This window comes from Kitasatospora sp. MAP5-34 (assembly GCF_029894335.1).
GTDB lineage: Bacteria > Actinomycetota > Actinomycetes > Streptomycetales > Streptomycetaceae > Kitasatospora.
In genome coordinates this window covers 57672-108143 of record NZ_JARXZC010000025.1, presented here as the reverse complement: position 1 = coordinate 108143, position 50472 = coordinate 57672, and the positions used below count along the sequence as shown (strand labels likewise).

Here is a 50472-nt window from a genome sequence, read left to right as displayed (position 1 = left end):
CTAATCCACCCGAAGGCTTCATCGTTCGACTTGCATGTGTTAAGCACGCCGCCAGCGTTCGTCCTGAGCCAGGATCAAACTCTCCGTGAATGTCTGCTCGTAATCGAGCCACACCCGCGTTGAGCGGCACGACAACCTCCGGAATAGGGAGGTCCCGTGCACTGCGTCCTCGCTGTGTTTTTACTACTAAAGGAATCTCCAACCCCGATCAGTGATCGAGGCCGGGGATGTCAACATATCTGGCGTTGACTTTTGGCACGCTGTTGAGTTCTCAAGGAACGGACGCTTCCTTCAAGCCGCTCTCGCAAGCTCTCCGGGCGCTTCGTTCGTGTTTCCAGCTTAGCAGATTATTTCCACTCCGTTTTCCGGAGTTTCATTTATCTGATTTACTTGTGCCTTTCGGCGCTCCCCGACTCTATCAGAGTTATTTGCTCCGCTTTTCCCTCTCGAAGTGAATCGAAAGAGCGCGCGAGTAATCACTCGTCGGTTTAAGGGATCCGCCTGTGATCTCGGCCGGTCGGGGCCGGCCGAGTGGCTGTCCCGTCTGCCCGTCCGAATCAGGCGACTCGGACTACATTAGGCCAACCACAGGTGTCCGTCAAACACCGAGGGGCCGGATCTGTCCAGATCCGGCCCCTCTCACCCGAAGCCCCAGCTCACCCGGGGCTCGGTTTCAGCCAGTCGGCCTCAGGCCGACACCAGCTCGACTGCCGCCAGGTTGCGCTTGCCCCGGCGCAACACCAGCCAGCGGCCGTGCAGCAGGTCCGACTCGGCCGGCGCGGCCTCTTCGTCGGTGACCTTGGTGTTGTTGAGGTAGGCGCCACCCTCCTTCACCGTGCGGCGGGCGGCCGAGCGGCTCGGGGCGAGGCCGGTCTCGACCAGGAGGTCGACCACCGTGAGGAGCTCGGTAACCGTTGCCTTCGGGACCTCTGTGAGGGCGGCGGCGAGGGTCGCGGGCTCCAGTTCGGCCAGGTCGCCCTGGCCGAAGAGGGCCTTGGAGGCGGCGACCGCACGCTCGTACTGGTCGGCGCCGTGGACCATCGTGGTGAGTTCCTCGGCCAGGGCGCGCTGGGCCAGGCGGGCGGCGGGGCGCTCGGTGGTCTCGCGCTCCAGCTCCTCGATCTCCTCGTGCGAGCGGAAGGAGAAGATGCGGAGGAAGTTCGAGACGTCCCGGTCGTCCGCGTTCAGCCAGAACTGGTAGAAGGCGTACGGCGTGGTGAGTTCCGGATCCAGCCAGATGGTGCCGGACTCGGTCTTGCCGAACTTGGTGCCGTCCGCCTTGACGATCAGCGGGGTGGCGAGCGAGTGGACGGACTTGCCCTCGGCCTTACGGATGAGGTCGCCACCCGCCGTGAGGTTGCCCCACTGGTCGCTGCCGCCGGTCTGCAGGGTGCAGTTGTAGCGCCGGTTCAGCTCCAGGTAGTCCATGCCCTGGAGGATCTGGTAGCTGAACTCGGTGTAGCTGATGCCCGCGTCGGAGTTGAGCCGTCGGGCGACGGCCTCCTTGGCGATCATGTTGTTGACCCGGAAGTACTTGCCGATGTCGCGCAGCAGGCCGATAGCCGACATCCCCGACGTCCAGTCCAGGTTGTTGACCATACGGGCCGCGAACTCCCCCTCGAAGTCGAGGAACTTGGAGATCTGGCCGCGCAGACGGTCGACCCAGGCGGCCACCGTCTCGGGGTCGTTGAGGACGCGCTCGGCGGTCGGCTTGGGGTCGCCGATCAGGCCGGTGGCTCCGCCGACCAGGCCGAGCGGGAGGTTTCCGGCCAGCTGGATGCGGCGCATGGTGAGGATCTGCACCAGGTTGCCGAGGTGCAGGCTCGGGGCTGTCGGGTCGAAGCCGCAATAGAACGTGACCGGGCCGTCCGCGAACGCCTTGCGCAGTGCGTCCTCGTCGGTGGACAGGGCGATCAGCCCTCGCCACCGCAGCTCGTCGACGATGTCCGTCACGGTCACGCTTCTCCTTCGATCGGGCGCCGGGCGAGTGTGCGGGCCCGGTCCATCGGGCCGCTCGCCTGGGGCGGCTCCAGCGTTCTAGAGACTACGCGGTCCTGGCCAGCGAGTTTCAGGGCAGGCCAGTCAGAGCGCGGAAATTCCGTTGTTCGCGGGGCCGGTACCGGTTCACAGTGGAGCGACCCGCCACAGGGCGGCAGACGGGACGGCTGGGCCGTCGGGCACAGCCGCTCAGGGAGGTGTGGCCGGGATGCGCAACACGCTGGTACTGAACGCGAGCTACGAGCCTCTGACCACGGTGTCGCTCCAGCGCGCCGTCGTCCTCGTACTGCAGGACAAGGCCGTGGTCGAGCACGCCCATCCGCTGCGGATGGTGCGCGGTACCGGCGTCGCCGTGCCCGTACCCCGGGTGATCAGACTTCAGCGGTACGTGAGAGTGCCGTTCCGACAACGGGCGCCGTGGTCGCGCCGGGGGGTTCTGGTCCGCGACCAGCACCTCTGCGCGTACTGCGGGCGGCGGGCCACCACCGTGGATCACGTGCAGCCGAGGTCGCGCGGTGGTTCCGACAGCTGGCTGAACACCGTGGCGGCCTGCGCGGAGGACAACCAACGCAAGGCCGACCGGACGCCGGAGCAGGCCGGGATGCGGCTGCTCCGTAGACCGTTCGAGCCGACTCCGGGGGCCACGCTGATGCTGGCCCTCGGCCTGCGGGGCAGCGAGCTGAGCGAGCTCGCCGCGTGGTTGCCTGCGGCAGCGTAAGGGCTGCGCGGGGGCTGCGCGAGGTGGGAGGGGGCGGGTCGTTGCCTTCCGTTTCGCGCAGTTCCCCGCGCCCCTGGGATGCCCGATTCTGATCGGTGCGCCTGCTGGGCTAGCTCTTGGCCTCGAAGGCGGTGGAGATGCCGAAGTTGGCCGAGTGCTCGGGTAGCACGATGAACTTGCCGCCGCCGGCCAGGACCCGGCCGGAGGTGAGCAGGGAGCCGGTGCCCTGTGGGTAGGAGCCGCCCGCGCTCTCCTGGCCGCCGGTGACCGCGAAGCGGCTGAGGTGGGCCGGCTGGTCCAGGCGTTCGTCCACGGCGAGCACCAGGGCGCCCCCGTCGAAGCCGACGGCGCGGGTCTTGCCCTTCTCGGTGGGCGTGGTCTTCCAGAGCGCCTTGCCGGTGGTCAGGTCGTAGGCGGTGACCGCCGGAGTGCTGCCGTCGGCCGGGGTCAGGGTGGTCACCATGGCGTGGTCCTGGAAGAACACATTGGGGACGGCATCGAAGGTGCCCCGGGCGGCGTCGAGCCGGCCGGTGTCCGTGGAGACGGGGATCTCGGCGGCCGGGTCTCCAGTGGTGCCCCAGGCGAAGATCCGGTCGTCGGTGGGCTTGTCGCCCGTGGTGAGGACGGCGGCGGGCTCGGCGGAGAGCACGGTGACGGTCTTCGGCTGGTTGTTGAGGCCGCGCCACCACTTGACCTTGCCGTCAGCGGTGTTGAGCGCGACCGCCTGGTCGACGGGTGCACTGTCGGCGCAACTGCTGTGCAGCAGGACGGTGCTGCCGCTCGCGCTGCCCGACAGGCTGCAGAACTTGCCCTGCCCGGCGTACTGCCAGGCGTCCTGGCCGTCGGCGGCGGCCCAGGCCGACACCTTGTCGTCGCCGACCGCGACGACCTTGTCGCCCGCGACGGCGACGTGCGCGGCGTAGTTGTTCTGGGCCGTGGAGAGGGACTTCGTCCAGAGCGTCTTGCCGGTCTTGGTGTCGACGGCGACGAGCTGGCTGCACGGGCTGTTCGGATCCGCCTGGGGGCGGAACAGGACGGCGCCCAGGCCGGTGGCACCCACCGTGGGTGAGAGTCCGCAGGCGGCGGCGCCCTGGTTCGGGGGAGCCACCGTCCAGGTCGGCTTGCCGTCGGCCAGGGCGTAGGCGTGTACACCGCTGCTGTCGGCCCGGACCACGGCGTCGCTGAGCAGCCAGCTGCCGACCAGGGTGTCGTCGGCACCGGCCGCAGCTGCGGCGGGCTGGGCGGACCAGGCCTTGGCGTGGGCGACGGCGAAGCCGGGGGCCGGTGCGCCGGAGTCACCGGCGGCAGTGCCGGTACTGCCGCCACCGCTGCTGCCCGTGGCCAGGAAGCCTGCGGTGACCAGCACCACGAGGGCGGCGGTCCCGGCCCCGGCGCGGATCGCGAGGGCGCGCTTGCTGGGGGCGTGCTCCGCCGAGATCACCGCGTCGGCGGCGGCCTTGGCCCGTTCGACGAGCGAGAGCCGGCCGGTGGACTCGGCGGGCGGCTGCTCCTCGGCCTCGGAGAAGTCGTCGGAGAAGTCGCCGGACGGGTCTCCGGTACGGGCCGCTGCGGCAAAGGGGGTGGCAGCGAACGGTTCCGTGCTGAACGACTCCGTACTGAACGGCTCGGTAGCGAACGGCTCGGCGGCCGGCTCCGTGAACGACGCCTGATCCATGACCCCGGTGGGCTGGTCCGACCCGTAGCTGCCGTAGTAGCCGTCGGCGCCGGGCGGGGCGTAGAGCTGCTGCTCGGTACCCGCGTACGGCGCGTAGCCGTTGCCCGCGTCACCAACGGGCGGCTGCTGCTCGTACCCGGCGTACCCGGTCGCGGGCGCGGTCGGGTAGTAGCCCTCGGGGGCGTGCTGCTGCGGGAGTTCGGACGGCCAGGGCTCGGCGCCCGGTGTGCCCCAGCCCTGCTGGTCGGCACCCGGGTACGGCTGCTGCTGGTATCCGCCGCCCCACTGGTCCCCCACCGGCTCCTGCTGCGGTGGGTACCAGGGCTGCTGGTAGTCGTACCCGGCGGGCTCCTGCCCGGCCGTACCGGAGTGCTCCTGAGCCATGCGTTCCGTCCGTCCAGACTGCTTGCTACAAGCTGTCAGCATCTCACGACGGACGGACCGACTGGTCGGAACCGGACCGACCGGCGCTCAGCCGGTGGTGCGCAGGGCCTCGTCGATGTGTGCGGCGAGGGTGAGGTCGAGGCTGGTCAGGCCGCCCGCGCTGTGGGTGGAGAGGACGAACCGGAGGGTGCGCCAGCGGATGTCGATGTCGGGGTGGTGGTCGAGCTGTTCGGCCTTCTCGGCGATGGCGTCGACCACCCGGATCGCGGTCGGGAAGCTCGCCGTCTCGGCGGTACGGGTGAGCGAGTCGCCCACCCGGGCCCAGTCGGGCAGGGCCGCCAGGCCCGCCGTGATCTCGTCCTCGGTCAGACGGGTTCTGCTGCTCACGGTTGTTCTCTCCTCAGGAGAAGGGACGCTCCGACGAGCATAGGAAGACCCCGGACCATGAGCGGCGCCGACACCTCGCGACGGGCCGGAAGTTCGTCAGCCGTAGTCAGGCGATGAGCAGTCTGGTGACGGCGACCAGCCCGATCACCACGATCAGCCCGCGCAGGGCGGTCGGCGGGAGCCGCCGGCCGACCTTGGCGCCGAGTTGCCCGCCGAGCACCGAGCCGACGGCGATCAGCAGGACGGCCGTCCAGTCGATGGACGAGGCGAAGAGGAAGAAGATCGCGGCGACGGCATTGACGATCAGGGCCAGCGCGTTCTTCGCCGCGTTGATGCGCAGCATGCTGTCCTGCAGCAACATGCCCATGATGGCGATCAGCAGGACGCCCTGGGCCGCGCCGAAGTAGCCGCCGTAGACGCCGGCCAGGAAGACCCCGCCGAGCAGGACCGGGCCGGCCTCCGGGGCGCCGTCCTCGTCCCGTCGGCGAGCCGCCATCGCGCGTGCCACCCGGGGCTGGATCACCACCAGGACGAGGGCGAGCAGGATCAGCACGGGGACGATCGAGTCGAAGGCCTTGCTGGGCAGTCTGATGAGCAGATAGGCGCCGAGCAGGCCACCGAGGAGCGAGGCGGTGCCCAGGCGGCGGAGTCTGCGGCCCTGGCCGACGAGTTCGCGGCGGTAGCCGACGGTGGCGCTGATCGAGCCGGGGACCAGCCCGAGCGTGTTGGAGACGTTGGCGGTGACCGGCGGCAGGCCGAAGGCGAGTAGGACGGGGAAGGTGATCAGGGTGCCCGAGCCGACGACCGCGTTTATCGTCCCCGCCCCGACACCGGCCGCCAGAACGGCGAGCCCCTCCCACAACGTCATGTGCGTGTCCCTCCAGCGGTGCTGTCAGGCACGATCATGCAGCAGCCTGCGGCGCGGCGGATAGGGCATTCCGGTATCCGGTACACGGAGGCAGCCGAGCAGCAGGGACGGGCAGAGCCGCGTCCCTGCTGCGGCTGACGTCGTTACTACTCGGGGTCGATCGTCGGGTACTCGCGGTTCGGCTCGACGCGCGGGCGGGCGGTGCCCTTCTCGGTGTTCAGCGGGCGGGGACCGGCGGTGTGGTTGCCCTTGTCCAGCGGGACCTGGGTCGAGGGCGGCGCGACCGGGGCGGCCGGAGCCGCGCCGTTGCCGCCGAAGCCGCCGTTCATGCCGCCGAACGCGCCACCGAGGCCCTTGAGGGCGTCGCCGACCTCGCTCGGGATGATCCAGAGCTTGTTCGAGTCGCCCTTGGCCAGCTCGGGCAGGGTCTGCAGGTACTGGTAGGCGAGCAGCTTCTGGTCGGCGTCGCCGTCGTGGATGGCCTCGAAGACCGTACGGATGGCGGCCGCCTCGCCGTCGGCGCGCAGCACCGCCGCCTGGGCCTCACCCTCGGCGCGCAGCACGTCCGCCTGCTTCTCACCCTCGGCGCGCAGGATCGCGGCCTGCCGGGCGCCCTCGGCGGTGAGGATCGCGGCGCGCTTGTCACGGTCGGCGCGCATCTGCTTCTCCATCGAGTCCTGGATGGAGGTCGGCGGCTCGATCGCCTTGAGCTCGACCCGGTTGACCCGGATACCCCACTTGCCGGTGGCCTCGTCCAGGACGCCGCGCAGACCGGCGTTGATGACCTCACGGGAGGTCAGGGTCGACTCCAGGTCCATCGAGCCGATGATGTTGCGGAGCGTGGTGACGGTGAGCTGCTCGATCGCCTGGATGTAGCTGGCGACCTCGTACGTCGCGGCGCGCGGGTCGGTGACCTGGTAGTAGATGACGGTGTCGATGTTGACCACCAGGTTGTCCTGGGTGATCACCGGCTGCGGCGGGAAGGGCACGACCTGCTCGCGCAGGTCGATCCGGTTGCGCACGTTGTCGATGAACGGGACCACGATGTTCAGGCCCGCGCTGAGCGTGCGGGTGTAACGGCCGAAACGCTCGACGATCGCGGCACTGGCCTGTGGGATCACCTGGATCGTCTTGATCAATGCGATGAAGGCCACCACGACCAGGACGACCAGCACGATAAGGACGGGTTCCACGGACTTCTCCCCTGAAAGACCTTGAACAGAACGGAACTGAACGGACCCTAGACCACCAGGGCGGTCGCGCCCTGGATCTCGACGACGTCGACGTGCTCCCCCGGCTCGTAAACGCTGCCGGGGTGGAGCGCTCGGGCCGACCAGATCTCGCCGTTCAGCTTGATCCGCCCGCCCTCCCCGTCGACCCGCTCCTTCACCAACGCGGTGGCGCCGGTGAGCGCTTCGATGCCCATCTTGACGCCCGGACCCCGCCGGATCTGCCGGTAGGCGATCGGGCGGGCGAACGCCAACATGGCTACCGAGACTCCCACGAACACCACGAACTGCAGCACCGCCCCCGCGCCCAACACTGCGGCGAGAGCGGTGACACCGGCCCCGATGGCGAACATGGCGAACTCCGGCAGCGCCGTGAACACCAACGGAACGCCCAGAGCAACGGCGACGAGCAGCCACCAGATCCAGCTATCCACGGGACCATCCTAGGGAGGGGAGGACTCTCCCGGCTGAAAGTTCCCGCAGGTGACCGGACGAAACCGGCCGTCCGTGCGAGCAGCCCGAGTTCAGCCATCCTCCAGACGCTCTGAGGCGGATCAGCCCAGCGGGAGGCCCTGCGCGGACCAGCGGTCGCCGTGGCGCTCGAGGGTGAGCGGCAGGCCGAAGCAGAGCGAGAGGTTGCGGGCGGTCAGCTCGGTGTCGATCGGGCCGGCGGTCAGCACCTTGCCCTGACGGATCATCAGCACGTGGGTGAAGCCGGGGGCGATCTCCTCGACGTGGTGCGTCACCATCGCCATCGCCGGGGCGTACGCGTCCTGGGCCAGTGCGCCGAGGCGGCGGACCAGGTCCTCGCGGCCGCCGAGGTCGAGACCGGCGGCGGGCTCGTCCAGCAGCAGTAGCTCGGGGTCGGTCATCAGGGCGCGGGCGATCAGGGTGCGCTTGCGCTCGCCCTCGGAGAGGGTGCCGAACTTGCGGGTCGTGTAGTCGGCCATGCCGAGCCGGTCGAGCAGGACAAGGGCCCGCTGCTCGTCGGTGGTCTCGTACTGCTCGCGCCAGCTGGCGGTCATCCCGTACGCGGCGGTGAGCACGCTCTGCAGCACGGTCTGGTCGGCGGGCAACTTGTCGATCATGGAGGCGCCGGCCAGGCCGATCCGCTGGCGCAGCTCGAAGACGTCGACCGAGCCGAGCTTCTCGCCGAGGATCGCGGCCTGGCCGGTGCTCGGGAAGAGGTAGGTGGAGGCGACCTGCAGCAGGGTCGTCTTGCCGGCGCCGTTGGGGCCCAGGATCACCCAGCGCTCGCCCTCCGAGATCGACCAGGAGACCTGGTCGACAAGCGCGCGGCCCTCCCGGACCACGGATACGTCCACCAGCTCCAGCACGTCGCTCATGCCTACGCCTTCCCCAATGCAGAATTCGGCCGTCCGAGGGCCTGCGCGCGGGTCCTCGGGTGCGGTCCACTCGTTCGACTAGTCGGTGCGGGCGGGCAGCATACTCCGGCTGCCCGGTAAGGCTGGGAGGGGTGCGCCGCTCGCAGCACAGGGCAAACCTACGCCACCTGGGTAGCCGGTCATTCCGTAGGCTGGCCCGATGCTCGCTACTCCCGCTGACAATCCGTACGAAGAGCCCCGCTCCGGGCGGCTCACCGCATGGGGCAACGCCCTGCTGGGCGGCTTCGCGCCGCCGGACAACGCCGCAGCGGCCGTGCTGGGCGACGACGAGACGCACCGGGTGACCGGGCTGCCGGGCGATCCGGCGGGAGAGTTGCACGGGCTCACCTGGGCGCTCGGGCGGCTGCGGGTGTTGGGCGTCACAGGGCTGCGGCTCGCCCTGCCGTCGGCCGGGCATCCGATCGGGCTGACCGGGCCGGCCGAGTTCAACACCCGCGCGATGGCCGCCGGGGAGGCGGTGCTCGCGCTCGGGCTGCCGCTCGGGCTGGTACCGGAGGTCGAGGTGTTCGGCCCGGCCGGGGACCAGGCGGTGACGGTGCTGTGGCGCTGCTCGGTGGTCAACGACAGCCCGCCGGCCGACGTCCCGTCACTGCACGAGGCCGAGCGCGAGCTCGCGGACGGGCTGCGGGAGACCACCCTGCTGCTGACGAAGCTCGACGTCGCGGGCGCCGGGCCCGAAGCGCTGCGGGCCCTCGAGGCGTACCGTCGGCGCGGCCACGCGGAGCTGCTGGCGCCCGGGTACCCGCCGCGCGCGGTGCGGGTGCTGGAGTCCGCGCGGCAGATCTCGGCGCTGCTGTCGATCGCGCTGAGCGGGCACGGCGCGGCGGTCAGCGCCTCGGAGATGACGGCGCGGCGGGAAGCGCTGGCGCCCCTTCAGCGGGTCGCCCGCCGGGCGCAGGTGGCGGCGTACAACTCCCTGCCCGACGAACAGCGACGGTAACCGCAGGGGGCGCGGGGAGCTGTGCGACCAGGGCGCAACGTATCTGCATGGTTGAGCGCGCAGTTCCCCGCGCCCCTGAAAAAACCTGTCAGGCCTCGCCGTTGCGGACGGCCCAGAGGGCGGCCTGGGTGCGGTCGGAGAGGTCGAGCTTCATCAGGATGTTGGAGACGTGGGTCTTGACCGTCTTCTCGGAGAGGTGGAGGCTGCGGGCGATCTCGCGGTTGGAGCGGCCGTCGGCGATGTGGCCGAGCACCTCGCGCTCACGCTCCGTCAGGGTGCCGCCCCGGCCCTGCGGGGCGCGGGGGGAGTCCTCGGAGAGGAGGGCCTCGGCGAGTTCGGGCTGCAGCAGGACGTGGCCGGCGTGGACGGAGCGGATCGCCCCGGCGAGGGCCTCCGGGTCGACGTCCTTGTAGACGTAACCGGCGGCGCCGGCCCGCAGTGCGGGGACCATGGTGCGGTGCTCGGTGAAGCTGGTGACGATCAGGATGCGGGCCGCGCTGCCCTGCTCCTTGAGCAGCTTGAGGGCCTCGATGCCGTCGACACCGGGCATCTTCAGGTCCATCAGGACGACGTCGGGCAGCAGCTCCTGGGCCCGGGCGACGCCCTCGGCACCGTCGGCGGCCTCGCCGACCACCTCGATGTCGTCCTGGACCTCCAGGAAGGTGCGCAGGCCGCGCCGAACCACCTGGTGGTCGTCCACCAGCAGCACGCGGATCGGTGACGTCAGGTCAGGCACCTGGGACCTCCAGCTCGATGACGGTCCCCTTGCCCGGGGCCGATTCCAGGGACAGTCTGCCGCCCACCGCCGCCGCCCGGTCACGCATCGACACCAGGCCGAGGTGCCGGCCCGCGCGGCGGACGGAGTCCGGGTCGAAGCCGCGCCCGTCGTCGGCGACCCGCAGGACGGCGCCCCTGGCGGGTGTCCCGCTCAGCGTGATGTCGACGTTGGCCGCCCCGGAGTGCCGCAGCGCGTTGTGCAGCGCCTCCTGGGCGACCCGCAGCACCGCCGCCTCCTGAGCCGGCGGCAGGGTCCGGACACCCTGGGTGGCGAAGCGCACGACGGCCGAGTGCGCCCGGTCGAGCACCTGCACCTGGGACGCCAGGGTCGCCACCAACCCGTCCTCGTCCAGCGCGGCGGGGCGCAGCTCGACCACCACGGTCCGCAGCTCGTCGGCCGCCTCGGCGGCCAGCCGGGCGACCTCGGCGAGTTCGGCACGGGCCCGGGCCGGGTCGCGGTCGACCAGCTTGGCGGCGGCCTTGGCGGTCAGGCGCAGCGAGAAGAGCTTCTGGGAGACCGCGTCGTGCAGGTCGTGGGCGATCCGGGCACGTTCGCCGGCCAGGGTGAGCTCCCGGCTGCGCTCGTAGAGGCGGGCGTTGCCGAGGGCGAGGGCGGCGTGGGCGGCGAGGATCCGGAGCAGTTCCTCGTCGTGGGCGGTGAAGCCGCCCTCCTTGTTGGCCAGGAACACGGCTCCGAGGATCTCGGTGCCGTCGATGATCGGCATCCCGAGGAAGTCCTTCATGTCGGGATGCGCCTCGGGCCAGCCCTCGAAGGCGGGGGCCTGCCGGACGTCGGCCAGCCGGGTGGGCGTCAGTTCGTGCAGCATGGTGGCGAGGACGCCGTGCTGGCGGGGCAGCGGGCCGATCGCCTTCCACTGCTCGTCGGTCACGCCGTCCACCACGAACTGGGCGAACCCGCCGTGGTCGTCGGGCACCCCGAGGGCGGCGTACTCGGCACCGAGCAGGCTGCGGGCGGAGGCGGTGATCCGCCGCAGCACCTCCCGTACCTCCAGGTGCCGGCTCATCTCCAGCACCGCCGCACTGACGGCCTCGATCCCGCTCAGGGACGGGTCGCAGCGGGGAACTCCATCGGTCGGCATGCCCTCACGCTACCGTCGCCCCCACCGCCCTGACCTCCGTCCCCCGCAGGTCCGGACGTACGTCGGTGGACCTAGGCAGATGGGGCAACCGCAACAGGGGCGCGGGGCCCCTTTTGATTGACTGCGCGCGCGACCAGCCCACGACGCACGTGCACGGTTGATCGCACCGTTCCCCCCGCCCTGCCCCGGTTGCTCTCAGCCCAGAGACCAGGCGTCAGCCGCGCTGCATGACCTCCGGCTCGTGGCGGCGCTGGAGGCGCTGGACGAGGAACGCGAGGCCGACCGAGATGACGACCAGGGCGAGGCAGTTGGTGATCAGGTGGGCGGCGGAGTGGTCCCAGATGGCGTCCAGCACGGGCTTGGCGCCCGGCCTGGTGTTGACCACCGGGGAGATGTGGGCCAGGTCGAGGGTGTTGCCGGTGGCGGCCACGCCCCAGCGGGCGGGCATCAGCCAGGCGAGCTGCTCCAGGCCGGGCTTGTCGAAGAGCTGGAAGATCGCGCCGGTGAAGACCATCTGGATGATGGCGAACATGACCAGCAGCGGCATGGTCTTCTCGGCGGTCTTGACCAGGGCCGAGATCACCAGGCCGACCATCATCGAGGTGAAGCTGAGCAGGATGATGCCGAACGCCATCTCGACGGCGGGCGAGTGCTGGAGGATCAGCCCCTCGGCGGGCAGGGTGCGCACCCCGAAGCCGATGGCCGAGATGAGCGCGCCCTGGACGAAGCTGACCGCCCCGAGCACGATGATCTTCGACATCAGGTACGCGGACCGGGAGAGCCCGGTGGCCCGTTCCCGTTCGTAGATCGCCCGTTCCTTGATCAGCTCACGGACCGAGTTCGCGCAGCCGGAGAGGCAGGCGCCGAAGGCCAGCACCAGCAGGATCATCCGCGAGACGTCGTTGCGGCCGGTGCCGGCGCAGGCGGCCAGCCCGCAGTCGTCCGGGATCACGGCGCTCACCACCCCGAGGACCAGCGGCAGCAGCAGCGACAGCCCGAGGAACCCCCGGTCCGAGGCGATCACCGCCAGGTAACGGCGGATCAGCGTCCAGAGCTGCGAGCCCCAGCTCTGCGGCTTGAGCGGCCGGGCCCGTTCGCGGGTGATCGAGAGGGACTGCGCGGCGACGGAGTCCACGTCCGCCGAGTACTGCTGGTAGTGCACCGAGCCCCGGTAGCGCCCGGCCCAGTCGTGCTCGGGGTAGTTCTCGAAAGCCTGGAAGACGTCGGCCCAGGTCTGGTAGCCGAAGAAGTGCAGCGCCTCGTCCGGCGGCCCGAAGTACGCCACCGAGCCGCCCGGAGCCATCACCAGCAGCCGGTCGCAGAGCGCGAGTTCGGCGACGGAGTGGGTGACGACGAGCACGGTCCGACCGTCGTCGGCCAGGCCGCGCAGGGTCTGCATGACCTCGCGGTCCATGCCCGGGTCGAGGCCGGAGGTGGGCTCGTCCAGGAAGATCAACGAGGGCTTGGTGAGCAGCTCCAGGGCGACCGAGACGCGCTTCTGCTGGCCGCCGGAGAGCGCGGTGATCCGGTTGTCGGCGCGCTTGTCCAGGCGCAGCTCGAACAGCACCTCGTCGATCCGGCGCTCGCGCTCGGCGGCCTCGGTGTCGCCGGGGAAGCGCAGCCGGGCGGCGTACTTGAGCCCGCTGCGGACGGTCAGCTCCTTGTGCAGGATCTCCGACTGCGGCACCAGGCCGATCCGCGAGCGCAGCTCGGCGAACTGCTTGTAGAGGTTGCGGCCGTCGTAGAGGACGTCGCCGCGGTCGGCCGGGCGGTAGCCGGTGAGAGCGCGCAGGAGGGTGGACTTCCCGGAGCCGGAGGGACCGATGACGGCGACCAGGGACTTCTCCGGGACGGAGAAGCTGACGTCGTCGAGCAGCACCTTCTTGCCGCCCTTGTGGTCGACCTCGACCGTCAGGTGGCAGGCGGAGAAGGTGACGGCGCCGTCGTCGACGAACTCCTGCAGCTGGTCGCCGACCAGCTGGAAGGTGGAGTGGCCGACCGTCAGGCGGTCGTACTGGCCGACCAGCTGGCGCTGGACGGGCTGGCCGTTGAGGAAGATGCCGTTGTGGCTGCCGAGGTCGGCGATCTCGTACCGGCCGTCGGGCAGCTGCCGCAGCTCCGCGTGGTGACGGGAGACCTGGAGGTCGGAGACCACGATGTCGTTGTCGAGGGCGCGGCCGATCCGGATCACCCGCATGGCCGCAGTGAGGTTACGGATCATCGTCGGGTTGGCCCGGCCGCCGGCGGGCGGGCCGGGGACGCCCTGCTGCGGCGGCACCGAGGCGGCCGCCGGCCCCCAGGACGCCTGCGGCTGCGGCTGGGCGGGCGACTGGAGGTGGGCCGGCCAGGCCGGGGGCGCGTGGGCCGGCGCGGGCGCCGGAGCCGGGCTGCGGCTGGTGGCCGCCTCGTGCCAGGCGGGCTCGGCGGGCTGGTGGGCCGCCTGCTGGGCCGGGACTGCGGGGGTGGGCGCGGGAGCGGTGAAGGTCAGCCGGGGGCCGTTCTCGGCGTTGCCCAGGTTGACCGTCGTGCCGGGCAGCAGCGGGAGGTGCAGCGTGCGGCCGGCTCCGGCGTACGTCCCGTTGGTGCTGCCGTGGTCCTCCAGCTGCCAACCGGTGCCGTTGAAGGAGATGGTGGCGTGCCGCCAGGAGACCCGGGCGTCCTCGAAACGGAAGTCCGAGTTCGGGTCGCGTCCGAGGGTGTAGGACCGCTCAGGCTCCAGGACCCGCCGCTGTCCGTTGATGTCTGCTACCAGTTGCGGCACTGTCCGCCCGCCCGCTCTCCGGTCCCCCGGCTGATCCGCTATCCGACTGAGGCGCATCATTCCAGCCGGGCGCCGCCTGGTGAAAGTCGGCTCCACCGACTGTGACTGCGACGGGACCTCGGCGGAACATCGTGGCAACACGAACGTCACGTCCAGGAAGCGGACGGCTGCGCCGGACGGCCGGGCCCGCCCGGTAGCGTGGGACGCACCATGAACGCACTGCCTCCGGCCGCAGAGCCCGCCCCCGCCCCGCAGCCCCGGACCTTCGACGACGAGCGCACGCTGCTGGTCAAGGTGTTCGGCAAGGACCGTCCCGGTATCACCACGGGCCTGTTCGCCACCCTCGGCGACTTCGGGGTCGAGGTGATCGACATCGAGCAGCTGGTCACCCGTGGCCGGATAACGCTGTGCGCCCTGGTCACTCCCCCGGCGGGTGGCGCCCCGGACGCCGAGGGCGCCCTGCGGTCCACCGTGCACCGGTGGGCCGAGGAGCAGCGGCTCCAGGCCGAGATCATCTCCGGTACGGGCGACAACCGGCCGCGCCGGGAGGGCCGCTCGCACGTGACCGTGCTCGGCCACCCGCTCACGGCCACCGCTGTCTCCGCGCTGACCGCCCGGATCACCGAGGCCGGCGGCAACATCGACCGGGTGTTCCGGCTCGCCAAGTACCCGGTGGTCGCCGTCGAGCTGGCGGTCTCGGGCGTCGCCACCGAGCGACTGCGCTCCGAGCTGGTCGTCGAGGCGACCACCCAGCGGGTCGACATCGCGGTCGTCGAGGCCGGGCTGCACCGCCGGGCGAAGCGCCTGGTGGTGATGGACGTGGACTCCACGCTGATCCAGGACGAGGTGATCGAGCTCTTCGCGGCGCACGCAGGCTGCGAGGCGGAGGTCGCCGAGGTGACGGCCGCCGCGATGGCCGGCGAGCTGGACTTCGCCGAGTCGCTGCGGGCCCGGGTCGCCCTGCTGGCCGGGCTGGACGCGGCGGTCACCGAGAAGGTCCGGGCCGAGGTCCGGTTCACGCCGGGGGCGCGCACCCTGATCCGTACGCTCCAGCGGCTCGGCTTCCAGGTGGCGATCGTCTCCGGCGGGTTCACCCAGGTCACGGACCATCTGGTGGAGCAGCTCGGCCTCGACTTCGCGGCGGCCAACACCCTGGAGGTGGTGGACGGGAAGTTCACCGGCCGGGTGACGGGCGAGATCGTGGACCGGGCCGGGAAGGCGCGCTGGCTGCGGCGGTTCGCCGAGCAGGCGAAGGTGCCGCTGGAGCAGACGGTTGCGATCGGCGACGGCGCCAACGACCTGGACATGCTGAACGCAGCCGGGCTCGGGGTGGCCTTCTGCGCGAAGCCGGTGGTCCGGGAGGCCGCCGACACGGCGGTGAACGTGCCCTTCCTGGACACCGTGCTCTACCTGCTGGGGATCACCCGCGAGGAGGTCGAGGCGGCCGACGCTCTGGACGGGGGTCGTCCGGACCACTGAGCCCAGGGCGCGGGGGGCTGCACGAGGTGGGAGGGCACAGGTTGTCGCCATCCGGTTTCGCGCAGTTCCCCGCGCCCCCTGCTGATCAGTCCTGGGGCGTGTAGAAGGCGTCCAGTTGGGCCGCGCCGGGCTCGAGGCCCTTCCACGGGCCGGCGAAGCTCAGCATCGCGATGGCGGCGGTCGGGAAGCCGCCGAGGCGGAGCCGCTCCAGCGCGTCCGCGTCGCCGCCCGAACCGGCCAGGATCTGGGTCAGGCCCAGTACGCCCGGGTTGTGGCCGACCAGCAGCAGGTCGGTGAACTCCTCCGGGGTCTCCTGCAGCACGGCGATGATCTCGCCGGGGCTGGCCTCGTAGACCCGCTCCTCGAAGACGGTCTTACGGGCCCGGGTGGGCAGCTCGTGGGCCGCGAGCTTCCAGGTCTCCCTGGTGCGCAGCGAGGTGGAGCAGAGCACGTAGTCGGGGTGGACTCCGGAGGCCGCGAGCCACTGGCCCGCCTCCGGTGCCTGGTGCCTGCCACGGTCGGCCAACGGCCGCTCGTGGTCGGCGACCCCGTCCGGCCAGTCGGCCTTGGCGTGACGGAGAACAGTGATCCTTCGGGGTGTGTCGGCGCTCATACCTCTAGAGCTTTGCAGAAAACCGGCCGCCGGGCGCGGCGCCCGGGGAGGCACCACCCGCAGGAGTGGAGCCCGCCCGCCGACCTGGCGCCGGGGCCTTGAGCAGGATCGGCCCGGTCAGCCGATGTTGCGGGCGATGACGGCGACGATGGACACCGCGACCACGATGAGGACGATGACGCCCATCAGCTGCAGCAGCTTCTTCTGGCCGTCTTGGGGATTGGGTTCGAGAACTGGCATGGCGCCGAGTCTCGCACCTGCGGGCGGCGGCGCCGAAATCGGCCCTCGGCCCTTGACCAGCTCTTGGTACGGCTTGGTACGGCTTGGTGCCACCCGGTACTGCTCACCTCAACGACAGGGGCGCTGCTCGATCGAGCAGCGCCCCGGGCTCCTGTCGTGACCGACCGGTTCCTGCCTACCGGCCGAGCCCCGTCTCGTCCTCGATGTGGCGGGGGCGTGCGGCGCGCAGGCCGACGGCCATCTGCGGGACCAGCAGTACGGCCAGGAAGCCGAGCGGCAGGTACCAGGCGTGGGTGGACTGGTAGAGGGTGCCGATCAGGATCGGGCCGGGGATCGAGATCAGGTAGCCGAGGCCCTGGGCGAAGGCGGACAGCTGCGCCACGCCGCCGGAGGTCCGGGCCCGCAGGCCGATCATGGTCAGGGCCAGCGGGAAGGCGCACATCGACAACCCGACCAGGCAGGCCCAGAGCCAGGGAGCGGCGTCGGCCGCCAGCGCCAGGCCGGTGTACCCGGCGATGCCGCACAGGCCCAGCACCACCACGAAGATCCGCTGGTCACCCCTGCGGGCGGCGAGGTTGGGCAGGACGAAGGAGGCGGGTACGCCGATCGCCATCACGAACGCCAGCAGCACGCCGGAGGTACCGGCCGAGATGCCCGCGTCCTGGTAGATCTTCGGCAGCCAGCCCATGGTGGCGTACGCGCTGGTCGCCTGCAGGCCCAGGAAGACGGCGAGCGCCCAGGCGGTACGGCTGCGCAGGATCGGCAGCCGGGCGGCGGCCTGGCCCCCGGCCGCGCCGGAGCGTTCGCGGCGCAGCAGGACCATCACCAGCCAGAGCACCAGGGTGGCCGCCGCCAGCAGGCCCCAGACGCCCAGCCCGATCCGCCAACCGCCGCCGAGGGCGCTGGTCAGCGGGACGGTGACGGCGGCTGCGAGGGCGGTGCCGGCCGAGAGCGCCATCGAGTAGAGCCCGATCATCGGGCCGACCTTGTCCGGGAAGTAGCGCTTGATGACCACCGGGATGAGCACGTTGGACACCGCGACACCGGCCAGCGCGACGGCGGTCAGCAGCAGGAAGACCGCCGTGCCGCCGGCGAAGGAACGGGCCAGCACGCCGAACGTGATGGCGGCCATCCCGGCCGTGACCACCGCGATCGGGCCGAACCTGCGGGCCATTGCGGGGGCGGCGAGACCGACGACGGCGAAGCAGAACGAGGGCACGGCGGTGAGCAGCCCGGCCACCGTCGCGCTCATCCCGAGGCCGGTACGGACCTGGTCGAGCATCGGCCCGAGGCTGGTGACCACCGGGCGGAGGTTGAAGGCGGCAGCGGCGATCGCGACGGCGAGCAGCCAGGCCAGGTACTTGCTTCGGTGGCCGGCCAGCAGGGCGGCGGTCGTAGCGGGCGCGGGGGTGGCGGCTGGCGTGGCGCGGCCGGCGGGCGGGGTGCTCGCCTTGTCGGAGATCTCTGCTGCGGTGGACATAGCGGCCATCATAGAATGATGGGATGAATATGTGCACCCCGGTACTCTGAACACCGTCAAGTAGATCCAGGAGAGGGAGCCATGGCGCTGTCGACCACCCGGCGTACCCCGCTGTCCGATCAGGTGATCGGCCAGCTGCGCACCCAGATCACCTCGGGCGAGTGGCCGGTCGGTTCACGGATCCCGACCGAGACCGCATTGGTGGAGCAGCTCGGGGTCGCCCGCAACACCGTGCGGGAGGCCGTCCGGGCACTGGCCCACAACGGGCTGCTGGACATCCGGCAGGGCTCGGGGACGTACGTGCTGGCCACCAGCGAGCTGGCCGGGGTGATGCACCGGCGGTTCGCCGACGCCGACCAGGAGCAGGTCGCGGAGCTGCGGGCGATGCTGGAGAGCTCGGCCGCCGGGCTGGCCTCGGCGCGCCGTACGGATCGCGACCTGGAGCTGCTGGAGACCGCCCTGGACAGGCGCGAGCGGGCCTGGTCGGCCGGTGATCCCGAGGACTTCGTCCAGGCCGACGCCGCGTTCCACCAGGCGGTGGTGGCGGCCGCCCACAACGACGTGATCTCGGCGGTGTACGCGGACCTCGGCGAGGTGCTGCGGGCGAACCTGCGGCACGACGTCGGCCCCGAACTGATCGCCGAGAAGTACCTCGGGCACGACGGCATCCTGGACGCGATCCGCGCGGGCGACGCCCCGCGCGCCTCCTTCGAGGCCGCCAGGTCGATCGGCGCCTGCGGCGACGCCTGAGGCAGCGCGGCAACCACGGAAAAGGGGCGCGAGGAGCTGCGCGAGTTCGGAAGGCTCCGGCCTGTTGCCTTCCGAACTCGCGCAGTTCCTCGCGCCCCTTGAAAAACGGCGCGTACTACGCGCCGATCGCGTGCAGGCCGCCGTCGACGTGGATGATCTCGCCGGTGGTCTTCGGGAACCAGTCGGAGAGCAGGGCCACGACGCCGCGCGCGGCGGGCTCCGGGTCGGAGATGTCCCACTTCAGCGGGGCGCGCTGGTCCCAGGTGTCGGCCAGGGTCTCGAAGCCCGGGATGGACTTCGCGGCCATCGAGCCGATCGGGCCGGCCGAGATCAGGTTGCAGCGGATGTCGCGCTCGCCGAGGTCGCGCGCGAGGTAGCGCGAGGTGGCCTCCAGCGCGGCCTTGGCCGGGCCCATCCAGTCGTACTTCGGCCAGGCGACCTGGGCGTCGAAGTCCATGCCGACCACCGAGCCGCCGTCCTGCATCAGCGGCAGGCAGGCCATGGTGAGCGACTTCAGCGAGAACGCCGAGACCTGCATGGCCGTCGCGACGGACTCCCACGGGGTGTTCAGGAAGTTGCCGCCCAGGGCGTCCTGCGGGGCGAAGCCGATCGAGTGGACGACACCGTCCAGCGTCGGCAGGTGCTCGCGGACGCGGTCCGCGAGCGAGTCCAGGTGCTCGTTGTTGGAGACGTCCAGCTCCAGCACCACGGGCGGCGTCGGGAGACGCTTGGCGATTCGCTCGACCAGGCTCAGGCGGCCGAAGCCGGTGAGGACGATCTCGGCGCCCTGCTCCTGGGCGAGCCGGGCGGTGTGGAAGGCGATCGACGACTCCAGGAGTACGCCGGTGACCAGAATGCGCTTGCCCTCAAGAATGCCGCTCATGCTCAGTGACCCATGCCCAATCCGCCGTCTACGGGAATGACGGCTCCGGTGATGTATGCGGCCTCGTCCGACGAGAGGAAACGCACGACAGACGCGATCTCGGTGGGCGCGGCGTAACGGCCCAGCGGGACGTTCGCGACGATCTCCTTGCGGCGCTCGTCGGTGAGCACCGCCGTCATGTCGGTGTCGACGAAGCCCGGTGCGACCACGTTGACCGTGATGTTGCGCGAGCCGAGCTCACGCGCCAGCGAACGGGCGAAGCCGACCAGGCCCGCCTTGGACGCCGAGTAGTTCGCCTGCCCGGCCGAGCCGGAGAGCCCGACCACCGAGGAGATCAGGACGACCCGCCCCTTGCGCGCCCGCAGCATCTTGCCGGAGGCCCGCTTGACCACCCGGAAGGCACCAGTGAGGTTGGTGTCAACGACCGAGGTGAAGTCCTCCTCGGTCATCCGGAGCAGCAGGGTGTCCTTGGTGATGCCGGCGTTGGCGACCAGTACCTCGACCGGCCCGTGCGCCGCCTCGACCTCGGTGAAGGCCGCGTCGACCTGTGCGGCGTCGTTGATGTCCGCACGGACGGCGATGACCTGGTACTTCGCCAGTTCGGCCGGGACCTCCCCCGAACGGCTGGTGATGGCGACCTTGTCGCCCGCCTCGGCGAAGGCCAGGGCGATCGCGAGGCCGATGCCCCGGTTACCTCCGGTGACGAGAACCGAGCGGCTCAACGATCCACCTCTCTCCTTGGTTGACAGCGGCCATGCGGGGTGAGCACGTCTGATGCCGACCGGACCGCAGAAGTACGCGGCGTGCGCGTACGCAGTGTGACGCTATCGGTCCGGTCCAGCGTGCGACGGGTCCAGCTCCCACAGGTCCGTCCGGCGCGAACTGTCGTATCCCGACAATCACCCCGGTAACACCGGCTCGGACGTCCCGCCGCCCGGATCGGGAACAACCGGACGGGTCGGACCCGTTGATCTCAAGGCCCCGGGAGTCATGACAGCCGGTGCCGAAGCGGCACGATCACCCTGGGCGATCCCCCCGGACGATCACGCCCCACCTCCGGTGACAACGAAAGCGATGACGCGGATGAGCGAGGCACAACCCAGCTCCGGCGGCAGGACCACGCGCCTGACCCTGGCTGCCCTGGCCGTGACGGCGGGCGCCGTCGCCTGGGCCCTGCGGGACCTCCCGGCGGCCCTCGGGCGGCGTCCGGACACCGAGTCCGCCCGGATCCGCAACTCGCCGCAGTACCGCGACGGCGTGTTCCACAACGCCCCCTCCGCCGTGGTCCGGTCGGCCCGGGAGACCCCGGACATCAACCGCGCCACCGTCCAGCGGATGCTGTTCGACCGGGAGGGCCGCCGCCCGGTCCTGCCGGTGCCGACCGTCCGGCCCGAGGGCGGCCCGCAGCGGCCGGCCGCCGCGGGCGTGGAGGTCGTCTGGTACGGGCACGCCTCCGCCCTGGTCGAGATCGAGGGCACCCGGGTGCTGCTCGACCCGATCTGGAGCGACCGCTGCTCCCCCGCCGCGCACGTCGGCCCGAAGCGGCTGCACCCGGTGCCCGTCGAGCTGGAGGAGCTGCCGCAGGTGGACGCGGTGCTCATCTCGCACGACCACTACGACCACCTGGACATGGCGACGGTGAAGCGGCTGGTCATCTCCCAGTCCGCGCCCTTCGCGGTGCCGCTGGGCATCGGCGGCCACCTGCGCCGCTGGGGCGTCCCGGAGCACCGGATCATCGAGCTGGACTGGGACGAGACCTGCACCCTGGGCGACCTGACGCTCACCCTCACCTCCGCCCACCACTTCTCCGGGCGCTCCACCACCCGCAACACCACACTCTGGGGCTCCTGGGTGATCGCGGGCCCGTCCCGCAAGGTGTACTACACCGGCGACTCCGGCTACTTCGAGGGCTACGCCGCGATCGGCGCGCAGCACGGCCCGTTCGACGCGGCGCTGGTACAGATCGGCGCGTACGACGAGGCGTGGGCCGACATCCACATGACGCCCGAGGACGCCGTCCGGGCCCACCAGGACCTGAAGGCCGAACTGCTCGTCCCCGTCCACTGGTGCACCTTCAACCTCGGCCTGCACCCGTGGTCCGAGCCGATCGAACGCCTGCTGGCGGAGGCCAAGGCGCAGGCGGTACCGCTGGCCGTCCCCCGCCCGGGCGAGCGCGTCGACGTGGACAACCCGCCCGAGCTCAGCGGCTGGTGGGAGGCCCTGTCGTAGGGCGACGTCCTTGGGCACCTCCGGGGGCGTGGGTGCTGTGTGAGCAGGGCTCCACGTAGGTGCGTGGTTGATCGCGCAGTTCCCCGCGCCCCTGCTGTGGTTTACCAGCTGCATAATGTGCTGGATCGAGGGCGGCTGACAGGCAATGATGCGAGATGGACAACCCCGTCCTGACCGCCTTCGATCCAGGGAGCCCGATGCCGCCGACATCCCGCGCCGTCGACCCGCTGTTCCTCGCGTACCCGCTGCGCGCCCTCGCCGACGCCGCGCTGGGCCGGGCCACGCAGTTGGGTGCCGCGCATGCGGACTTCCGGTTGGAGCGCGTCCGCAGTGCCTCCCGGCGGCTGCGTGACGCCCGTCCGGCGGGCACCTCCGACGGTGTCCAACTCGGCTTCGCCGTCCGTGTGTTGCTGGACGGCGCCTGGGGCTTCGCGGCCGGGGTGGACCTGACCCCCGACGCGGCGGCCCGGGTCGCCGAGCAGGCCGTCGCGGTGGCCCGGCTCTCCGGCGGGATCAGCCGCGCCGCCGGGTCGGTGGACGTGGTGGAGCTGGCCGAGGAGCCGGTCCACCGCGACGCCACCTGGATCTCCGCGTACGACGTCAACCCGTTCGAGGTGCCGGACGCCGAGAAGACCGCGCTGCTCGCCGAGTGGAGCAACCGCCTGCTGGCCGCCGACGGCGTGTCACATGTGCTGGCCAACCTGCTGACGGTGCAGGAGAACAAGTTCTACGCCGACACCGCCGGTACGGTCACCACCCAGCAGCGGATCCGGCTGTACCCGACCGTGGAGGCCACCTCGGTCGACGAGCGGACGGGTGCGTTCGACTCGATGCGCACGCTGGCGCCGCCGGTCGGCCGGGGCTGGGAGTACCTGCTCGGTACGGGTTGGGACTGGGACGCCGAACTCGCCCAACTGCCCGGGCTGCTGGCCGAGAAGATGAAGGCCCCCGGGGTCGAGGCGGGCACCTACGACCTGGTCATCGACCCGTCCAACCTCTGGCTGACGATCCATGAGTCGATCGGCCACGCCACCGAGCTGGACCGCGCGCTGGGCTACGAGGCCGCGTACGCGGGCACCTCGTTCGCCACCTTCGACCAGCTCGGCTCGCTGAAGTACGGCTCCGAGCTGATGCACGTCACGGGCGACCGGACCGCCGAACACGGGCTCTCCACCATCGGGTTCGACGACGAGGGCGTGGCCGCCCAGTCCTGGGACCTCATCAAGGACGGCACCCTGACCGGCTACCAGCTGGACCGCGCGATGGCCCGGCTGAAGGGCCTCGGCCGCTCCAACGGCTGCGCGTACGCCGACTCCCCCGCCCACGTACCGGTGCAGCGGATGGCCAACGTCTCGCTCCAGCCGGTGGCGGGCGGCCCTGACACCGAGGGGCTGTTCGACGGGGTCGAGAAGGGCCTGTACATCGTCGGCGACCGCTCCTGGTCGATCGACATGCAGCGGTACAACTTCCAGTTCACCGGGCAGCGCGCGTACGCGATCCGGAACGGCCGGCTCGCGGGCCAGGTCAAGGACTTCGCGTACCAGGCGACGACCACCGACTTCTGGGGCTCGATGAGCGCCGTCGGCGGCCCGCAGACGTACGTGCTCGGCGGTGCCTTCAACTGCGGCAAGGCCCAGCCGGGCCAGGTCGCGGCGGTCAGCCACGGCTGCCCGTCCGCGCTGTTCCGCAACGTCAATGTGCTCAACACGCAGCAGGAGGCGGGTCACTGATGACTGCGATTCAGAGTGGCGTGGTCCAGCCGCACGAGCTGGTCGAGCTGGCCCTCGGACTCTCCCGGGCCGACGGCTGCGTGGTGATCGCCGACGAGGAGTCGACGGCCAACCTGCGCTGGGCGGCCAACGCGCTCACCACCAACGGCGTCACCCGGGGCCGCCGCCTCACTGTGATCGCCACCGTCGACGGCGGCCAGGGCACCGCCTCCGGCGTGGTCTCCCGCGAGGCCGTCACCCCGGACGAGGTGGAGAGCCTGGTCCGGGCCGCCGAGGCCGCCGCCCGCGACGCCGGACCGGCCGAGGACGCCCAGCCGCTGATCCCCGTACGGCCCGGCTCGCCTGACTTCACCTCCGCGCCCGTCGAAACCTCGGTGGAGGTGTTCGCCGAGTTCGCGCCGGCGCTCGGCGAGGCGTTCGCCCGGGCCCGCGCGGCCGGCCAACTGCTGTACGGCTTCGCCCGGCACGAGATGGTCAGCAGCTACCTCGGCACCTCCACCGGTCTGCGGCTGCGCCACGACCAGCCGACCGGCAGCGTCGAGATCAACGGCAAGACCGCCGACCTGACCGGCTCCGCCTGGGTGGGCGCCGCCAGTGCGGACTTCCGGGACATCGACGTGGCGGCGCTGCACACCGAGATCACCCGGCGGCTCGCCTGGGGCCGGCAGCGGGTCGACCTGCCCGCCGGCCGCTACGAGACCCTGCTGCCGCCCACCGCCGTCGCCGACCTGATGATCTATCTGTCCTGGTCCATGGGCGGCCGGGACGCCGCCGAGGGGCAGACGGTCTTCAGCCGGGCCGGCGGTGGTACCCGGGTGGGCGAGAAGCTCGGCCCGCTGCCGCTGACCCTGCGCTCCGACCCGGCCGAGCCCGGCCTGGAGGCGGCGCCGTTCCTGCTGGCCCACACCTCCGACGAGAGCGCCTCGGTCTTCGACAACGGACTGCCGCTCACCGCGACGGACTGGATCCGCGACGGGGAGCTCGTCAACCTCTTCACCACCCGGCACTCGGCGGCCCTGACCGGCCTGCCGGTCGCCCCGCCGCTCGACAACCTGGTGCTGGAGACGGCCGACCAGGCCGCCGCCCCGACGCTGGACGAGATGATCGCCCGCACCGAGCGCGGGCTGCTGCTGACCTGCCTCTGGTACATCCGCGAGGTGGACCCGGCGACCCTGCTGCTCACCGGGCTGACCAGGGACGGCGTCTACCTGATCGAGAACGGCGAGGTGGTCGGCGCGGTCAACAACTTCCGCTTCAACGAGTCCCCCGTCGACCTGCTCGGCCGGATCACCGAGGTCGGCCGCACCGAGCCCTGCCTGCCCCGCGAGTGGGGCGACTACTTCACCCGGGCCGCGATGCCGCCGGTCCGGGTCGCCGACTTCAACATGAGCTCGGTGAGCCAAGCCTCGTAGGAAGATTACCGACACATGGACGAAAAACGGACCGTCAAGATATCGAAGAGCCTGTCCAGAGTGCTGCGGCACGACCCGGGCCGGGTCGGGCTCACCCTGGACGAGGCCGGCTGGGTCCGGGTGGACGCGCTGCTCTTCGCCCTCCGCCTCAGCCGGGCGGAGCTGGACCACGTGGTGGCGACCAACAACAAGAAGCGCTTCGCGTACTCCGACGACGGTCTGCGGATCCGCGCCAGCCAGGGCCACACGGTGGCGGTCGACCTCGGTCTGGCCGCCACCGAACCGCCCCCGGTGCTCTACCACGGCACCGCCGCGCGCTCACTGGACGCGATATACCGGGAGGGCCTGCGCCCGATGTCCCGCCAGGACGTCCACCTCTCGGCCGACACCGAGACGGCCGTCCGGGTCGGCTCCCGCCACGGCCGCCCGGTCGTCCTCGCGGTCGACGCCGCGACGATGGCCGCCGCCGGCCACGTCTTCCGCGTCAGCGCCAACGGCGTCTGGCTGACGGACACGGTCGCGCCTGAGTACCTGACCCCTCTCAGCTGAGGCCAGCCCGAACAGGGGCGCGAGGAACTGCGCGCGCAACCACGCACCTACGTAGAGCCCTGATCGCACAGTTCCCGCGCCCCGATGGGTCCCGTCCGGGAACGCGAGGCGTACGGTAACCGCATGGGCAAGAGTGGGCAGGTTTTCCGGATCACCGGGGCGCGCAGCAGCCTCTCCGAGGATGTCCGGGGGCGCCAACGGCGCTATGTGATCTCGATGCTGGTCCGCACGGTGTGCGTGCTGCTCGCCGTGGTGCTCTGGGACGTCCAGCGCTATGTGGCGTACGTGGCCCTCGGCGCCGCCGTGCTGCTGCCGTACTTCGCCGTGCTGATCGCCAACGCCGGGCGGGAGCGGGCGCCGGGCCTGCCGAGCACCTTCGCGGTGCCCGAGCAGACCCCGCTGATGCTGGGCCCGGGCGGCACCGGCGGGCACGGAGCCTCGGACGAGGACTGAGGAAGGCTCAAGCCGAGCGCCCGTTCTGTCCGAGTTTCATGGCGTTTGACTGCTAGAAAGCTCAGAACAACCTCAGATTAATCATGGAAGAGCTAGCCATTCGGGGGGCGCGGCGTGACATACTGCGTACGCGCTCCGCATCCCCCGTCGGAGCGACAGACCGACGCCGGGCGGCTCCCCCCGTGGCTGCCCGGCGTCGTCATGCTCATTTACCGGCCTCGATCGTGAGTGCGAGACTGGCGGTGCACACTCCCGCCCCACTCCTCAGGACGGCTCACTGATGAACAGCCTCTTCGGCCCGGCCGACGGCGTCGACGGCCCGGACGGCCCCCCGATCTGCTCCGGCAAGGGCTGCCGCCTGCCCGCCGTCTGGGTCCTGGTCTGGAACAACCCCAAGGTGCACACCCCGGACCGCCGCAAGACCTGGCTCGCCTGCGAGGACCACCGGGAGCACCTCTCCCAGTTCCTCGGCGTCCGGGGCTTCCTGAAGGAGACCGTCCCGCTCGCCGATTGGAGCGAGTAGCTCCTCAGGGGCGCGGGGAACTGCGCGAAACCGGAAGACAACAGGCCCGCACTCTCCCGCTTCGCCAAAGTTCCACGCGGCCCCTGAACAGTGCAACCGGCTCCCCGGCGGAGCCGCACCCGCGGAGCCTAGCCGCCGATCGCCGACATCGGCCGGGCCGGCTGGAGGAACTCCGGGTTGTCTATGCCCGCGCCCGCCTTCTTGCCCCACATCGCCGTCCGCCACAGCTCGCCGATTTCGGCGTCGGTGCCGCCGGAGCGCAGCGCCGTCCGCAGGTCGGTCTCGCCGGTGGCGAAGAGGCAGTTGCGGATCTGGCCGTCGGCGGTGAGCCGGGTGCGGTCGCAGGCGCGGCAGAACGGACGGGTGACGGAGGCGATCACGCCGACGCTCGCCGGGCCGCCGTCGACGAGCCAGCGCTCGGCGGGGGCGGCGCCCCGGGCGCTGGACGGCTCGGGGGTCAGGGAGAAGCGCGCGTGCAGGCGGTCGAGGATCTCCTCGGCGGTGACCATCTGCGAGCGGTCCCAGCCGTGTTGGGCGTCCAGCGGCATCTGCTCGATGAAACGCAGCTCGTACCCGTGCTCCAGGCACCAGGCGAGCAGGTCGGCCGCCTCGTGGTCGTTGACGCCGCGCATCAGGACGGCATTGAGCTTCACGGGGGCCAGCCCGGCGGCCTCGGCGGCGGCCAGGCCGTCCAGGACGTCCTGGTGGCGGTGACGGCGGGTCAGGGTGAAGAAGGTGTCGGCGTCCAGGGTGTCGAGCGAGACGTTCACCCGGTCCAGGCCGGCCTGCCGCAGGGCGGTGGCGGTGCGGGCCAGCCCGATGCCGTTGGTGGTGAGCGACAGCTCCGGGCGCGGCTCCAGCTCGGCGCAGGCCGTGACGATGGAGACCAGCCCGGGGCGGAGCATCGGCTCGCCGCCGGTGAACCGCACCTCGCGCACGCCGAGGTCGCGCACCGCGAGGGTGACCAGCCGGACGATCTCCTCGTCGGTCAGCAGCTCGGGCTTGGCGAGCCACTGCAGGCCCTCCTCGGGCATGCAGTACGTGCACCGCAGGTTGCAGCGGTCGGTCAGTGAGACGCGCAGATCCACGGCCTGCCGACCGAAGGTGTCGAGAAGCACTGCGGCCTCCCTTCCAACTGTGCTCATCCCAGAACGGGCCGGGCCCGGCCGCCGACGCGGACGGGCCCGGCCAGCTTATCGGGCCGGTCGCGGACCCCGGAGCGCTGGAAGTCAGTGCGCGCCGAGGCCCGTGAGCGACCTGACCTCAAGTTCAGCGTACTTCGCCGGGTCGGCGGGCTCCTTGGAGAGCAGGGTCCCGATCCAACCCGCCAGGAATCCGACCGGGATGGAGACCAGGCCGGGGTTCTCCAGCGGGAACCAGTGGAAGTCGCTGTGCGGGAAGAGCGAGGTCTTGGCGCCGGAGACCACGGTGGAGAAGAACACCAGCGCGACGGAGGTGATCAGCCCCGCGTAGACCGAGCTGACCGCGCCGACGGTGTTGAAGCGCTTCCAGAAGAGCGAGTAGAGCAGCGTCGGCAGGTTGGCCGAGGCCGCCACGGCGAAGGCCAGGGCGACCAGGGCGGCGGTGTTGAGCTTGTCCGCGTAGATGCTCAGCACGATGGCCACCGCCCCGACCGCGACGGCCGCCAGCTTGGCCGACCGGACCTCCTCCCGCTCGCTCGCCTTCCCGCGCCGGATCACGTTGGCGTAGATGTCGTGGGCGAAGGAGGCGGACGAGGCGAGGGTGAGCCCGGCGACCACCGCGAGGATGGTGGCGAACGCGACGGCGGAGATCACCGCGAGCAGCGCGGCGCCGCCGGCCGTACCGGCTCCGCCGCCCAGGTGCTCGGCGAGCAGCGGCGCGGCGGTGTTGCCCGCCGCGTTGGACGCCTTGATCGCCTTGGGGCCGACCAGGGCGGCAGCCCCGAAACCGAGCGCGAGGGTCATCAGGTAGAAGACGCCGATGATGCCGATCGCCCAGAACACCGACTTCCGGGCCGCCTTGGCGGTGGGGACGGTGTAGAAGCGCACCAGGATGTGCGGCAGCCCGGCGGTGCCGAGCAGCAGGGCCAGGGCCAGGCTGATGAAGTCCAGCTTGCTGGTGCCGGTCACTCCGTACTTGAGCCCCGGTTCCAGGAAGGCGGAGCCCTTGCCGCTGGCGTCGGCGGCGGCGCCGAGCAGGCTGGAGAGGTTGAAGTGGTACTTGGCGAGCACCATGACGGTCATCAGCGCGGCGCCGGCGATCAGCAGCACCGCTTTGATGATCTGCACCCAGGTGGTGCCCTTCATCCCGCCGAAGACGACGTAGACCACCATCAGCGCGCCCACCGCGACGACGGTCCAGCGCTTGGCGCCCTCACCGCTGACGCCGAGCAGCAGGGCGACCAGCGACCCGGCGCCGACCATCTGCGCGAGCAGGTAGAAGATCGACACCACGATGGTGGAGATCCCGGCAGCCGTGCGGACCGGGCGCTGCCGCATCCGGAAGGCCAGCACGTCCGCCATGGTGTAACGGCCGGAGTTGCGCAGCGGTTCGGCGACCAGCAGCAGGGCGACCAGCCAGGCCACCAGGAAGCCGATCGAGTAGAGGAAGCCGTCGTAGCCGAAGAGCGCGATGGCTCCCGCGATGCCGAGGAAGGAGGCCGCCGACATGTAGTCGCCGGAGATCGCCAGGCCGTTCTGCAGGCCGGAGAAGCCCCGGCCGCCCGCGTAGAAGTCGGCGGCGTCCTTGGTCTGCCGCCCGGCCCACAGGGTGATGCCGAGGGTGGCGAGCACGAAGACGCCGAACAGCGACATGGTGAGCGTCCGGTGCTCGCTCGCGCTGCCGGCCAGCAGGACGGGGTTACTCGTTCGCCAGTCGCTCATTCGCCGACCTCCCGGGGTGCCACCAGGTTGGCGGGGGCGTAGCGCTCGCGGATCGCGGCGGCGGTCGGGTCGAGCCTGCGGTCCGCGTAGCGGGCGTACCAGGCCGCGATGGCGAAGGTGCTGGCGAACTGGAGCAGCCCGAGCACGAGGGCGATGTTCACGTGCCCGAAGACCTTGGTGGCCATGAACGCGGGCGCGTAGCTGGAGAGCAGCACGTACAGCAGGTACCAGAGGATGAAACCTGCGGTCACGGGAAACGCGAAGCCCCGGAAGGCGCCCCGCAGCGAGCGGAACTCCTCCGTTTCGTCGGTGCCTCGGACTTCTGGCGGTACTGCCTCGGCGGTCGGCGGAGTGTCCACTCGGTGTCTCCTGACGTCTTCGGATTCGCAGGCGGAAATACCGGACGTGAGCGGCGTCACAGTCAGGGCGTGCCGCGTCATGCTAGAGCGACGGAACGGCTACAGAAAGTACCCGAGCGGCGTAGTCACACTATCTGGCCGAAAAGCGATCAGGACATGCCAGTGGGGCGACACCGTTCTCGGGTGTCGCCCCACTTGAGCAAACGTCACATCCGACGATCCGTCAGAACGAGATCCGGACCTTCAGCGCCGAGCGGTCGTCCATCGCCCGGTAGCCGTCCGGCACGCCGTCCAGGGTGACGGTGCGGTCGAAGACCAGACCCGGGTCGATGGTGCCGGCCAGCACGTCGGTGAGCAGCTCGGGGATGTACGCGCGGGCCGGGGCGACGCCGCCGCCGAGCGCGATGTTCCGGCCGAACATCTGACCGATGTCGACGCCCGCGCTGCCGCCGTGCGGCACACCGACGTAACCGACGGCGCCGCCGTCGCGGGCGATCGAGATCGCGGTGCGCATCGACTCCTCGGTGCCGACGGCCTCCAGCACGGAGTGCGCGCCCTGACCGCCGGTCAGCTCCTTGACCGCCTCGACCGCCTCCTCGCCACGCGCGGCGACCACGTCGGTGGCCCCGAACTTACGGGCGATGTCGGTACGGACCTCGTGGCGGCCGAGCGCGATGATGCGGCCGGCGCCGAGCCGGTGCGCGGCCAGCACCCCGCAGAGGCCGACCGCGCCGTCGCCGACCACGGCGACGGTCGAACCGGGACGGACCTTGGCGGAGACCGCCGCGTGGTGCCCGGTCGCCATCACGTCGGAGAGCGCCAGCAGACCCGGCAGCAGCTTCTCGTCGGTGGCGGCCTCCTTGGGCAGCTGGACGAGCGTGCCGTCGGCGAACGGGACCCGGACGGCCTCGCCCTGGCCGCCGTCCGAGCCGACCTCGCCCCAGAACCCGCCGTGCGGGCAGGAGGTCTGCAGGCCCTCGCGGCAGTAGTCGCAGACACCGTCGGACCAGACGAACGGCGCGACCACGAAGTCACCGGGCCGGAAGCCGGACACCTCGGAGCCGACCTCCTCGACGATGCCGAGGAACTCGTGCCCGATCCGCTGCCCGGCCACCCGGGCGGCCACGCCCCGGTACGCCCAGAGGTCGCTGCCGCAGATGCAGGCGTTGACCACCCGGACCACCGCGTCGGTCGGCCGCTGGATCTTCGGATCGGGCACCTCCTCGATCCGGATGTCGTTCGGGCCGTGGATCACAGTGGCGCGCATGGGGGTCTTCCTTCGTGCAGCCGGCACCGGATGGGTACCGGTGACCTGGGGAGATGGCTCGAACTGATAGTTCGACCGGTAGTACGACCATCTCGCTTCTCACTCTATTCCGGCAGCCGTCGTACTCCCTGTCGAAATGTCGCGTACGCCACTGCCGAAGCCCCGGACGGCCATCGTTGTGGGCGGCCGCCCTTAAAGTGGTTCTTCATGCACGCGATCCAGTCACCGAGGGACGACTCCGCCCGGACAGCGCCCCTCCCGGCGCAGCGCAGCCCCGAGCACAGCCAGGGGTTCGCCGTGGTCGACGTCGAGACCACCGGGCTCGGCCGTACCGACCGCGTCATCTCCGCCGGTGTCTACCAGCTCGACGCCCACGGCGAGGTCACCGACCACTGGTACACCCTGGTGAACCCCGAGCGCGATCCCGGGCCGACCTGGATCCACGGGCTCACCAGCGCGGCCCTCGCGGGCGCGCCGACCTTCCCCGAGATCGCCGACGAGCTGGGCGAACGGCTGCGGGGGCGGGTGATGGTCGCGCACAACGCGCTCTTCGACTGGAACATGATCTCCCGCGAGTACTCCCGGGCCGGGCTGCGCGCCCCCGTCGAGCTCCGGCTCTGCACCATGGTGCTCTCCCGCGACCTCGGCCTGCCGCTGCCCAACGGCAAGCTGGCCAGCCTCGCCGAGTACTTCGGCGTCCAGCAGCGCCAGGCGCACAACGCGCTGGACGACGCCCGGGTGCTCGCCGAGGCGTTCCGCCCGAGCCTGCACCTGGCCCGGCAGGGGGGCATCCCGCTGCCGCTGACCAACTGCGTGGCCGTCACCGACCTCGGCGAGGACACCGGCTCGGCGGCGCCGGCCAGGGGCTCCTGGAGCTCCTCGTACCGGCCCGCCCGCAAGCGCCCGGCCTGCCCGTACCCGAACCCGGGCCGCTGGGTGGACGGCACCCCGCTGAGCCAGGGCATGCGGGTGGCGATCACCGGCGACACCGCGACCGACCGGGAGCTGCTGGAGGACCGCGCGGCCGAGGCCGGCCTGCACATCGCCTCCTCGGTGAGCCGGCTCACCAGCCTGCTGGTCACCAACGAGCCCGACAGCTGGAGCGGGAAGGCACGCAAGGCACGCGAGTACGGCACGCCGGTGGTCGGCGAGGACGCCTTCCTCCAGCTGCTCCGCGAGGTCGCCGCACACCCCGGTGTCTGATCCGGAAGGACTGTGGGCGTAGCGTGCCGTTGTGTACCGTTTTCTGCTCTCCTGGCGCTGGGCGATCATCACACTGATCGGCCTGTTGCTGATTCCCGCGATGATCCGGCTGGGCTTCTGGCAGCTCCACCGCCACGAAGCCCGGGTCGCGCGCAATCAGCTCATCGCGCAGAACCTGACCGCCACGCCCGTCGCGTTCGACTCACTCACCGTGCCCGGCCGCACCGTGCCCACGGACATCACCTGGAAGGCCGTGACGGCCACCGGGCAGTTCGACGTCGCGGACGAGTTCGTGATCCGCAGCCGGACCGAGCCGGGCGGCAGCAGCATCGGGTACTTCGTCATCACCCCGCTCAAGCTGGCGGACGGCAAGGGTGACGTACTGGTGAACCGGGGCTGGGTCGACTCCCCCGGCGACACCATCAGCTACCCGAACCCCCCGGCGCCGCCGAGCGGTCAGATCACCGTGACGGGCCGGCTGCGCGCCGACGAGACCCACGCCAACAGCGGCATCCCGGACCGGGGCGGGCTGCCCGACCGGCAGTTCAAGCTGATCAACAGCGAACAGGCGGCCCAGCGGATCGGCACCACCTTCCTCGGCGGCTACCTGGAGATGGCCTCCACCGTCCCGCCCTCCGGCGCATCCCCCGAGGTGCTCGGCGAGCCCGAACACTCCGACATCGGCCCGCACATGGCGTACGCCGTCCAGTGGTGGCTGTTCACCGCCCTGGTCCCGGTGGGCCTGGTGGTGCTCGCCCGCCGCGAGGCGAAGGACCTCGCGGCCGTGAAGAAGCGGCCCGAACCGGAACTCGTACCCGCGTAAGCCCGACCGGCTGCTTCCCGACCGGGCAGGATGGGCCCATGGATCTCGGACTGCAGCAGAAGGTGTACGTGGTAACCGGCGCCACCCGTGGGCTGGGACTGGCCTCCGCACGGGAGTTGGTCGCGGACGGCGCCCGGGTGGTGCTCAGCGGGCGCAGCAAGGAGTCGGTGGCGGCCGCCGTCGCCGAACTGGGCGGGCCGGAGCAGGCGCACGGGGTGGTCGCGGACAACGCCGACCCGGCGAGCGCCGAACTGCTCATCGCGGCGGCCCGGGAACGGTTCGGGCGGTTCGACGGCGTGCTGATCAGCGTCGGCGGCCCGGCCGCCGGACCGGTACTGACCGCCGAGGAGGACGCCTGGCGCACCGCGTTCGAGTCGGTCTTCCTCGGAGCGCTCCGGATCGCCCGCACGGCCGCCGCCGCGCTCGGCGAGGGCGGCGTGATCGGATTCGTGCTCTCCGGCTCGGTCCGCGAGCCGATCGGCGGACTCGGCATCTCCAACGGCCTCCGGCCGGGCCTCGCGATGGCCGCCAAGTCCCTCGCCGACGAACTCGGACCACGCGGCATCCGTGTGATCGGCCTGCTCCCCGCCCGCATCGACACCGACCGGGTCCGCGAACTCGACGCCCTGGGCGGCGACGCAGCCGCCTCCCGAGCCCGTGCGAACGCCAAGATCCCCCTCGGCCGCTACGGCACCCCGGAGGAGTTCGGCAAGGTGGCCGCCTTCCTGCTCTCCCCCGCCGCCTCCTACCTGACCGGCGTCATGATCCCGGTGGACGGCGGAGCCCTCCGGGGGCTCTGACGCCCACCGGTCCACGGCGCACGGGGAGTCGAACACGAGCCCGCGCAGACCGGTCGGTCAGAGCACCCGGGGCGGTTTCGGGGTGCGCACGCTGCTCCGGCCTGCCACCTGAAGCCGCAGCTCGCACGGCAGTTCGGGGAGGGACAGGCTGGTTCGGGCGTGGGTCAGCGGGCCGCTGTGGAAGTCGTCCAGCAGGTCTGCGGGGGTGCCGCTCGACTGCATGCGGACGGCGGCCCGAAGCAGCAGGCGTCTGCGGTTGCCCAGCAGGCGGACCCGGATCCGGGTGACTTCGGGCAGTGCGATGGTCTCGGTCTCGATCGCGTCCTCCAGCGCCCGGCCGCGCAGGCGCAGCACCGGGCCCGCCCCTGGCGGCGTGGGCAGTGTGACCGTGCCGGGCCCGCTGCGGCGCAGTTGGGCGGCGAGCCACCAGAGGGCGGCGGCCACGGCCAGCGAGAGCACCGCGATCACGACCGGCCACCACCAGCCCCGGTCGTCCCACCGGGTACGGGAGGCCGTGCTGACCAGGGGCTCGTGCGGCGAGCCGAGCGGCAACCAGCTCGGAATCCCCAGGTGCAGCCTGCGGTACAGGTCGAAGGAGCCGGCCAGCACCAGCAGGCCGCCGCCGAGCAGCAGCAGACCGGCGACGGCCAGGATGGACCGGTTGACGGTGGATCGGCTCATCGCTGGCGCCTCCCCGCGCTGCGGGCGCGGACGTCGAGCCGGTTCGGCAGGGCCAGGGGGATGCGGGCGAGTTCGGCGCGCAGTCCGCGCTCGAGGCCCGCCGGGTCGGCGGTGCCCTGGAGGGTGACCTTGGTCGACCCCTGCCCGACCCGGACCTTGACGGACGCCACCCCGGGGTACTCCTCGGCCCGGTGGGCGAGCAGGGCGGCCACCCCCGCACGGTCGATCGCCGAGCCCGGGCGGCTGAGCGGGAGCCAGCGGCGCAGGCCCGGGGTGAGGGCGAGCAGGCAGCACCAGAGCCCGAGCAGCACGGCGACACCCGCGCCGAGGCGTACCCACGGATCGTCCAGGTGCCGCGTCGCCAGCTGGTGCGCGAGGTCGGCCCGCCAGGGCCGGGCCCGGTGCCCGGTGCGGACGGCGACCACGTCGGAGAGCAGACCGCCGGCGACCACCAGGACGGCGGTGGAGATCAGTACCGCGCCGAAGGTCCGGGGCGAGCGCAGGCGCCGCCCCTTGATGATCTGATCATCCTCCGGTGGCGACTCGAGCTGATCGGCGGTCACCGCTCGGCCTCCACCGGTACCAGCCGCTCGATCAGCACGGTCACCTCGACGATCTCGGCGCCGGTCAGGGCCGCCAGCTGCTCGGTGACGGCCACCTGAGCCAGCCGGGCCAGCGCGGCCAGATCCGCCGGGAAGGGCAGCTCCAGGCCGAGCGTGAGCCGAGTACCCCCGTGGTGCGACGGCGAGACCGAGACCCGGGGCGTACCGCCCGTCCCGGTCCGGCCGACCCAAGCGCCGGCCAGCGCCTCACGGGCCACCCGGCCGGCGATCCGGGTGAGCACCCGGTCGGCGATGTTCAACCTGCCGCGCTCGGCGGCTGCCACCGCCGGCCTGCCGACGGCCGCGACAGCCGGCATCAACGCCGCCGATCGCGGTTGCGCAGCAGATCGACCAGCTCGCTGAGCTCGATGTCGCCCTCGAGCAGCCGGCCGACCACGAAGCCGACCGCGCCGAGCACCCCGACCAGCAGGAAGGCGGCGAACCCGCCGAAGTAGCCGGCGAAGCCCAGGGCCATACCGACCACCAGGCCCGTCAGGGCAAGATTCATCCGCTGCTCCTCTTCGGGGTGGGCCTACTGGACCCTCGGGCGCTGGCCCCTGGAGTCGGTCTCTTCGTCCTCGTCGATGTCCGGCTCGTCGGGCAGGTGGACGTCGTTGACGGCGATGTTGACCTCCACCACCTCGAGGCCGGTCATCCGCTCGACCGCCACGATGATGTTCTCCCGTACCTGCGCCGCGAGCTTCGGGATGACCACGCCGTACTCGACCACCAGGGCGATGTCGATCGCGGTCTGCTTCTCGCCCACCTCCGCCTTGATGCCACGCCCGATGCTGGACTTACCACCCGGGACCCGGTCGCGCATCGCCCCGAAGGTCCGGGCGAGGCCGGAGCCCAGCGCGTGGATGCCGGAGACCTCCCGGGCGGCCATCCCGGCGATCTTCTCGACCACGCCGACCGCGAGGGCCGTACGGCCGCGCTCGGCCGGGGGCGTGACGGCGGGAGCGGGGGCCGACCGGCGCTGCTCGTCACGGCGCGGGTCCTCGCGGTGCGGGTCCTCGCGGTGCGGGTCGGTCCGGTGGGGGTCGTTCTTGTGCAGGTCGGCGGGCGTCGGGGTGTCAGGCACGGTGATCTCCTGGGGTGTCCTGTCCAGCTATATCGCAAACCATCCCAACTCTGACATTCCGCCACGGAGTCCGCGCGGCAGGCTCCGCCGGATGCAGCTGGGCAAGCAGAAGGGGCGCGAGTTCCTCGCGCCCCTTCTGCTTGCCCGATCCTGATCGGGCGGGCCCGGTTAGTCGCCGATCCCGGCGAGGTCGCGCAGTCGGCGCGCCTGCGCCGCCCGTTCGGCCGAGCGCTGCTCGTCGTACGAGCGCCCCCCGGCGCCCTGCAGCAGGGCCTTGGTCTCGATCACCGCGTTGCGGGGAGCCGCCAGCAGTGCTGCGGCGAGGTCGCGCACGGTCGCCTCCAGCTCGGCGGCCGGTACGGCGAGGTTGGCCAGGCCCGTGGCGACGGCCTCGTCGGCCCCCACCCAACGGCCCGTCGCGCAGATCTCCAACGCCCGCGCGTAGCCGACCAGTTCGGTCAGCGGCTTGGTCCCGGCGAGGTCGGGGACCAGACCGAGCGAGGTCTCCTTCATGGAGAACTGCACATCGTCCGCGACCACCCGGAGGTCGCAGCCGAGGGCGAGCTGGAAGCCGGCGCCGACGGCGTGGCCCTGAACGGCCGCGATGCTGATCAGGTCGGGGCGGCGCCACCAGGTGAACGCCTCCTGGAAGCCGGCGATGGCGTCGTCCAGCTCCTTGTCCTCGGCGGCGGCGAGCTGCAGGAAGTTGGGCTCACCGGGGATACCCTCCGGGCTGAACATCGCCCGGTCCAGCCCGGCCGAGAACGAGACGCCCTCGGCCCGCAGCACCACGACCCGTACCGTCCCTGGCAACTCCTGCCCGACGGCGGCCAGCGCGCGCCACATCGCCGGGGACTGGGCGTTGCGCTGCTTCGGACGGCAGAGCGTCACCGTGGCGGTGTCGCCGTCGATTTCGAGACGGACGCCGGCCTGCTCCCAGGACTGGGCGTCGGTTTCGAGGGCGGTCATAGCGGTACCTCCAGCAGAGGGGCAGTAGAGCTACTGGAGAGTAACAAAACCGGGCCCCGACTGGACAGGGCCACCCCCGGACAGGACCCCAGGAGCACGGCCCCGGAAAACGACGATCGGCGGTCCGGGTGTCCCGGCCGCCGATCCGTCTGGAGCTGGTGGTGCAAGAAGCCGTTGATCCAAGCTGCTGACTGCTCTGCTACCGCGCACTCTCACGCGCCGTGGGTGTGACGTGTCGTGGGGGTCGAGTACGCCGCGCATCAGGAGCAGGGACCGGCGTGGGGCGACCGCGACCAGGTAGGATCTGCTCTCGGATCGGACCGCCCGCCGGCGTGATGGCCTGTCAGGAACCCGCTCCCGCAGTAGCCTTGTTCTTGCCCCGCGTGGCACCGCCGCGGCCCCGGAGGATCACTCCGGACTCGCTCAGCATGCGGTGTACGAAGCCATAGGAGCGACCGGTCTCCTCCGCCAGCGCGCGAATGCTCGCCCCGGAGTCGTATTTCTTCTTCAGATCGGCCGCGAGCTTCTCACGCGCGGCACCGGTCACCCGGCTGCCCTTTTTCAGAGTCTCGGCCACCCGTGCCTCCTCATAGCTTGCTCGGTCAGATTCCCATGATCACCCATAGCCAGCGTCCTGGCCACCCATTCGACAAGGTCGATACCGGGAAAGCGCAGTCTGCCGGTGGTGTTCGCAGTGCACAAGAGCGCTCACTCTGAGCCACGCGCCCCCGGCCCAACAGGCCGGTTCGGACGAAAGAGCTGATCAGCACAGCCGCCCCGACCGCAAAAGTGCGGCGGGGCGGCAGTGGATCGTCTTAAACGGAATCTCCGAGTCTCCCATTCCCGATCTCTGCCGAGGATGAGATTTTCTACGGCGAACAGCTGATTCCGTGTCTACCGCAGCGCGGCGGATGTCAGCCGAACACTCAGCCACGCGGTCGGCCGAGCGGCCGGCCAAATGGTCAGGCGAGCGGCCAACCGAACGGTCGGCCAAGTGGTCAGGCGAGCGAGACCAGATCCCGGTACGCCGGGCTCCAGAGGTCCTCGACGCCGTCGGGCAGCAGGATGATCCGCTCCGGCTGGAGGGCCTCGACCGCGCCCTCGTCGTGGGTGACCAGCACGACCGCGCCGCTGAAGGAGTGCAGCGCGCCGAGGATCTCCTCGCGGCTGGCCGGGTCGAGGTTGTTGGTGGGCTCGTCGAGCAGCAGTACGTTGGCGCTGGAGACCACCAGCGAGGCCAGCGCGAGGCGGGTCTTCTCGCCACCGGAGAGCACGCCGGCCGGCTTGTCGACGTCGTCGCCGGAGAACAGGAAGGACCCGAGGATCTTCCGGATCTGCACCAGGTCGGTGTCGGGCGCGGCGGAGCGCATGTTCTCCAGCACGCTGCGCTCGGGGTCGAGCGTCTCGTGCTCCTGGGCGTAGTACCCGATCTTCAGGCCGTGGCCCGGGATGATCTCACCCGTGTCCGGCTGCTCCACGCCCGCGAGCATCCGCAGCAGGGTGGTCTTGCCGGCGCCGTTGAGGCCGAGGATGACGACCCGCGAGCCCCGGTCGATCGCCAGGCCGACGTCGGTGAAGATCTCCAGCGAGCCGTACGACTTGGACAGGCCCTCGGCCATCAGCGGCGTCTTGCCGCAGGGGGCCGGGTCCGGGAAGCGCAGCTTGGCGACCTTGTCCGAGACCCGGACCTGGTCCAGACCCGCCAGCAGCTTCTCGGCACGGCGGGCCATGTTCTGCGCGGCGACGGTCTTGGTGGCCTTCGCACGCATCTTGTCGGCCTGCGAGTTGAGGGTCGCGGCCTTCTTCTCGGCGTTGGCGCGCTCGCGCTTGCGGCGCTTCTCGTCGTCCTCGCGCTGCTGCTTGTACTGCTTCCAGCCCATGTTGTAGATGTCGATCGCGGAGCGGTTGGCGTCCAGGTAGAACACCTTGTTGACGACCGTTTCGACCAGCTCGACATCGTGGGAGATCACGATGAAGCCGCCCTTGTACGTCTTCAGGAAGTCCCGCAGCCAGGCGATCGAGTCGGCGTCGAGGTGGTTGGTGGGCTCGTCGAGCAGCAGGATGTCGGCGTCCGAGAAGAGGATCCGGGCCAGCTCGACCCGGCGGCGCTGACCACCGGAGAGGGTGTGCAGCTCCTGGCCGAGGATCCGGTCCGGCAGGCCCAGGGCGGCCGCGATGGTGGCGGCCTCGGCCTCGGCGGCGTAGCCGCCCTTGGTGAGGAACTCGGTCTCCAGGGTGGAGTACTTCTTCATCGCCTTGTCACGGGTCGCACCCGTGCCGTTGGCCATCCGGTCCTCGTTCTCGCGCATCTTGCGCAGGACGGTGTCCAGGCCACGGGCCGACAGGATGCGGTCGCGGGCCAGCACGTCGAGGTCGCCGGTACGGGGGTCCTGCGGGAGGTAGCCGACCTCGCCGGAGTTGGTGACCGTGCCGGAGGCGGGCAGGCCCTCGCCCGCCAGCACCTTGGTGAGGGTGGTCTTGCCGGCGCCGTTACGGCCGACCAGGCCGATGCGGTCACCCGGGGTGATCCGGAAGCTGGCGTTCTCGATCAGGATGCGGGCACCGGCGCGCAGCTCAAGGGCGTTGACGGAAATCATGGCTGTGGGTAACTCCTGGGACGTGAGCGGGGCGCCTCGGACATGGCACACAGGCACCCGGGCAGCGTGGGAAGGGGGCAGCACTCGGCGGATCGGCGAGCCTCGAAGGGCCTCGCCGCGCGCCCGCTAATGCCCGGAGAAATCAGCCATACGGGCCAGTCTACCGGGAGCCGGGAAAATGCCTCCGCAGCAGCCTCTGCGAGCGGGTGGGCGCCCGGGCCGGGGGCGTGGGCACTGCACGGAGCGGAAGCGGTGCAGGCCGTTGCCTTCCGGTTTCACGCAGTTCCCCGCGCCCCTGGGGTTGCCGCCCCAGTCGGCGAAGCCTCCTCAGGAGGCCGGGCAGTCGGTGTGGGGCTTGAGGGCGGCGAAGGGGACGGTCGGGCCGCCGCAGAGGGGCTCCAGGGCGCCCTTGCGGGTGTCGAAGACCCGGCGGCCGACGATCGGGCCGTCGTCGATGGCGACCTGGTGGCCGTCCAGGCTCTTGAGCAGGACCTGCGGCCCCGCGTTGAGCTGCCAGCCCTGGCCGTCCAGGCGGATGCCGGTGATGCCGCCGGGCAGCGGGTGCCCGCTGCTGTTGGTGCCGGTGCAGGTCCGGGGCACCAGGACGGCGTCGTCGGTGTGGACGGCGCGCAGCGGGTCGTAGGAGCAGCCGCCCAGTGGGCGGGAGTTGAACCGCAGATCGCCGTCGCGATCGCGGAAGACCATGGTCAGCGCCGGGGTCACCACGGCGACGCCGGGCTCGTCCTCGATCACGGGCTGGAGGGCGGCGGCGGCTCGCTGCACCGCGATCTCGCGGCGCTCGGTGTCCGTGCGGGTCGCGGCGTCCGGGTCGCCGTCGCCGCTCAGCCAGTCACTCAGGCCGGGTACGGCCCGGTGCCAGCGCACCTCGTGGTCGCTGGGCCGCACCGAGGTGACCATGCCGTCGTCCCAGACCACCACGGCGCTCTCACCGGCCATCGCGAGGTACAGAGCGGTCGCGCCCTCGCGGCGGTAGGACCAGGCGGGCCGGCCGGTGGCCCGGTCGTACGCCTCCAGGCCGGGCCCGACCTTCAGCTCCAGCGTGCCGGTGTTCAGTGTCTGGGCGCTGACCGGGCTGGCGTCGGCGCCACCGGGCGTCGCCATCCGGTCGCCGAACGGCACCGGGCGGTTGGCGTGCGCGGCGGCACCGGCTCCGAGCACCAGCATCGCAGCCAGGGCAGGGAGCACGGATCGGCGGGTGAGGGCACGCAGCGGCTTCCAGGACACTGGCGGAGCGTACCTTCCGCTCGAGCGGTCCGTCTTGCTGGACACGACCCCGCACCGGCCGGGCCGGCGGCGCCGGAGGGGCTCGGGCATCGGCCCCGACCTGGGGATATCGGTCGGCGTCGGCCGCTGCCGGACAGCTGCGGCGGTGCGGCGGACTGTTACAGAGGTGGTACGGGCTGCCGCCCGGTACTCGGACAGATCCGGACACCCCGCACTCGGGCGACCGAAGCGGGCCGACGCGGACCGGTACGGACCGGCGCGGACCGACCGGGCGAATGAGCCGGGCGGCGGGACGGCCCAGTGCAACACACCCGGGGCGGAGTTGACGGGCCGTCACTGCCGTTCGCGGCTGCGACCTGCCACTTTTGAGTGACATAAGGCTTTTCTGACGACCCGTGGCCTTACCGTCGTGTTTGTGAGCTTTCCCGGGCTCATCGGTGCGACGCCCTGAGGAGACACCCCATGCGATTGGCCCGCCTCACGCTGGCCGCCGCCGCGCTACTGCTGGTGACCACCGTGACCATCCCGTCCGGCACCCCGGTGGATCAGACCGAGCGGCGCGCCGCGCTCTCCTCGGACGCGGTCCAGCCGCGCGGCGCCGCGCCCAGACCGCCGGTCCTGCGGAGCAGGCACGAGGCGCCGTTCGGGGCGTTCGTCGGCTCCTGGAACGACTCGATCCCGAACATCCGGCGGATGACGCAGTGGCTGAGCGGCGCGAACATGCAGGTCGGCCACACCTACCTGGCCGGGAACAGCTGGGCGGACATCGACGGCGACCCGGTGATGCTCGGCCTCTGGTCGCAGTGGCGACTGGCCGACCCGTCCCGCAAGCTCGTCCTCGGCGTGCCGATGCTGACGCCCAACGAGAACGACATGCCGGACGCCGACGTCGTCCGGCTGCTGGCCCGGGCCAATCGCGGCGAGTTCGACTGGCACTTCCTCAAACTCGCCCGGAGGCTGGTCGCGTTCGGCGGTGGTGACACCGTCCTCACGCTCGGCTGGGAGATGAACGGCACCACCTACACCAGCCGGTGCCGGCCCGACCCGACGGCGTGGAAGGCGTACTGGCGGCGCATCGTGACGGTGATGCGCTCCGTCCCCGGCCAGCACTTCCGCTTCGACTTCGACCCCACCCGGGGCCTGGACGCCGTCCCGTGGACGCGCTGCTACCCCGGCGACGACGTGGTGGACATCATCGGGATGGACAGCTACGACCAGCCCGCCGGTGCCACCTTCGACCAGTACATCTCCGAGCCGTACGGGCTGCAGGACCAGGTGGAGTTCGCCGCCAAACGCGGGAAGCCGGTCTCGTACCCGGAGTGGGGACTCTTCCGCAACGGCGACAACCCCGAGTTCGTGCGGCGGATGGTGGAGTGGATGCGCACCCACGACACCGCCTACCAGACCCTCACCGACTACTGCCCGCACGGCTTCTGGGAGTGCAACCGGAACCCGCGCTCCAGCCAGGTCTTCAAGCAGCTGATGTCCGGCTCCAAGGGCGATCCGAACCCGTGGAGTTCGACGTGGGGTTCAGCTGCGGCTCCGGGTACGCGCCACTAGCGCCTCCTTCAGGCGGGGCAGGCGGGTGCGCAGCACTTGCACCACCGCCTGCCTGGCCCGTACCCGGCAGGCCCGGAAAGCGGCGGCCGGGGCGAGCCGGCCCGGGCCCAGCACCAGACGCTGGTTGGGCAGCTGGTCCGGGCGCCAGCGCTGCTTGTACGGCTCCTGGCCGCGCAGCAGGCTCAGCAGTGGGATACCGGCACCCCGGACCTCGTCCAGCGCGACGCCGAACAGCAGGCCGGCGATGTCGAGGCGCTCGCGCAGGGCGGGGTGCGCGCCGTACATGTAGAGACCCCCGAACGAGGGGCAGAGCAGCAGCAGGTTGACGGCCACCGGCTCGCCGTCCAGCCAGTAGCGGTGCACGGCGGCCCGGCCGCCGGCCACCAGGCCGGTGGTGGATTCGGTGAGGTGGGCGGCGAAGCGTTCGGTGCGGTGTTCGGTGGTCACGCCGCGCTCCTGCCACTGCAGGAAGTGCAGCCGGAGCAGCTCCTCGATCGCCGCCGGCACCTCCGCCGGGGTGGCCGTGCGGACCTCGACCCCGGATTCGGCGATCTTGCGCTGCTTGACCCGGCTGCGCTGGGCCGTCTTGCCCGGCAGGCGCTTGAGCAGCTCCTCCATCGGCACGGCGGGGAGGTACTGGCAGAGCGAGTCGGTGAAGCGGTGGCGGCGGCCGCGCCAGTGCTGGAAGAGCCGCTGGGCCGCCGCCTCCGGGTGCACCTCGCGCAGGTCCAGGCTGTGCCAGGGGCGGCGCAGCGGGAGGGCTCCGGCGAGTTCGGCGGCGGCGCGGTCGGCGCAGGAGTCGTCCAGCAGGATGTCGGTGAAGTCGACCAGGCCACCCCCGAGGTTGGTGAGCCCCCCGCCGAACCGGCCGCGCCGCTGGAAGGCGGCGGCACCGGCCAGTCGCCCGTCCCGGCGGACCAGCACCACCACCAGCGCACCCGGACGGCCGTAGTGGCGCCACCAGGAGCGGATCCAGGCGGCGGCCTGGAAGGGGGTGGCGGTGGCGCAGCGGGCCGCGAGGTCGTCCCACTCGGCGGCGACGGTGTCGAGCGCGTCGTCGGTGCGGTGCACCTCGGTGGTCCAGCGGGGGTTACCGGCCTGGGCGGGCAGCCCGGTTCCGACCCCGGTCTGCTGCTGCTCGGCGGTCGTCCGTTGCTCGGTGGTCATCGTCGGCTCCCGGCTTCCTGCGGTCCCTTGACGGTTTCGGCGTCCCCGGCGTCCCCGGCGCCCTTGGCATCCCCGGTGTCCCCGGCATTCCCGGCGTCCTCGGCCCCGCTCGGCTCCCCGGAGCGCGGGCGCGGTGGCATCGGGACCTCGGCGACCGGCCCGGGCTCCGCCGGACGGCGGCGGGTCATCATCACCAGCGCGCCGATCAGGAGCCCGGCCGCGCCGCCCACCGCCGTGTCCAGCTGCGCGGACGGGGAGGTCGGGGCGTCCGGTTCGGCGGCGGCGGCCAGCGGGACGAGCTTGACGCCGGTCTCCTTGCTGCTGGTGTTGGCGAAGCTGATCAGGGACTTGGCGACCGCGTCGGCGGCCTGCACGGCGGAGTCCGGGGTGCGGCCGGTGCCGGTGATGTCGATCACCGGCGCGTCCGGCGAGGTGGTGCCGCTGACCAGGCCGGCCATCGCGGCGACCGTCCGCCCGGTCTCGCTGGCGGCGGCGGCCAGCACCTGCGGCTGGCCCGCCAGTCGGCCGTACGCCTGGGCGAAGTTGACGGCGGTGGAGCCCTCCCCCGGGTTCTGCGGGACCACCACCACATAGGAGTTGGCGGCGTAGCTGGGGTGCGAGACGACGGCGTAACCGGCCCCCGCCACCGCCCCCAGCGGGACGGCGAGCGCCACCGGCCACCAGAGACGGGTCAGGGCGCGCGCGCTCCGGCGCAGTTCGGGCATCGGAAGCTCCGTAAGGGTGTCAGGGATGTGGGGTGGGTCAGGCCCGGACGGCGGCGGGCAGCCGGCCGACCGGTGCGGCACCGGCCGGCGACAGCCGGTCGTAGAGCTGGGCCAGCCCGTCGGCGATCCGGGCGATGTCGTAGTGCGCGACGGCGGGCGGCTGCGGCAGCGCAACGCTGCGGCGGCTCCACAGCTCGCAGAGCGCGCCGGTGTACGCGGCGGTCTCGGACGGGAGCCGGACGGCCCCCGGCGCGGCCTCCGGCGCGAGTTCGTCCAGCGCCGGGCAGGCGCTGTACCGGACGGGCAGCCCGGCGGCGAGCCCCTCCAGGACGGTCAGGCCGAAGGTCTCCTCGGTCGAGGGGGCCGCCAGCACGTCCATCGCGGTGAGGAGTTCGACCACGTCGTCGCGCTCGCCCGTGCAGTGCAACCGGGCCCGGACGCCGAGCAGCTCGGCCCGGTGGACCAGCGCGTCCAGCTCCGGGCCCGCGCCGACCAGCAGCAGCCAGGGGTCGCGCAGCGCGGGGTGCTCGGCGGCCAGGGCGGCCAGCTCGGCGAGCGAGTCGACCAGCAGCTCGAACCGCTTCCCCGGGACGAGCCGCCCGACCGCCCCGACCACCCAGGCCTGCTGGGGCAGCCCGAGCTCCGCCCGTACGGTCTGCCGCAGGGCCGCCCGGGAGGCGGTGGGCAGGCTGTAGCGGGCGGCGTCGATGCCGTTCGGGAGCAGGTGCACCCGGGACGCCGGGACACCCCAGGCGTCCAGCGTGCCCGCGACCTGGCGGGAGACCGCCACGGTGGTGCGGCCGAGCCGCTCGGCGGCCAGGTAGAGCGCCTTGACGCCGGGGGTGACGGGTCGGCCCTCGATCACGCCCGGGTGCAGCGAGTGCTCGGTCGCCACCACCGTGCGGACGCCGGCCAGCCGGGCCGCCAGGCGGCCGTACAGACCGGCCCGGTAGAGGTGGGTGTGGACGAGGTCGTAGCCGCCCGAGCGGATCAGCCGAGTGAGGCGGGGCAGCACGGCGAGGTCGCGGTTGCCGCGCATCCGCAGGTCGTGGACGGTGACGCCGTCGGCGCGCAGCGCGACCGCCACGGCGCCCGGGTTGGTGAGGGTGGCGACCTCGCAGTGCTGCCGCTCCGGCAGATGGCGCAGCATCAGCTGGAGTTGGCGCTCGGCGCCACCGGCGGCGAGCCCGGTGATGACGTGCAGGATCCTCATCGGGTGCTCCCGCGCGGCCGGAGCAGGCCGAGCCGCCGCAGGCCGGTCAGCGCGTCGCGCATCCGGTGCCGCCCGCGCTTGGCGCGCAGCCGCCAGGCGCCGTCCCGGTCGCCGACGTAGCAGCGGGGCAGCGCGAACCGGCCGGTCAGCTCGCTGTGGCCGATCGCGCAGGCGTACTCGTACCCGGCGTCGCGGACGGCGAGCGCGGCGGGCAGGTCGACCGCGCCGTACGGGTAGCAGAAGCCCGTCACCGGGCCGCCGACCAGCTCCTCCAGGGCCCGGCGGCTCTCCCTGGTCTGGGTGGCGAGCACGTCGGCGGGCAGGCCGGGCAGCGCCTGGTGGCCCAGGCCGTGCGAGCCGATCTCCCAGCCGGCGTCGGCCAGTTCGGGAACCTGATCCACCGTCAGCAGCTGCTTCCGGGGGCCCTTGACGTCCCAGCCGTTGTCGCTGCCGAGCAGGTCGGGCACGACGTAGGCGGTGGCGGTGAAGCCGTGCCGGTGCAGCACCGGGACGGCGTGCCGGGCGAAGTCGGCGTACCCGTCGTCGAAGGTCAGGCCGACCATGCGATGGGCCCTGCCGTCGGCGCGGGCGCGCAGCAGCTCACGGATGCTGACGCCGCGTCGGCCAGTGCGGTGCAGCCAGTCCATCTGGGCGGCGAAGCGCTCGGGGCTGACGGTGAGCAGGTACGGATCGTCCTCCTCGTCGGCGACCGAGTGGTACATCAGGATCCAGGGGGCGGCCCTGCTCGCCGTCGCCTGAACCGGGAGGCGCAGATCCTGGGCTGGTTCAACGTCCATCGGGCAGCTTCCCTTCAGCGGCCGGGGGAGACGGATTGACGGCCCGGACGAGTGCGAGGACGGGGCCGCGCACCTCACCGGCGCCGAACACGGTGCCGAGCACGGCGAATGCGAGCAGCACGCACGCGCCGCCGATCAGCGTGGAGAGCAGTGGGTTGGCGGCCAACCGTCCGACCGGCGCGCCCAGTACGGCGGCGCCGACGGCGGCGGCCAGCAGCCGGGCCTGGCCGCCGAGCACCTTCGGCAGCCGCAGCGCGATACCGCGCAGCAGCAGGCCGCGCAGCAGCAGCGCGGCCGTCGTGGTGATCCCGGCGGCGTTCCCGGCCGCCAGGCCGAGCGCGCCGAACCGGGAGGTGGCGCCGAGGCTCACCACGACGGTGACCAGCAGGCCGACCGCCATCGCGGCGACGGGGTACCAGTCCAGCAGCCTGCGCCCGCCGTCGTCGGTCTGCGGGCCGTCCGCCCGGCGGACCACCGGGCGGACCGAGAAGTACGGGCGGACCATCACCCCGATCAGCGCCTGGGCGGGCAGCCCGAAGCTGTAGACCCGGATCACGGCGGCCGTCGCGGCGGTGTCCTGCGGGCCGAACGCGCCACGCTCGAACAGCAGCGAGACCATCGACGGCGCGCAGGCCATCAGGAACGCGGTGCCGACCAGCACCAGTGCCGCCGCCTGGCCGAGGTCCTTCTCGACCCGGTCCCGGGCCGCCGCGAGATCGCCTGCGGCGAGCGCGCGGGCGACCAGCGGGAAGGTCACCGTGCAGATCAGGATGGCCGCCGTCATGGCCAGTTGGGAGACCTTGGCGGCGTAGTTGAGGTGCGAGATGGTGCCGGGCGGCAGGCCCGAGCCGAGGTAGCGCTCGATGAAGACCTGCGCCTGCCGGGTGAGCGTGAAGGCCGCCACCGGCAGCATCGCCAGCGGGATCAGCACCAGGCCCTGCCCGGAGCCGACGACCACCCCGGGCCGGGCTGCCCGCCGCCCCTCGCTGAGCCGCCAGGCTTCGCCGAGCCGCCGGACGAACGGGCCGACCAGCACCCCGGCCATCAGCAGGCTGCCGAGCGCGACGCCGACGGCGGCGGAGGTGACGCCGAGGACGCCGTGGCAGGTCAGCAGGACGGTCAGGATCGCCAGGTTGTACGCCACGTAGATGCCGGCCGGGGCGGTGAACCGGTGGTGCGCGCGGAGCGCGGAGCCCAGGTACCCGGCGACACCGAACGGGAGGATGGTGAGCGCGGTGACCCGGGTGCAGGTGACGGCCAGCCCGGGGTCCGCGAGGCCGGGGGCGAGCAGGTCGACCAGCTGGGGGGCGCCGAGCGCCGTCGCCGCCGAGAGGGCGCAGAGCGCGAGCAGCAGGCAGGGCAGCGTGGCCCGGACCAACTGCCGCACCGGATCCGGGCCGTGGGGCCGCTCCTCGCGCAGGACCAGGGCCAGGCTGAAGGCCGGGACCATCAGGAAGGCCATCGCATCCTCGATCAGCAGCGGCGCGGCCGTCTCGGGCACGGTCCAGGCGACCAGGAAGGCGTCGGTGCCCTGACTGGCCCCGAAGTACCGGGCCAGCAGCAGGTCCCGGAGCAGCCCGAGCGCCGAACCCGCCGCGCTGAGCAGCGCGGTGACCCCGAACGCCTTGGCCAGGAAGCCCCGGCGGGCCGAGGTCTCCGCCCCGGACGGGTCGCCGCGTTCGGCGTTCTCCCCCGGGGGAGCCGTCCGGGCCGACGGCAGCAGCGGTGCGACCGCGCTAGGCTGTTCCGTCGTCATACCTGGCGCACTCCCTGGGAGTTCGGGCCGGGCAGCGCCGACCGGGCGGCGAGACCGAGCACCACGGAGGTCAGCACCGTGGTCGTCCCTCCGATGTCGCCGTACAGGAAGTCGACCAGCACCCAGGTGAGCAGCGCGAGCGCGGCGAGGCTGCTCGCACGCGGCGAGTCGAGCCCCGAAGAACGGAGGCAGCCGATCAGCAGGGTGAGGAACAGCGCGAGGTAGGCGACCGCGCCGATCAGGCCCTGCTCGCTGAGCACCAGGAAGTACATGTTGTGCGGGGAGAGCAGCGGCTCGCGCTCGAAGCCGATGGTGGAGTCGGCGGCGTCGCTGCCGGAGGAGAGGCGGAGCGGGGCGTGGCTGTCCCGCAGCTGCTGGAAGGCCTTCGGGCCGGCTCCGGTGACGGGGTGGTCCTGCCAGATGCGTTGGGCGGTGGCCCAGAGGTCGTAGCGGTCGCTGACCGACTGGTCGGGGGCCGCCTCGACCGAGCCGATGCTGCTGAGCCGGGCGGTGACACCGGAGGCGCCCAGGCCGAAACCGCCGAGCAGGACGATCGCGGCGGCGATCGCCAGAACCGCGCTGCGCACCGCGAGCCGGGCGTCGGCCCGCAGCCCGAGCACGGTGACGGCGACCCCGCAGGCGATCCAGCTGCCCCGGCTGAACGAGACGGCGAGCGGGAAGGAGAGGAAGGCGGCCGCCGCGTACATCGACAGCCGGAGTCGTCGGTTGCCCTCCGGGCCTCGCTCGCCGAGCGCCAGCGCCAGCGCGGCGAGCAGCCCGAAGCTGACCACGGTGGACATCGCCATGATGTCCAGCGCGCCGAAGGTGCCGACCGCGCGGATCGGCTGGCCGGTGTAGGAGGCGCCCGTCCGGGTCAGGTACTGATTGGCGCCGACCACGCCCTGGATCAGCGCGGCGACGACGAACGAGCCGAGGATCAGCCGCTGGTCGGTGCGGTCGCGCAGCGAGCAGACCACTGCGGCGGGGACCAGCACGAAGACCTGCACCAGCCGGACGAAGCCGGTCAGGCTGGTCGACGGGTCGATCGAGCCGACCGTGGCGGTGGCGGCCGCCAGGACCACCCCGCCGAACAGGACGCAGGCGGTCCGGCTCAGCGCCGGAGTGCGTCCCCGCAGCAGGTCGAGCGCGATCACCGCCACCAACGCGAGCGAGGCCAGGTCGGCGGCGGTGATGTGGACGGCGGCCGCGACGTTCTTCTCGCCGGTCGGCACGCAGACCAGCAGGACGGTGGCGGCGGCCAGCAGGCTCGGGCGCTTCAGCAGGCCGGTCCTGACACTGTGTAAAGCCAGCGGCAGCGGGAATGCGAGGGCCACGGATGGTCAGCTCCCGTCCGGGTGCAGCAACAGGGCGGCGGTACGGAGCAGCAGCTTGACGTCCAGCCAGAGGCTCCAGCTCTCGATGTAGCGGTTGTCGAAGCGGGCCCGGTCCTCGATCGAGGTGTCCCCGCGCAGGCCGTTGACCTGGGCGAGTCCGGTGAGCCCGACCGGGACGCGGTGGCGGTCGGCGTACTCGGGGTAGGCCTGGCCGAAGCGCATCACGAAGTACGGGCGCTCGGGGCGCGGGCCGACCAGGCTCATGTCGCCGCGCAGGACGTTCCAGAGCTGCGGGAGTTCGTCCAGCGAGCTCTGGCGCAGCAGCCGTCCGACCACGCCCATCCGGTGGTCCTGGGAGATGTTCCAGCGGGTGGCGGACTCGTGCTCGTTGCTCGGGCGCAGGGTGCGGAACTTGAGGACGGTGAAGACCCTGCCGTCCAGGCCGGTGCGCTGCTGCCGGAAGAGTACGCCGGGGCCGGTGTCGAAGCGGACGGCCAGCGCGCAGACGGCGAGCACCGGGGCGAGCGCGAGCAGCCCGGTCCCGGCAGCGGCGATGTCCAGCGCCCGCTTGGCCGTCCAGCCGTAGCGCCGGGTCGCCGGGCGGGCCAGCCGGACACACGGGAAGCCCCAGAGGTGGTCGCGGGCGGGCCCGCCCACCGAGCCGTACTCGCGCAGGGCCGGAACCAGCCAGACCTGGCAGCCGAGCCGGGTGGCGTCGCGCAGCGCGGCGGCCGTCTCCGCCTCGTCGGCGGCGCCCTCGGTGGCGATGACGTGGTGCACGCGGTGGCGGCGGATCACCCGTTCGAGAATCTCCCGGCCGCCGAGGACGGGCAGTTTGGCGT

At 71.8% G+C, this 50472-nt stretch carries 49 protein-coding genes and 1 rRNA gene (1 of these 50 cut by a window edge); 14 read left to right on the top strand and 36 right to left on the bottom strand.

Annotation, left to right across the window (positions count from 1 at the left end; all coding sequences use genetic code 11):
* Nucleotides 1-90: ribosomal RNA gene (locus P3T29_RS20850) — 16S ribosomal RNA — on the bottom strand; the annotation flags it as partial.
* Nucleotides 91-687: 597 nt separating this feature from the next.
* Entirely contained in the window at nt 688-1953 is a 1266-nt protein-coding gene (tyrS, locus tag P3T29_RS20845; RefSeq protein ID WP_280718052.1) for a tyrosine--tRNA ligase, read from the bottom strand.
* Nucleotides 1954-2206: 253 nt separating this feature from the next.
* On the opposite strand from tyrS, the gene P3T29_RS20840 reads away from it, so the two are divergent.
* Nucleotides 2207-2716 (top strand): HNH endonuclease, encoded by a 510-nt coding sequence (locus P3T29_RS20840; protein ID WP_280718051.1) that lies wholly within the window; start codon nt 2207-2209, stop codon nt 2714-2716.
* Nucleotides 2717-2825: 109 nt separating this feature from the next.
* On the opposite strand, the gene P3T29_RS20835 is transcribed toward P3T29_RS20840, so the two are convergent.
* The 6 genes from P3T29_RS20835 to P3T29_RS20810 form a co-directional block, all read right to left on the bottom strand.
* On the bottom strand, nt 2826-4775 hold the full coding sequence (locus P3T29_RS20835) for a PQQ-binding-like beta-propeller repeat protein (RefSeq protein WP_280718050.1): 1950 nt from the start codon (nt 4773-4775) through the stop codon (nt 2826-2828).
* 87 nt (nt 4776-4862) lie between these two features.
* Nucleotides 4863-5162, bottom strand: coding sequence for a 4a-hydroxytetrahydrobiopterin dehydratase (locus P3T29_RS20830; RefSeq protein WP_280718049.1), 300 nt, complete (start codon nt 5160-5162; stop codon nt 4863-4865).
* 106 nt (nt 5163-5268) lie between these two features.
* Nucleotides 5269-6030 carry a sulfite exporter TauE/SafE family protein gene (locus tag P3T29_RS20825; protein WP_280718048.1) on the bottom strand — a complete coding sequence of 254 codons (762 nt, stop codon included), beginning with the start codon at nt 6028-6030 and terminating at the stop codon, nt 5269-5271.
* A gap of 146 nt (nt 6031-6176) precedes the next feature.
* Nucleotides 6177-7223, bottom strand: coding sequence for an SPFH domain-containing protein (locus tag P3T29_RS20820; protein ID WP_280718047.1), 1047 nt, complete (start codon nt 7221-7223; stop codon nt 6177-6179).
* Between the two features lie 47 nt (nt 7224-7270).
* Entirely contained in the window at nt 7271-7693 is a 423-nt protein-coding gene (locus P3T29_RS20815) for an NfeD family protein (RefSeq protein WP_280718046.1), read from the bottom strand.
* Nucleotides 7694-7813: 120 nt separating this feature from the next.
* A complete protein-coding gene (locus tag P3T29_RS20810) occupies nt 7814-8605 on the bottom strand; it encodes an ABC transporter ATP-binding protein (RefSeq protein ID WP_280718045.1) in 792 nt (263 codons plus the stop codon).
* 199 nt (nt 8606-8804) lie between these two features.
* Between P3T29_RS20810 and P3T29_RS20805 the strand changes: the two genes are divergently transcribed.
* Nucleotides 8805-9605 carry a hypothetical protein gene (locus tag P3T29_RS20805; protein ID WP_280718044.1) on the top strand — a complete coding sequence of 267 codons (801 nt, stop codon included), beginning with the start codon at nt 8805-8807 and terminating at the stop codon, nt 9603-9605.
* Nucleotides 9606-9693: 88 nt separating this feature from the next.
* Here P3T29_RS20805 and P3T29_RS20800 read toward each other — a convergent pair whose 3' ends face one another.
* The 3 genes from P3T29_RS20800 to P3T29_RS20790 form a co-directional block, all read right to left on the bottom strand.
* Entirely contained in the window at nt 9694-10332 is a 639-nt protein-coding gene (locus P3T29_RS20800; protein ID WP_280718060.1) for a response regulator transcription factor, read from the bottom strand.
* Between the two features lies 1 nt (nt 10333).
* Nucleotides 10334-11482: a GAF domain-containing sensor histidine kinase gene (locus P3T29_RS20795; protein ID WP_280718043.1), complete on the bottom strand. Its 1149-nt coding sequence runs from the start codon at nt 11480-11482 to the stop codon at nt 10334-10336.
* A gap of 214 nt (nt 11483-11696) precedes the next feature.
* Nucleotides 11697-14243: an ATP-binding cassette domain-containing protein gene (locus P3T29_RS20790; protein WP_280718042.1), complete on the bottom strand. Its 2547-nt coding sequence runs from the start codon at nt 14241-14243 to the stop codon at nt 11697-11699.
* Nucleotides 14244-14453: 210 nt separating this feature from the next.
* Here P3T29_RS20790 and serB point away from each other — a divergent pair, with 210 nt between their 5' ends.
* Complete coding sequence (serB, locus tag P3T29_RS20785) at nt 14454-15722, top strand: phosphoserine phosphatase SerB (protein ID WP_280718041.1); 1269 nt, start codon at nt 14454-14456, stop codon at nt 15720-15722.
* Nucleotides 15723-15807: 85 nt separating this feature from the next.
* Here the strand turns inward: serB and P3T29_RS20780 are convergent, their stop codons facing one another.
* The 3 genes from P3T29_RS20780 to P3T29_RS20770 all read right to left on the bottom strand — a co-directional run bounded on the left by P3T29_RS20780 (nt 15808) and on the right by P3T29_RS20770 (nt 18055).
* Complete coding sequence (locus tag P3T29_RS20780; RefSeq protein ID WP_280718040.1) at nt 15808-16335, bottom strand: histidine phosphatase family protein; 528 nt, start codon at nt 16333-16335, stop codon at nt 15808-15810.
* A 117-nt stretch (nt 16336-16452) separates the two neighbouring features.
* Nucleotides 16453-16575, bottom strand: coding sequence for an SGM_5486 family transporter-associated protein (locus tag P3T29_RS20775; protein ID WP_280718039.1), 123 nt, complete (start codon nt 16573-16575; stop codon nt 16453-16455).
* 175 nt (nt 16576-16750) lie between these two features.
* Nucleotides 16751-18055: an MFS transporter gene (locus P3T29_RS20770; RefSeq protein ID WP_280718038.1), complete on the bottom strand. Its 1305-nt coding sequence runs from the start codon at nt 18053-18055 to the stop codon at nt 16751-16753.
* Between the two features lie 81 nt (nt 18056-18136).
* On the opposite strand from P3T29_RS20770, the gene P3T29_RS20765 reads away from it, so the two are divergent.
* A complete protein-coding gene (locus P3T29_RS20765) occupies nt 18137-18805 on the top strand; it encodes a FadR/GntR family transcriptional regulator (RefSeq protein WP_280718037.1) in 669 nt (222 codons plus the stop codon).
* 115 nt (nt 18806-18920) lie between these two features.
* Here P3T29_RS20765 and fabI read toward each other — a convergent pair whose 3' ends face one another.
* Together fabI and fabG are read right to left on the bottom strand one after the other, a co-directional pair.
* Complete coding sequence (fabI, locus tag P3T29_RS20760) at nt 18921-19688, bottom strand: enoyl-ACP reductase FabI (RefSeq protein WP_280718036.1); 768 nt, start codon at nt 19686-19688, stop codon at nt 18921-18923.
* 2 nt (nt 19689-19690) lie between these two features.
* Nucleotides 19691-20410: a 3-oxoacyl-[acyl-carrier-protein] reductase gene (fabG, locus tag P3T29_RS20755; RefSeq protein WP_280718035.1), complete on the bottom strand. Its 720-nt coding sequence runs from the start codon at nt 20408-20410 to the stop codon at nt 19691-19693.
* Between the two features lie 352 nt (nt 20411-20762).
* On the opposite strand from fabG, the gene P3T29_RS20750 reads away from it, so the two are divergent.
* The 6 genes from P3T29_RS20750 to P3T29_RS20725 all read left to right on the top strand — a co-directional run bounded on the left by P3T29_RS20750 (nt 20763) and on the right by P3T29_RS20725 (nt 26584).
* Complete coding sequence (locus P3T29_RS20750) at nt 20763-21917, top strand: MBL fold metallo-hydrolase (protein WP_280718034.1); 1155 nt, start codon at nt 20763-20765, stop codon at nt 21915-21917.
* Nucleotides 21918-22114: 197 nt separating this feature from the next.
* Complete coding sequence (locus P3T29_RS20745) at nt 22115-23647, top strand: TldD/PmbA family protein (protein ID WP_280718059.1); 1533 nt, start codon at nt 22115-22117, stop codon at nt 23645-23647.
* Nucleotides 23647-25059, top strand: coding sequence for a metallopeptidase TldD-related protein (locus P3T29_RS20740; protein WP_280718033.1), 1413 nt, complete (start codon nt 23647-23649; stop codon nt 25057-25059). Before P3T29_RS20745 ends, P3T29_RS20740 begins: the two co-directional genes overlap by 1 nt.
* A gap of 15 nt (nt 25060-25074) precedes the next feature.
* A complete protein-coding gene (locus tag P3T29_RS20735) occupies nt 25075-25608 on the top strand; it encodes an RNA 2'-phosphotransferase (RefSeq protein ID WP_280718032.1) in 534 nt (177 codons plus the stop codon).
* A gap of 123 nt (nt 25609-25731) precedes the next feature.
* On the top strand, nt 25732-26061 hold the full coding sequence (locus tag P3T29_RS20730) for a DUF3099 domain-containing protein (RefSeq protein WP_280718031.1): 330 nt from the start codon (nt 25732-25734) through the stop codon (nt 26059-26061).
* A 280-nt stretch (nt 26062-26341) separates the two neighbouring features.
* Nucleotides 26342-26584 carry a hypothetical protein gene (locus P3T29_RS20725; RefSeq protein ID WP_280718030.1) on the top strand — a complete coding sequence of 81 codons (243 nt, stop codon included), beginning with the start codon at nt 26342-26344 and terminating at the stop codon, nt 26582-26584.
* A 128-nt stretch (nt 26585-26712) separates the two neighbouring features.
* Here the strand turns inward: P3T29_RS20725 and moaA are convergent, their stop codons facing one another.
* The 4 genes from moaA to P3T29_RS20705 all read right to left on the bottom strand — a co-directional run bounded on the left by moaA (nt 26713) and on the right by P3T29_RS20705 (nt 31074).
* The gene (gene moaA / locus P3T29_RS20720; RefSeq protein WP_280718029.1) at nt 26713-27729 is read right to left on the bottom strand and encodes a GTP 3',8-cyclase MoaA; all 1017 of its coding nucleotides are present in this window, start codon (nt 27727-27729) and stop codon (nt 26713-26715) included.
* A gap of 84 nt (nt 27730-27813) precedes the next feature.
* Entirely contained in the window at nt 27814-29448 is a 1635-nt protein-coding gene (locus P3T29_RS20715) for a cation acetate symporter (RefSeq protein ID WP_280718028.1), read from the bottom strand.
* A complete protein-coding gene (locus P3T29_RS20710) occupies nt 29445-29807 on the bottom strand; it encodes a DUF485 domain-containing protein (RefSeq protein ID WP_280718027.1) in 363 nt (120 codons plus the stop codon). Before P3T29_RS20710 ends, P3T29_RS20715 begins: the two co-directional genes overlap by 4 nt.
* A 223-nt stretch (nt 29808-30030) precedes the next feature.
* Nucleotides 30031-31074, bottom strand: coding sequence for a zinc-dependent alcohol dehydrogenase family protein (locus P3T29_RS20705; protein ID WP_280718026.1), 1044 nt, complete (start codon nt 31072-31074; stop codon nt 30031-30033).
* Nucleotides 31075-31281: 207 nt separating this feature from the next.
* Here P3T29_RS20705 and P3T29_RS20700 point away from each other — a divergent pair, with 207 nt between their 5' ends.
* Genes P3T29_RS20700 through P3T29_RS20690 form a run of 3 tightly spaced genes read left to right on the top strand, consistent with a single transcriptional unit; the run spans nt 31282 to nt 33900 of the window.
* Nucleotides 31282-32277 (top strand): DEDDh family exonuclease, encoded by a 996-nt coding sequence (locus P3T29_RS20700; RefSeq protein WP_280718025.1) that lies wholly within the window; start codon nt 31282-31284, stop codon nt 32275-32277.
* Nucleotides 32278-32308: 31 nt separating this feature from the next.
* Complete coding sequence (locus P3T29_RS20695; protein ID WP_280718024.1) at nt 32309-33100, top strand: SURF1 family protein; 792 nt, start codon at nt 32309-32311, stop codon at nt 33098-33100.
* A 38-nt stretch (nt 33101-33138) separates the two neighbouring features.
* Nucleotides 33139-33900, top strand: a complete 762-nt coding sequence (locus P3T29_RS20690) for an SDR family oxidoreductase (RefSeq protein WP_280718023.1) — start codon at nt 33139-33141, stop codon at nt 33898-33900.
* A gap of 57 nt (nt 33901-33957) precedes the next feature.
* On the opposite strand, the gene P3T29_RS20685 is transcribed toward P3T29_RS20690, so the two are convergent.
* The 9 genes from P3T29_RS20685 to P3T29_RS20645 all read right to left on the bottom strand — a co-directional run bounded on the left by P3T29_RS20685 (nt 33958) and on the right by P3T29_RS20645 (nt 41078).
* A complete protein-coding gene (locus P3T29_RS20685; RefSeq protein ID WP_280718022.1) occupies nt 33958-34581 on the bottom strand; it encodes an alkaline shock response membrane anchor protein AmaP in 624 nt (207 codons plus the stop codon).
* The gene (locus P3T29_RS20680; RefSeq protein ID WP_280718021.1) at nt 34578-35144 is read right to left on the bottom strand and encodes a DUF6286 domain-containing protein; all 567 of its coding nucleotides are present in this window, start codon (nt 35142-35144) and stop codon (nt 34578-34580) included. Before P3T29_RS20680 ends, P3T29_RS20685 begins: the two co-directional genes overlap by 4 nt.
* Nucleotides 35141-35500, bottom strand: coding sequence for a hypothetical protein (locus tag P3T29_RS20675; protein ID WP_280718020.1), 360 nt, complete (start codon nt 35498-35500; stop codon nt 35141-35143). The genes P3T29_RS20680 and P3T29_RS20675 overlap by 4 nt, the downstream gene beginning before the upstream one ends.
* Entirely contained in the window at nt 35500-35691 is a 192-nt protein-coding gene (locus P3T29_RS20670) for a hypothetical protein (protein ID WP_280718019.1), read from the bottom strand. The genes P3T29_RS20675 and P3T29_RS20670 overlap by 1 nt, the downstream gene beginning before the upstream one ends.
* Nucleotides 35692-35715: 24 nt before the next feature.
* Nucleotides 35716-36267: an Asp23/Gls24 family envelope stress response protein gene (locus P3T29_RS20665; RefSeq protein ID WP_280718018.1), complete on the bottom strand. Its 552-nt coding sequence runs from the start codon at nt 36265-36267 to the stop codon at nt 35716-35718.
* A 168-nt stretch (nt 36268-36435) separates the two neighbouring features.
* Nucleotides 36436-37236, bottom strand: a complete 801-nt coding sequence (locus tag P3T29_RS20660; RefSeq protein WP_280718017.1) for an enoyl-CoA hydratase/isomerase family protein — start codon at nt 37234-37236, stop codon at nt 36436-36438.
* A 343-nt stretch (nt 37237-37579) separates the two neighbouring features.
* Nucleotides 37580-37813 carry a helix-turn-helix domain-containing protein gene (locus P3T29_RS20655; RefSeq protein WP_030059940.1) on the bottom strand — a complete coding sequence of 78 codons (234 nt, stop codon included), beginning with the start codon at nt 37811-37813 and terminating at the stop codon, nt 37580-37582.
* Between the two features lie 421 nt (nt 37814-38234).
* Nucleotides 38235-39833: an ABC-F family ATP-binding cassette domain-containing protein gene (locus tag P3T29_RS20650; RefSeq protein ID WP_280718016.1), complete on the bottom strand. Its 1599-nt coding sequence runs from the start codon at nt 39831-39833 to the stop codon at nt 38235-38237.
* A 327-nt stretch (nt 39834-40160) separates the two neighbouring features.
* Nucleotides 40161-41078 (bottom strand): hypothetical protein, encoded by a 918-nt coding sequence (locus P3T29_RS20645; RefSeq protein WP_280718015.1) that lies wholly within the window; start codon nt 41076-41078, stop codon nt 40161-40163.
* 462 nt (nt 41079-41540) lie between these two features.
* Here P3T29_RS20645 and P3T29_RS20640 point away from each other — a divergent pair, with 462 nt between their 5' ends.
* The gene (locus P3T29_RS20640) at nt 41541-42638 is read left to right on the top strand and encodes a glycosyl hydrolase (RefSeq protein WP_348532849.1); all 1098 of its coding nucleotides are present in this window, start codon (nt 41541-41543) and stop codon (nt 42636-42638) included.
* On the opposite strand, the gene P3T29_RS20635 is transcribed toward P3T29_RS20640, so the two are convergent.
* The 7 genes in view from P3T29_RS20635 to P3T29_RS20605 are tightly spaced (at most 37 nt apart) and all read right to left on the bottom strand, a layout consistent with a single transcriptional unit that may run on beyond the window.
* Nucleotides 42609-43805 carry a GNAT family N-acetyltransferase gene (locus tag P3T29_RS20635; protein ID WP_280718014.1) on the bottom strand — a complete coding sequence of 399 codons (1197 nt, stop codon included), beginning with the start codon at nt 43803-43805 and terminating at the stop codon, nt 42609-42611. The genes P3T29_RS20640 and P3T29_RS20635 overlap by 30 nt on opposite strands.
* Complete coding sequence (locus P3T29_RS20630) at nt 43802-44530, bottom strand: lipopolysaccharide biosynthesis protein (protein WP_280718013.1); 729 nt, start codon at nt 44528-44530, stop codon at nt 43802-43804. Before P3T29_RS20630 ends, P3T29_RS20635 begins: the two co-directional genes overlap by 4 nt.
* 37 nt (nt 44531-44567) lie before the next feature.
* Nucleotides 44568-45743 (bottom strand): glycosyltransferase, encoded by a 1176-nt coding sequence (locus P3T29_RS20625; protein WP_280718012.1) that lies wholly within the window; start codon nt 45741-45743, stop codon nt 44568-44570.
* Nucleotides 45740-46540 (bottom strand): polysaccharide deacetylase family protein, encoded by an 801-nt coding sequence (locus tag P3T29_RS20620; protein WP_280718011.1) that lies wholly within the window; start codon nt 46538-46540, stop codon nt 45740-45742. The genes P3T29_RS20625 and P3T29_RS20620 overlap by 4 nt, the downstream gene beginning before the upstream one ends.
* Entirely contained in the window at nt 46530-48296 is a 1767-nt protein-coding gene (locus tag P3T29_RS20615) for a lipid II flippase MurJ (RefSeq protein ID WP_280718010.1), read from the bottom strand. The genes P3T29_RS20620 and P3T29_RS20615 overlap by 11 nt, the downstream gene beginning before the upstream one ends.
* Nucleotides 48293-49630: an O-antigen ligase family protein gene (locus tag P3T29_RS20610; RefSeq protein ID WP_280718009.1), complete on the bottom strand. Its 1338-nt coding sequence runs from the start codon at nt 49628-49630 to the stop codon at nt 48293-48295. Before P3T29_RS20610 ends, P3T29_RS20615 begins: the two co-directional genes overlap by 4 nt.
* A gap of 6 nt (nt 49631-49636) precedes the next feature.
* Nucleotides 49637-50472, bottom strand: the 3' portion of a protein-coding gene (locus tag P3T29_RS20605) for a sugar transferase (RefSeq protein ID WP_280718008.1). The gene runs 670 nt beyond the window's last position; only the last 836 of its 1506 coding nucleotides appear in the window; its start codon lies off the right edge, out of view — the gene reads right to left on this strand; its stop codon occupies nt 49637-49639.

What these genes read in the sequence shown, in the direction of transcription:
- P3T29_RS20745 (WP_280718059.1), top strand. Translation starts at nt 22,115, where the DNA reads ATGCCGCCGACATCCCGCGCCGTCGACCCGCTGTTCCTCGCGTACCCG.
- P3T29_RS20750 (WP_280718034.1), top strand. Translation starts at nt 20,763, where the DNA reads ATGACGCGGATGAGCGAGGCACAACCCAGCTCCGGCGGCAGGACCACG.
- P3T29_RS20780 (WP_280718040.1), bottom strand. Translation starts at nt 16,335, where the DNA reads ATGAGCGCCGACACACCCCGAAGGATCACTGTTCTCCGTCACGCCAAG.
- P3T29_RS20675 (WP_280718020.1), bottom strand. Translation starts at nt 35,500, where the DNA reads ATGCCGGCTGTCGCGGCCGTCGGCAGGCCGGCGGTGGCAGCCGCCGAG.
- P3T29_RS20705 (WP_280718026.1), bottom strand. Translation starts at nt 31,074, where the DNA reads ATGCGCGCCACTGTGATCCACGGCCCGAACGACATCCGGATCGAGGAG.
- P3T29_RS20740 (WP_280718033.1), top strand. Translation starts at nt 23,647, where the DNA reads ATGACTGCGATTCAGAGTGGCGTGGTCCAGCCGCACGAGCTGGTCGAG.
- P3T29_RS20640 (WP_348532849.1), top strand. Translation starts at nt 41,541, where the DNA reads ATGCGATTGGCCCGCCTCACGCTGGCCGCCGCCGCGCTACTGCTGGTG.
- fabI (WP_280718036.1), bottom strand. Translation starts at nt 19,688, where the DNA reads ATGAGCGGCATTCTTGAGGGCAAGCGCATTCTGGTCACCGGCGTACTC.
- P3T29_RS20835 (WP_280718050.1), bottom strand. Translation starts at nt 4,775, where the DNA reads ATGGCTCAGGAGCACTCCGGTACGGCCGGGCAGGAGCCCGCCGGGTAC.
- P3T29_RS20730 (WP_280718031.1), top strand. Translation starts at nt 25,732, where the DNA reads ATGGGCAAGAGTGGGCAGGTTTTCCGGATCACCGGGGCGCGCAGCAGC.
- P3T29_RS20725 (WP_280718030.1), top strand. Translation starts at nt 26,342, where the DNA reads ATGAACAGCCTCTTCGGCCCGGCCGACGGCGTCGACGGCCCGGACGGC.
- P3T29_RS20795 (WP_280718043.1), bottom strand. Translation starts at nt 11,482, where the DNA reads ATGCCGACCGATGGAGTTCCCCGCTGCGACCCGTCCCTGAGCGGGATC.
- P3T29_RS20735 (WP_280718032.1), top strand. Translation starts at nt 25,075, where the DNA reads ATGGACGAAAAACGGACCGTCAAGATATCGAAGAGCCTGTCCAGAGTG.
- P3T29_RS20765 (WP_280718037.1), top strand. Translation starts at nt 18,137, where the DNA reads ATGGCGCTGTCGACCACCCGGCGTACCCCGCTGTCCGATCAGGTGATC.
- P3T29_RS20625 (WP_280718012.1), bottom strand. Translation starts at nt 45,743, where the DNA reads ATGAGGATCCTGCACGTCATCACCGGGCTCGCCGCCGGTGGCGCCGAG.
- P3T29_RS20715 (WP_280718028.1), bottom strand. Translation starts at nt 29,448, where the DNA reads ATGAGCGACTGGCGAACGAGTAACCCCGTCCTGCTGGCCGGCAGCGCG.
- P3T29_RS20810 (WP_280718045.1), bottom strand. Translation starts at nt 8,605, where the DNA reads ATGAGCGACGTGCTGGAGCTGGTGGACGTATCCGTGGTCCGGGAGGGC.
- P3T29_RS20690 (WP_280718023.1), top strand. Translation starts at nt 33,139, where the DNA reads ATGGATCTCGGACTGCAGCAGAAGGTGTACGTGGTAACCGGCGCCACC.
- moaA (WP_280718029.1), bottom strand. Translation starts at nt 27,729, where the DNA reads ATGAGCACAGTTGGAAGGGAGGCCGCAGTGCTTCTCGACACCTTCGGT.
- P3T29_RS20615 (WP_280718010.1), bottom strand. Translation starts at nt 48,296, where the DNA reads ATGACGACGGAACAGCCTAGCGCGGTCGCACCGCTGCTGCCGTCGGCC.
- P3T29_RS20775 (WP_280718039.1), bottom strand. Translation starts at nt 16,575, where the DNA reads ATGCCAGTTCTCGAACCCAATCCCCAAGACGGCCAGAAGAAGCTGCTG.
- P3T29_RS20805 (WP_280718044.1), top strand. Translation starts at nt 8,805, where the DNA reads ATGCTCGCTACTCCCGCTGACAATCCGTACGAAGAGCCCCGCTCCGGG.
- P3T29_RS20660 (WP_280718017.1), bottom strand. Translation starts at nt 37,236, where the DNA reads ATGACCGCCCTCGAAACCGACGCCCAGTCCTGGGAGCAGGCCGGCGTC.
- serB (WP_280718041.1), top strand. Translation starts at nt 14,454, where the DNA reads ATGAACGCACTGCCTCCGGCCGCAGAGCCCGCCCCCGCCCCGCAGCCC.
- P3T29_RS20840 (WP_280718051.1), top strand. Translation starts at nt 2,207, where the DNA reads ATGCGCAACACGCTGGTACTGAACGCGAGCTACGAGCCTCTGACCACG.
- P3T29_RS20700 (WP_280718025.1), top strand. Translation starts at nt 31,282, where the DNA reads ATGCACGCGATCCAGTCACCGAGGGACGACTCCGCCCGGACAGCGCCC.
- P3T29_RS20670 (WP_280718019.1), bottom strand. Translation starts at nt 35,691, where the DNA reads ATGAATCTTGCCCTGACGGGCCTGGTGGTCGGTATGGCCCTGGGCTTC.
- P3T29_RS20650 (WP_280718016.1), bottom strand. Translation starts at nt 39,833, where the DNA reads ATGATTTCCGTCAACGCCCTTGAGCTGCGCGCCGGTGCCCGCATCCTG.
- P3T29_RS20635 (WP_280718014.1), bottom strand. Translation starts at nt 43,805, where the DNA reads ATGACCACCGAGCAACGGACGACCGCCGAGCAGCAGCAGACCGGGGTC.
- P3T29_RS20630 (WP_280718013.1), bottom strand. Translation starts at nt 44,530, where the DNA reads ATGCCCGAACTGCGCCGGAGCGCGCGCGCCCTGACCCGTCTCTGGTGG.
- P3T29_RS20685 (WP_280718022.1), bottom strand. Translation starts at nt 34,581, where the DNA reads ATGAGCCGATCCACCGTCAACCGGTCCATCCTGGCCGTCGCCGGTCTG.
- P3T29_RS20770 (WP_280718038.1), bottom strand. Translation starts at nt 18,055, where the DNA reads ATGTCCACCGCAGCAGAGATCTCCGACAAGGCGAGCACCCCGCCCGCC.
- P3T29_RS20620 (WP_280718011.1), bottom strand. Translation starts at nt 46,540, where the DNA reads ATGGACGTTGAACCAGCCCAGGATCTGCGCCTCCCGGTTCAGGCGACG.
- P3T29_RS20825 (WP_280718048.1), bottom strand. Translation starts at nt 6,030, where the DNA reads ATGACGTTGTGGGAGGGGCTCGCCGTTCTGGCGGCCGGTGTCGGGGCG.